This is a genomic window from Pseudomonas sp. AA-38, from assembly GCF_029457475.1.
In the GTDB taxonomy this organism is placed as follows: Bacteria; Pseudomonadota; Gammaproteobacteria; order Pseudomonadales; family Pseudomonadaceae; genus Aquipseudomonas.
The window spans coordinates 4,272,819-4,330,196 of record NZ_CP120359.1 but is presented as its reverse complement, the minus strand read 5'-3'; the positions used below and the strand labels follow the sequence as shown (position 1 = coordinate 4,330,196).

General features: G+C 61.8%; 45 protein-coding genes, 2 tRNA genes and 3 rRNA genes (2 of these 50 running past the window's edge). 30 read left to right on the top strand and 20 right to left on the bottom strand.

Going from position 1 to position 57,378, the window contains the following annotated elements:
- A protein-coding gene (locus tag PVE35_RS19955) for a ChaN family lipoprotein (protein WP_277372757.1) crosses the window boundary here: on the top strand, positions 1–605 show its 3' portion. It extends 280 nt beyond the left edge of the window; the window shows 605 of its 885 coding nt (coding positions 281–885); its start codon lies beyond the left edge, outside the window; it ends in the stop codon at positions 603–605.
- A 264-nt stretch (positions 606–869) separates the two neighbouring features.
- On the opposite strand, the gene PVE35_RS19950 is transcribed toward PVE35_RS19955, so the two are convergent.
- From PVE35_RS19950 to PVE35_RS19935, 4 genes are all read right to left on the bottom strand, one after another.
- Entirely contained in the window at positions 870–1,655 is a 786-nt protein-coding gene (locus PVE35_RS19950) for a cyclic nucleotide-binding domain-containing protein (RefSeq protein WP_268178822.1), read from the bottom strand.
- Between the two features lie 105 nt (positions 1,656–1,760).
- Entirely contained in the window at positions 1,761–2,033 is a 273-nt protein-coding gene (locus PVE35_RS19945; RefSeq protein WP_268178821.1) for a TfoX/Sxy family protein, read from the bottom strand.
- 66 nt (positions 2,034–2,099) lie between these two features.
- Positions 2,100–2,444 (bottom strand): pentapeptide repeat-containing protein, encoded by a 345-nt coding sequence (locus tag PVE35_RS19940; protein ID WP_268178820.1) that lies wholly within the window; start codon positions 2,442–2,444, stop codon positions 2,100–2,102.
- A gap of 81 nt (positions 2,445–2,525) precedes the next feature.
- Complete coding sequence (locus PVE35_RS19935; protein WP_277372756.1) at positions 2,526–4,088, bottom strand: bifunctional aminoglycoside phosphotransferase/ATP-binding protein; 1,563 nt, start codon at positions 4,086–4,088, stop codon at positions 2,526–2,528.
- A gap of 114 nt (positions 4,089–4,202) precedes the next feature.
- Between PVE35_RS19935 and mrcB the strand changes: the two genes are divergently transcribed.
- Genes mrcB through PVE35_RS19920 form a run of 3 tightly spaced genes read left to right on the top strand, consistent with a single transcriptional unit; the run spans position 4,203 to position 7,580 of the window.
- Positions 4,203–6,521, top strand: a complete 2,319-nt coding sequence (gene mrcB, locus PVE35_RS19930) for a penicillin-binding protein 1B (RefSeq protein WP_277372755.1) — start codon at positions 4,203–4,205, stop codon at positions 6,519–6,521.
- A 40-nt stretch (positions 6,522–6,561) separates the two neighbouring features.
- Entirely contained in the window at positions 6,562–7,254 is a 693-nt protein-coding gene (locus tag PVE35_RS19925) for a tetratricopeptide repeat protein (RefSeq protein WP_277372754.1), read from the top strand.
- Positions 7,254–7,580, top strand: coding sequence for a YqcC family protein (locus PVE35_RS19920; protein ID WP_277372753.1), 327 nt, complete (start codon positions 7,254–7,256; stop codon positions 7,578–7,580). The genes PVE35_RS19925 and PVE35_RS19920 overlap by 1 nt, the downstream gene beginning before the upstream one ends.
- Before the next feature lie 209 nt (positions 7,581–7,789).
- Here the strand turns inward: PVE35_RS19920 and PVE35_RS19915 are convergent, their stop codons facing one another.
- Complete coding sequence (locus PVE35_RS19915; RefSeq protein ID WP_268178815.1) at positions 7,790–8,221, bottom strand: DUF4124 domain-containing protein; 432 nt, start codon at positions 8,219–8,221, stop codon at positions 7,790–7,792.
- A gap of 403 nt (positions 8,222–8,624) precedes the next feature.
- Between PVE35_RS19915 and PVE35_RS19910 the strand changes: the two genes are divergently transcribed.
- The gene (locus PVE35_RS19910; protein WP_268178814.1) at positions 8,625–10,349 is read left to right on the top strand and encodes an acetolactate synthase 3 large subunit; all 1,725 of its coding nucleotides are present in this window, start codon (positions 8,625–8,627) and stop codon (positions 10,347–10,349) included.
- 1 nt (position 10,350) lies between these two features.
- Positions 10,351–10,842 carry an acetolactate synthase small subunit gene (ilvN, locus tag PVE35_RS19905; RefSeq protein ID WP_104728002.1) on the top strand — a complete coding sequence of 164 codons (492 nt, stop codon included), beginning with the start codon at positions 10,351–10,353 and terminating at the stop codon, positions 10,840–10,842.
- A 54-nt stretch (positions 10,843–10,896) separates the two neighbouring features.
- On the opposite strand, the gene ilvY is transcribed toward ilvN, so the two are convergent.
- Positions 10,897–11,778, bottom strand: coding sequence for an HTH-type transcriptional activator IlvY (gene ilvY / locus PVE35_RS19900; RefSeq protein ID WP_277372752.1), 882 nt, complete (start codon positions 11,776–11,778; stop codon positions 10,897–10,899).
- 123 nt (positions 11,779–11,901) lie between these two features.
- On the opposite strand from ilvY, the gene ilvC reads away from it, so the two are divergent.
- The 13 genes from ilvC to PVE35_RS19835 all read left to right on the top strand — a co-directional run bounded on the left by ilvC (position 11,902) and on the right by PVE35_RS19835 (position 27,099).
- A complete protein-coding gene (gene ilvC, locus PVE35_RS19895) occupies positions 11,902–12,918 on the top strand; it encodes a ketol-acid reductoisomerase (RefSeq protein WP_268178812.1) in 1,017 nt (338 codons plus the stop codon).
- A 137-nt stretch (positions 12,919–13,055) separates the two neighbouring features.
- Positions 13,056–13,871, top strand: coding sequence for a CDP-diacylglycerol--serine O-phosphatidyltransferase (gene pssA, locus PVE35_RS19890; RefSeq protein WP_268178811.1), 816 nt, complete (start codon positions 13,056–13,058; stop codon positions 13,869–13,871).
- A gap of 66 nt (positions 13,872–13,937) precedes the next feature.
- Complete coding sequence (gene msrP, locus PVE35_RS19885; RefSeq protein ID WP_268178810.1) at positions 13,938–14,948, top strand: protein-methionine-sulfoxide reductase catalytic subunit MsrP; 1,011 nt, start codon at positions 13,938–13,940, stop codon at positions 14,946–14,948.
- Positions 14,948–15,574 carry a protein-methionine-sulfoxide reductase heme-binding subunit MsrQ gene (msrQ, locus tag PVE35_RS19880; RefSeq protein WP_268178809.1) on the top strand — a complete coding sequence of 209 codons (627 nt, stop codon included), beginning with the start codon at positions 14,948–14,950 and terminating at the stop codon, positions 15,572–15,574. Before msrP ends, msrQ begins: the two co-directional genes overlap by 1 nt.
- A gap of 553 nt (positions 15,575–16,127) precedes the next feature.
- Positions 16,128–17,662, top strand: a 16S ribosomal RNA gene (locus PVE35_RS19875).
- Positions 17,663–17,747: 85 nt separating this feature from the next.
- Positions 17,748–17,824, top strand: a tRNA-Ile gene (locus PVE35_RS19870).
- A gap of 22 nt (positions 17,825–17,846) precedes the next feature.
- Positions 17,847–17,922: transfer RNA gene (locus tag PVE35_RS19865), tRNA-Ala, on the top strand.
- A 257-nt stretch (positions 17,923–18,179) separates the two neighbouring features.
- A 23S ribosomal RNA gene (locus PVE35_RS19860) occupies positions 18,180–21,067 on the top strand.
- 138 nt (positions 21,068–21,205) lie between these two features.
- A 5S ribosomal RNA gene (gene rrf, locus PVE35_RS19855) occupies positions 21,206–21,321 on the top strand.
- The 16S, 23S and 5S rRNA genes sit together here with 2 tRNA genes alongside, the layout of an rRNA operon.
- Before the next feature lie 443 nt (positions 21,322–21,764).
- Entirely contained in the window at positions 21,765–23,441 is a 1,677-nt protein-coding gene (locus PVE35_RS19850) for a methyl-accepting chemotaxis protein (RefSeq protein WP_277372751.1), read from the top strand.
- Positions 23,442–23,539: 98 nt separating this feature from the next.
- A complete protein-coding gene (locus tag PVE35_RS19845; RefSeq protein ID WP_277372750.1) occupies positions 23,540–24,199 on the top strand; it encodes a paraquat-inducible protein A in 660 nt (219 codons plus the stop codon).
- A complete protein-coding gene (locus tag PVE35_RS19840; protein WP_277372749.1) occupies positions 24,186–24,803 on the top strand; it encodes a paraquat-inducible protein A in 618 nt (205 codons plus the stop codon). Before PVE35_RS19845 ends, PVE35_RS19840 begins: the two co-directional genes overlap by 14 nt.
- Positions 24,796–27,099, top strand: coding sequence for an MlaD family protein (locus PVE35_RS19835; RefSeq protein ID WP_277372748.1), 2,304 nt, complete (start codon positions 24,796–24,798; stop codon positions 27,097–27,099). Before PVE35_RS19840 ends, PVE35_RS19835 begins: the two co-directional genes overlap by 8 nt.
- Positions 27,100–27,372: 273 nt before the next feature.
- Here PVE35_RS19835 and mksF read toward each other — a convergent pair whose 3' ends face one another.
- The 3 genes from mksF to mksB all read right to left on the bottom strand — a co-directional run bounded on the left by mksF (position 27,373) and on the right by mksB (position 32,219).
- Positions 27,373–30,204 carry an Mks condensin complex protein MksF gene (gene mksF / locus PVE35_RS19830; protein WP_277372747.1) on the bottom strand — a complete coding sequence of 944 codons (2,832 nt, stop codon included), beginning with the start codon at positions 30,202–30,204 and terminating at the stop codon, positions 27,373–27,375.
- A complete protein-coding gene (mksE, locus tag PVE35_RS19825; RefSeq protein WP_277372746.1) occupies positions 30,201–30,893 on the bottom strand; it encodes an Mks condensin complex protein MksE in 693 nt (230 codons plus the stop codon). Before mksE ends, mksF begins: the two co-directional genes overlap by 4 nt.
- An 84-nt stretch (positions 30,894–30,977) precedes the next feature.
- Positions 30,978–32,219 carry an Mks condensin complex protein MksB gene (gene mksB, locus PVE35_RS19820; protein ID WP_013716941.1) on the bottom strand — a complete coding sequence of 414 codons (1,242 nt, stop codon included), beginning with the start codon at positions 32,217–32,219 and terminating at the stop codon, positions 30,978–30,980.
- Positions 32,220–32,546: 327 nt separating this feature from the next.
- Here mksB and PVE35_RS19815 point away from each other — a divergent pair, with 327 nt between their 5' ends.
- The 6 genes from PVE35_RS19815 to PVE35_RS19790 all read left to right on the top strand — a co-directional run bounded on the left by PVE35_RS19815 (position 32,547) and on the right by PVE35_RS19790 (position 40,284).
- Positions 32,547–33,557 (top strand): DUF6160 family protein, encoded by a 1,011-nt coding sequence (locus PVE35_RS19815; protein ID WP_277374914.1) that lies wholly within the window; start codon positions 32,547–32,549, stop codon positions 33,555–33,557.
- Between the two features lie 2 nt (positions 33,558–33,559).
- The gene (locus tag PVE35_RS19810) at positions 33,560–34,621 is read left to right on the top strand and encodes a hypothetical protein (RefSeq protein WP_277372745.1); all 1,062 of its coding nucleotides are present in this window, start codon (positions 33,560–33,562) and stop codon (positions 34,619–34,621) included.
- Positions 34,608–35,198 carry a DUF6160 family protein gene (locus PVE35_RS19805; protein ID WP_011921069.1) on the top strand — a complete coding sequence of 197 codons (591 nt, stop codon included), beginning with the start codon at positions 34,608–34,610 and terminating at the stop codon, positions 35,196–35,198. The genes PVE35_RS19810 and PVE35_RS19805 overlap by 14 nt, the downstream gene beginning before the upstream one ends.
- A gap of 11 nt (positions 35,199–35,209) precedes the next feature.
- Positions 35,210–37,537 (top strand): hypothetical protein, encoded by a 2,328-nt coding sequence (locus PVE35_RS19800; protein WP_129483878.1) that lies wholly within the window; start codon positions 35,210–35,212, stop codon positions 37,535–37,537.
- A gap of 239 nt (positions 37,538–37,776) precedes the next feature.
- Complete coding sequence (locus tag PVE35_RS19795; RefSeq protein ID WP_277372744.1) at positions 37,777–38,874, top strand: carboxynorspermidine decarboxylase; 1,098 nt, start codon at positions 37,777–37,779, stop codon at positions 38,872–38,874.
- A 165-nt stretch (positions 38,875–39,039) separates the two neighbouring features.
- Positions 39,040–40,284: a saccharopine dehydrogenase family protein gene (locus PVE35_RS19790; RefSeq protein WP_277372743.1), complete on the top strand. Its 1,245-nt coding sequence runs from the start codon at positions 39,040–39,042 to the stop codon at positions 40,282–40,284.
- Between the two features lie 63 nt (positions 40,285–40,347).
- Here PVE35_RS19790 and PVE35_RS19785 read toward each other — a convergent pair whose 3' ends face one another.
- From PVE35_RS19785 to PVE35_RS19775, 3 genes are read right to left on the bottom strand one after another with little or no spacing between them, the layout of a single operon-like run.
- A complete protein-coding gene (locus PVE35_RS19785) occupies positions 40,348–41,649 on the bottom strand; it encodes a citrate:proton symporter (RefSeq protein ID WP_277372742.1) in 1,302 nt (433 codons plus the stop codon).
- A gap of 55 nt (positions 41,650–41,704) precedes the next feature.
- Entirely contained in the window at positions 41,705–42,028 is a 324-nt protein-coding gene (locus PVE35_RS19780; RefSeq protein WP_277372741.1) for a hypothetical protein, read from the bottom strand.
- Entirely contained in the window at positions 42,028–43,377 is a 1,350-nt protein-coding gene (locus PVE35_RS19775) for an acyclic terpene utilization AtuA family protein (protein ID WP_277372740.1), read from the bottom strand. Before PVE35_RS19775 ends, PVE35_RS19780 begins: the two co-directional genes overlap by 1 nt.
- 110 nt (positions 43,378–43,487) lie before the next feature.
- Between PVE35_RS19775 and PVE35_RS19770 the strand changes: the two genes are divergently transcribed.
- Genes PVE35_RS19770 through rimI form a run of 3 tightly spaced genes read left to right on the top strand, consistent with a single transcriptional unit; the run spans position 43,488 to position 45,721 of the window.
- A complete protein-coding gene (locus tag PVE35_RS19770) occupies positions 43,488–44,420 on the top strand; it encodes a LysR family transcriptional regulator (protein ID WP_277372739.1) in 933 nt (310 codons plus the stop codon).
- Positions 44,421–44,445: 25 nt separating this feature from the next.
- Positions 44,446–45,237 (top strand): energy transducer TonB, encoded by a 792-nt coding sequence (locus PVE35_RS19765; protein ID WP_277372738.1) that lies wholly within the window; start codon positions 44,446–44,448, stop codon positions 45,235–45,237.
- Positions 45,238–45,268: 31 nt separating this feature from the next.
- Positions 45,269–45,721 carry a ribosomal protein S18-alanine N-acetyltransferase gene (rimI, locus tag PVE35_RS19760; RefSeq protein WP_277372737.1) on the top strand — a complete coding sequence of 151 codons (453 nt, stop codon included), beginning with the start codon at positions 45,269–45,271 and terminating at the stop codon, positions 45,719–45,721.
- On the opposite strand, the gene rlmF is transcribed toward rimI, so the two are convergent.
- The gene (gene rlmF / locus PVE35_RS19755) at positions 45,718–46,719 is read right to left on the bottom strand and encodes a 23S rRNA (adenine(1618)-N(6))-methyltransferase RlmF (protein WP_277372736.1); all 1,002 of its coding nucleotides are present in this window, start codon (positions 46,717–46,719) and stop codon (positions 45,718–45,720) included. The genes rimI and rlmF overlap by 4 nt on opposite strands.
- A 205-nt stretch (positions 46,720–46,924) precedes the next feature.
- On the opposite strand from rlmF, the gene PVE35_RS19750 reads away from it, so the two are divergent.
- The gene (locus tag PVE35_RS19750) at positions 46,925–47,395 is read left to right on the top strand and encodes a bacteriohemerythrin (protein ID WP_268178789.1); all 471 of its coding nucleotides are present in this window, start codon (positions 46,925–46,927) and stop codon (positions 47,393–47,395) included.
- 6 nt (positions 47,396–47,401) lie between these two features.
- Here the strand turns inward: PVE35_RS19750 and PVE35_RS19745 are convergent, their stop codons facing one another.
- The 7 genes from PVE35_RS19745 to PVE35_RS19715 all read right to left on the bottom strand — a co-directional run bounded on the left by PVE35_RS19745 (position 47,402) and on the right by PVE35_RS19715 (position 56,771).
- Positions 47,402–49,231 (bottom strand): SLC13 family permease, encoded by a 1,830-nt coding sequence (locus PVE35_RS19745; protein ID WP_277372735.1) that lies wholly within the window; start codon positions 49,229–49,231, stop codon positions 47,402–47,404.
- Between the two features lie 176 nt (positions 49,232–49,407).
- Complete coding sequence (locus PVE35_RS19740; RefSeq protein ID WP_268178787.1) at positions 49,408–49,704, bottom strand: winged helix-turn-helix domain-containing protein; 297 nt, start codon at positions 49,702–49,704, stop codon at positions 49,408–49,410.
- 13 nt (positions 49,705–49,717) lie between these two features.
- Positions 49,718–51,094, bottom strand: coding sequence for a sodium:proton antiporter NhaD (nhaD, locus tag PVE35_RS19735; RefSeq protein ID WP_268178786.1), 1,377 nt, complete (start codon positions 51,092–51,094; stop codon positions 49,718–49,720).
- A gap of 170 nt (positions 51,095–51,264) precedes the next feature.
- Positions 51,265–54,096, bottom strand: a complete 2,832-nt coding sequence (locus tag PVE35_RS19730; RefSeq protein ID WP_277372734.1) for a valine--tRNA ligase — start codon at positions 54,094–54,096, stop codon at positions 51,265–51,267.
- A gap of 135 nt (positions 54,097–54,231) precedes the next feature.
- Positions 54,232–54,678 (bottom strand): DNA polymerase III subunit chi, encoded by a 447-nt coding sequence (locus PVE35_RS19725; RefSeq protein ID WP_277372733.1) that lies wholly within the window; start codon positions 54,676–54,678, stop codon positions 54,232–54,234.
- A 60-nt stretch (positions 54,679–54,738) separates the two neighbouring features.
- Positions 54,739–55,158, bottom strand: a complete 420-nt coding sequence (locus PVE35_RS19720) for a DNA polymerase III subunit chi (RefSeq protein WP_277372732.1) — start codon at positions 55,156–55,158, stop codon at positions 54,739–54,741.
- A gap of 95 nt (positions 55,159–55,253) precedes the next feature.
- Positions 55,254–56,771: a leucyl aminopeptidase gene (locus tag PVE35_RS19715; RefSeq protein ID WP_277372731.1), complete on the bottom strand. Its 1,518-nt coding sequence runs from the start codon at positions 56,769–56,771 to the stop codon at positions 55,254–55,256.
- 144 nt (positions 56,772–56,915) lie between these two features.
- On the opposite strand from PVE35_RS19715, the gene lptF reads away from it, so the two are divergent.
- A protein-coding gene (lptF, locus tag PVE35_RS19710) for an LPS export ABC transporter permease LptF (protein ID WP_277372730.1) crosses the window boundary here: on the top strand, positions 56,916–57,378 show its beginning. Its footprint extends 656 nt past the window's final position; only the first 463 of its 1,119 coding nucleotides appear in the window; its start codon is at positions 56,916–56,918; its stop codon lies off the right edge, out of view.

Genomic DNA, 57,378 nt, shown 5'->3' with positions numbered 1-57,378 from the left:
GCGTACTGATGGAAATGATCAACCCGGATCAGCAGGTGCGTGTCACCCAGGCGCAAGGCGACAGCCGTGCCGGCACGCCGCCGCAGGATCCCATCGCGGCACTGGCCTGGCAGCCCGGCTGGAGCTGGTCGCTGTACGGGCCGCTGGTGCTGTACCAGTTGCGTCAGCCTTATCCGCTGCTGGCGGCTAACCTGGATCGTGACGAGATTCAGCGCATCTATCGGCAGCGGCCGGCGCTGGTCGGCGAACGTTCCAATGCCACGCAGGTACAGCAGCGTCTGCTGCAGGACATTCGTCTCTCGCATTGCGACATGCTGCCGCAAAGCCAGTTGCCTGCCATGCTTGCCGTGCAGCAACAGCGTGATCGACGCATGGCCGAGGCGCTGCTGGCGGCGCCGCAGCCGAGCCTGCTGCTGGCTGGCGCCTTTCATGTGCGCAAGGATCTCGGCGTGCCGCTGCACCTGGCGGATCTGCAGGCACCGGGAAGCCAGGCGGTGTTGCTGCTGGCCGAGGTGGGCCAGCGGGTGGATGCGCAGATGGCTGATTACGTCTGGTACACGGCGCGCATGCCGCAAGAGGATTTCTGCGCCCACTTCAAGCGCTGAACGGGGCACTGCTTTTCTGCAGGTAAAAAAAGACCCGGCAAGAGCCGGGTCAATAACCGTGATTAGCCTGATGAGGAGATAATCTGAAGAGTCCGACTGAATGGTCTCTTTAGCTTATCGGCTGATCTCGCGACCAGTTGAGGTAATAATAACAATTCTCATTCTGGAGTCAACGCCTTTTTGAGAATTTTTCTCAACTTTTCCCAGGCCCTCAAAATAAAGAGCCCCGGCACATGGCCGGGGCTCTGTCTTGCAGGCAGCGAGCTAGCTACGCAACTGAGTGACTTCCTTGTTCAGCAGGTCGATGCGCCGGGCCATGCTCTCGATCAGGCTGTGGGCGATGCGTGGATTGCTCTGCATCAGGCCGAGGAACTGATCCTTGGGAATCACCATGACGGTGCACGGCTCGCTGGCCACTACGGTGGCGCTGCGTTTCTCACGGGTGAAGACGGCCATGGCACCGAAGATTTCGTCCTTCTGCACGTCACCAACCTTCTGCCCGTCGACATAGGCTTCGGCATGGCCTTCGATGATGATGAACACATGGTCGGCATCGTCGCCCTGATGAATCAGTTCCTCGCCGGCAGCGAAGTGCTGGAAGCCGGTGGCGGGGCGAATTTCCGGCTGCTTGAGGCGTACCAGGGCATCGGAGAGCAGAGCCGTTTGACCGATGAGGTAATGGATGAACTGCTCCTGGCGCTGTTCGTCGGCATGGATGTGCTGGAACACTTCGCTACGGGAATAGGGCGTCAGGCTCAGCGGTTCTTCGCTGCTGTAACGGCAACTGGGCAGTTCGATGCCTTGGCGCAGGCCGACCAGGTCGCCTTCCTGCAGATAGAACAGCGGACGTTCGTCGACCAGCGCATGAAGCAGACCACTCTCGATGATGAATAGCTGATTGCCTGGCAGAACCTTGGCCAGATCGTCCGTACGCTCGATGAGCAGTGGTTCGCCTATGGGCTCGAGCCCGGCCAGCAGTTGAGCGGGGATGCTCTGTAGGCGATTGATCAACTGATTGGCGTAGGCCGGTTGCTCCCCGAGTAAATACATGACGGTAATTCCTTGAACGGGCTGGGCTGGCGAAGGGTACGGACGTCCCTGAAACAATAGGCGGTGGCGCTTGCCTCGGCAATCCTTGCGCTCAGGTGTTGTGAGCTAACTCTTGTTGTGTGGCGGGGCTTCTTGCAATTCGCCGTTGAGCGCCGCCTTGTGTGTCGCTGACAACTCGCTCCAATGGATGTCGAGCAGGGCGCCCTCGATGGCGTAGAGCAATACCTTCGAGGCGCGAAACCCTCTGGAACGTACCGCTCGATAGGCGCCTACAGCACCGTGGCGGCGCAGGTCGCCAGCGGTATGGATGCCGACCGCATGCAGCCATTGGGCAGATGTCTTGCCGAGGTTCTTCAGGCGTTGCAGTTCGTCGTTCACCGGGCCTCCCTGCGTCTATGCGCTATTCGTCAGCCAGGGGCTGCGGGTGGTCTAGAGTCTATGCCGCTATTTGGTGCGATAACGCAGGCGTGTGCCGAAATTCACCGACATGAGAATCTCATCGGCTGTCAGTTCGACGGGGAAATAGGTACCGGAAATCTGCGCATGGGCCAGGCTGGCGCCTTCTATCTTGGTATGACGGAAATCCAGGCCGCGTAGGTCTGCGCCACGGAAGTAGGCGTCAGTGAAATTGACCAATTCGGTATCCATGTTGCGCAGATCGAGGCCGCGGAAGTCTCCGCCCGACAGATCGACCTCCACATCCTTGGGTTTCTGGGCATTGAAACCTTTGATGTCGTCGTTGTGCAGCAGACGATAGAGCGGATGATCGAGCTGGCGTGGCTGGTTCATGGCATGTACCGATTGCGGGCTTACCGCCAGTATAGAAGGTGCCGCACACTTTGCCTGGTGTGCAGCGCCAGTGGTCGGGCGTCAGATGCCCGGCAGTTTCTGACGAATGCGCTCGAGCAGGCCATCCAGGCTGGCGCTGTCGTGGGTGTCGACATGGCCGGTATGCTGCAGCTCTTGGGCATCGAGTGGCTCGCGACTGGCCTGCTGAGCCTGGATCACTTCCAGGGTGGCGTCGGATGGATCCTGGCCTTCGCTCTGCCGCTGGCTTAGCCAACTGGCGATCACGGCTTCCGGTGCCTGGCAGTCGAGGATGAGGAAGGGCGTGCCGGTGCTTTCCGCCACCTGCCAGGCCGCCTGGCGTTGCGCTGCCTTCAGATAGGTGGCATCGATGACCACGGCGAAACCGGCCTGCAATGCCTGTTGCGCCAGTTGGTGCAGGCGCTCGTAGGTGGCCTTGCTGGCATCGGCGCTGTAGATGCCGCCCTGCAGTTGGCCTTGCTGGGAGGCCTGCTGCTGACCGAACAGGCGTTTACGTTCGACATCCGAGCGCAGGCGGATGGCACCCAGGGCTTCCACCAGACGCATGGCGACATGGCTCTTGCCGACGGCCGAGACGCCATGGGTGATGGCCAGGAAGGGCGTGGGAATGGCGCTGTAGCTTTCCGCCAGGGCGGCATAGGCACGGTACTGACGCAGGATCACTGCTCGTTGCACCGAGTCCTGCTCCTGGCTCAGGCGGAACAGTGCTACCTTGCCGCGCACCATGGCGCGATAGGCCTTGTAGAAATTGAGCAGTTGCAGGGCCTGGTAGTCGCCGGTCTGTTCCAGCCAGGCGCTGATGAAGCGTCGCGACATGCACTTGAGGCCACGATCTTCGAGATCCATGGCCAGGAAGGCGGCATCCGAGGCGATGTCGATCAGGCGGAACGGCTCGTTGAATTCGATACAGTCGAACAACACCACCTGTCCATCGATCTGGGCGACATTGCCCAGGTGGATGTCGCCGTGGCATTCGCGGATGAACCCCTGCGCCTTGCGCTCGGCTAACAAGGGTTGCAGGCGATCGTAGCTGGACTGGGCCCAGGCTTCCAGGGCGTCGAGCTGCAACAGGTCGTTCTTGTCGTTGAGCAGCGGGCGAATCTGCTCGAAATTCTGTTGCACTGGTGCCATAACCGCCTCCGGCGTGCCCAGCGGATGATCCTGGGCGACCTGCGGGGCGCTGAGGTGGAAGCGCGCGATCTGGCTGGCCAGGGCATCGATATGCCGTTCATCCAGCTCGCCGCGTTCCTGAATGGCGCTGAGGAGCTGACTTTGCGGAAACTGGCGCATCTTCAGGGCATATTCGATGGCAGGCCCTTCGCCGCCCAGGGTGGGTGCCTGTTCGCTGCCATTGATCGACAGCACCTCCAGGTAAAGCCCTTGGGTCAGGCGTTGGTTGAGGCGCAGTTCTTCCGCACAGAAATGTTGCCGTGCAGACAGCTCGGTAAAGTCGAGAAAGCCGAAGTTGACCGGCTTTTTGATCTTGTAGGCATAGGGGCCCGTGAGCAAAACCCAGGAAATGTGTGTCTCAATCACGCGAAACTCTTCCACCGGGTGTGGATAGAGGGCTGGGTTCTGTAGCGCGGCAATCAGGCTTTGGCTCACGTTCGTTCCTTGTCTTTACGCTGTTCGAGCTGGGCATTATGGCCGCTGTGAACGGCCATGCAAACCATTCGGCCAGTCCTGCTGGCCCCTGTGTAAAGTGCGTATAATCCCGCCATGACTCGAAAAAGCTCCTCTCGCTCCAGCAAGAAAACCCGTTCTTCCGGCCTGCGTCCCTGGCTTGCCTGGGGCTTCAAGCTGGGCCTCGTCGGCCTGGTGATACTCGCCGGTTTCGCCGTCTATCTCGATGCCGTGGTGCAGGAGAAATTCTCCGGCAAGCGCTGGACCGTGCCGGCCAAGGTCTATGCCAGACCGCTGGAGCTGTTCGTTGGGCAGAAACTGAGCAAGGACGACTTCCTGCGCGAACTCGACGCACTCGGCTACCGCCGCCAGAGCAGTGCCGACGGCCCTGGAGCGGTGGCCGTTGCCGGCAATACCATCGACATGTACAGCCGGGGGTTCCAGTTCTACGAGGGCGCTGAGCCCGCCCGGCAGATTCGCGTGCGCTTCTCCGGTGACTACGTGGCCGGCCTGACCCAGGCCGGTGGCGCCAACCTCGCGGTGGCGCGGCTCGAACCTCTGCTGATCGGCGGTCTCTACCCGGCGCATCAGGAGGATCGCATCCTGATTAAGATCGATCAGGTGCCGGCTTATCTGATCGATGCCCTGGTGGCCGTCGAGGATCGTGACTATTTCGAGCACTTCGGCATATCGCCCAAGGGCATCGTCCGTGCCATCTGGATCAACGCCACCTCCGGGCGCCTGGTGCAGGGGGGCAGTACCCTGACCCAGCAGCTCGTCAAGAACTTCTACCTGACCAACGAGCGCACCCTGCTGCGCAAGGCCACCGAAGCCATGATGGCGGTGCTGCTGGAGCTGCATTACGACAAGCGCGAGATTCTCGAGGCCTACCTCAACGAGGTCTTCCTCGGCCAGGACGGCCAGCGCGCCATCCATGGTTTCGGTCTGGCCAGCCAGTATTTTTTCAGTCAGCCGATTTCCGAGCTCAAGCTGGAGCAGGTCGCGCTGCTGGTGGGCATGGTCAAGGGGCCGACCTACTTCAACCCCAGGCGCAACCCAGAGCGGGCGCTGGCACGGCGCAACCTGGTGCTCGATCTGCTCGCCGAGCAGGGTTCGATCACGCCCGAAGAGGCGGCCGCAGCCAAGCAGAAGCCACTGGGCGTGACGCAGCGTGGGCGCATGGCCGACAGTTCCTTCCCGGCCTTCCTCGATCTGGTCAAGCGCCAGTTGCGCGAGGATTACCGCGAGCAGGATCTGACCGAGGAGGGGCTGCGCATCTTCACCAGTTTCGACCCCATTCTGCAGCTCAAGGCCGAGGAAGCCCTGGCTGATACGATGAAACGCCTGGCCGGCCGCAAGGGCGTGGATGAGGTGCAGGCCGGCATGGTGGTGACCAATCCGGAAACCGGCGAGATCCAGGCACTGCTCGGTAGCCGTCAGCCGCGCTTCGCCGGCTTCAACCGTGCGCTGGACGCGGTACGGCCGATCGGCTCGCTGGTCAAACCGGCCATCTACCTGTCGGCACTGGAGCGCCCGAGTCAGTACACTCTGACCAGTTGGCTCGAGGATGAGCCCTTCTCCGTGAAAGGGCAGGACGGTCAGGTGTGGACGCCGCAGAACTATGATCGCAAGGCCCATGGCAATATCTTCCTGTATCAGGGCTTGGCCAACTCCTACAACCTGTCGACGGCCAAGCTCGGCCTGGAAATCGGTGTGCCCAAGGTGCTCCAGACCCTCGAGCGCCTGGGAGTGAAACGCCAGTGGCCGGCCTATCCGTCGATGTTACTGGGGGCGGGCGCATTGACACCGATGGAAGTCACGGAGATGTACCAGACCCTGGCCAATGGCGGCTTCAACACGCCGCTGCGTGGTATTCGCAGCGTGCTGACCGCCGATGGTCAACCACTGGGCCGTTACCCGTTCAAGATCCAGCAGCGCTTCGATCCGGGGGCCATCTATCTGGTGCAGAATGCCATGCAGCGCGTCATGCGCGAGGGCACCGGGCGTTCGGTCTACAGCCAGTTGCCCAGCTCCTTGAACCTGGCCGGCAAGACCGGCACCAGCAACGACTCGCGCGATAGCTGGTTCGCCGGCTTCAGCCAGGATCTGCTGGCAGTGGTCTGGCTCGGCCGTGACGACAACGGCCCGACCCCTCTGACCGGCGCCACTGGCGCGCTGCAGGTTTGGACAGGCTTCATGCGCAAAGCCGATCCCTTGCCGCTGGACATGCCCCAGCCGGATAACGTGACCATGGCCTGGGTCGACCGCAGCACCGGGCAAGGCTCCGCTTCCGGGTGCCCGAATGCCATACAGATGCCTTATATTCGCGGCAGTGAACCGACTCCCGGCCCCGGCTGTGGCATCCAGGCACCGGTCGACTCGGTGATGGACTGGGTACGTGGCTGGCTGCAATGATCGGTCGGGCCGTTTTCACGCTTACTGAAGAGGACTGGATGTGAACAAGAAGTGGCTTGTCGCCCTGCTGACAGCGGCTCTGGGTGGTTGCAGCAGCGTGCCGCAGGGTTCGATTCCCGTGGTCGATGCCGGTACGCCGCTGTCGGCTGGGCGCATTGCCGGTGCCAGCGCACCAACGCCGGCGCAGGCGCAAACGCAACAGATCGAAGAAGACTCCGGCGTGGTGGTGATGGTGCCGCAGGGCGCCGTTTCCACGCCCCTGCAGACCGGCCCGCAGGCTGCCCCGTCCAGCGGTGGTCTGACCTTCGACGAACCACCGATCAGCGCCCCGCAGGGCAATGTCTACAGCCCGGCGCCCAGTGCGCCCAGCGGCATTCCCAGTGGCGGTGGGCTGGCGGCGGACGAACAGCTCGATGGCCCGGTACTGGCCTTGCTGACCACCGCTCAGCAGCAGCAGGGTAGCGGCGACCTCAATGGCGCCTCCTCCAGTCTCGAGCGTGCCCAGCGTATCGCCCCGCGCGAGCCGCAGGTGCTCTACCGTCTGGCCGAGGTGCGCCTGGCCCAGGGCGATGCGGCACAGGCCGAGCAGTTCGCGCGGCGTGGTCTGACCTACGCCTCGGGGCGCCCTGCCTTGCAGGCCAGCCTGTGGAACCTCATCGCCCAGGCACGCGAGCGTCAGGGCGACCCGGCAGGCGCAGCCAAGGCGCGTGAGCAAGCGCGGGTCACCCTGTGATGGATAAACGAACCGCTCAGGTTGCCGAGCAACTGCTGTTGATCGAGCGCGAGTTGCGTCAGCTAGGCTGGTGGCAGAGCGAGGCGCCCAGTGCCGAGGCACTGGCCAGCCAGGCGCCGTTCTGCGTCGATACCCTGGCCTTCGAGCAATGGTTGCAGTGGATCTTTCTGCCGCGCATGAAAATGCTGCTGGAAAGCGCCAGCCCGTTGCCGAGGGCATCGGGGATCAAGGAAATGGCCGAGATGGCCTATCGCGAGCAGCCGCACCGGGCGCGCGTGTTGCTCGAACTGCTGGGGGAGTTCGACCGCCTGCTGACACGCGCCTGATCCAGGCGCATGCCCGCCTTACTCAGACTGTGTGAAAACTACTGCGCTTGCTCATGCTGCGTTAAAAAACGGCTCGGGCGCGAGTCCGAGCTAGGCGCCCCCATCAAAAATGCTCATTTACAGCGCGTAAACCCGAATGCGGGCCCAGTGCTTTTTTCGCCGTTTTTTGCCTTGCCTGACCTGCGCTCGCTACGTTTTCACACGGTCTGTTACTGGCGGCAGTTCTCGTCGATGGATTTCTTCAGTTCGGCGATGCGCTTCTGGCGCTCGTCCTCGCCGATGCGGCGCAACTCGCCATCCTCACCCTCGATGCGTACGCGAGGGTTGTTTTCCAGTTGCGCAAGGTTGGTGCGGGCGCCCTCGCAGTATTTCTTGCGCTCGGCTTCCTGCTTGGCCACCTGATCCTTCACCTTCTCATCGATGGCCTGCTGCTGCCTGTCGACCTCCGGGACCGGCTCGGCAGGCGCGACAGAATGCGGTGGTGGGTTGGCCGTGTTGATGGTGGTGGCCTCCTGGCCTTGCGGTGGCTGCGCGCCGAAGTGCGTCACGCCCTTGTCGTCGACCCACTTGTACACCTGGCTGGCCAGGGTCGAGGTGCTCAGGGCGAGCAACAGACTGCCGGTAAGAATCATGAGGCGCATGCGTTTTCCTTTATCGAGCACTGCGGTACTGCTGGTTACTATAACCAAAAGCGCTGATTGTTCATCCTGCGCTGCGTCACAGGCGAGATGGAAGATATCGCCACGCATCGCTTGACTTGCCTGCGACTAACCCGAACAATCTTGCCTTCCACCGTAGTGGAGTCCGCCGCAAGCGTCCTCCAGCTCGGTGCAAAGAGGCGCTACCCGCGCCGAACCGTGACACCCGCAACGCGTTACCTCGCGCTGGGAGGTTCAGCCCCGCAAGACCATGGGCTGTTCCGTTACTCGTCTAGCAGATGTTCCGAATCCACGATCACCGTCGTGCATGTCCGCTGACAGTAAGACCTACTTAAAGGGCCGCTCGTCTGTCGGGTGGCACACTGGCGTTCAAGAGGTGAAAAACGTGGAGCTCTTATCTGGCGCTGAAATGGTCGTCCGCTTCCTGCGTGACGAAGGCGTTAAGTACATCTATGGGTACCCGGGTGGTGCCCTCCTGCATATCTACGATGCCCTGTTCAAGGAACCGGAAGTGACTCACGTCCTGGTTCGCCACGAGCAGGCCGCGACCCACATGGCAGATGGTTATGCCCGCGCCACCGGCAAGGCCGGCGTGGTGCTGGTGACTTCCGGCCCGGGTGCGACCAATGCCATCACCGGTATCGCCACGGCTTACATGGACTCGATTCCCATGGTGGTGATTTCCGGTCAGGTGCCGAGCAACATGGTCGGTACCGATGCCTTCCAGGAAACCGACATGGTCGGTATCTCCCGGCCGATCGTGAAGCACAGCTTCATCATCAAGCACCCGGCGGAAATTCCCGAGGTGCTGAAAAAGGCGTTCTACCTCGCCGAGTCCGGTCGTCCCGGCCCGGTGGTGGTCGACATTCCCAAGGACATGGGCGATCCAACCCAGAAGTTCGAGTACGTCTATCCGAAGAAGGTCAAGCTGCGCTCCTACAGCCCGGCCGTACGTGGTCATTCCGGGCAGATCCGCAAGGCAGCCGAGATGGTACTGGCGGCCAAGCGCCCGGTGCTGTACTCCGGTGGTGGCGTGATCATGGGCAATGCCTCCGCGCCGCTGACCGAGCTGGCGCAGATGCTCAACCTGCCGGTGACCAATACCCTGATGGGCCTGGGTGGTTACCCCGGCACCGATCGCCAGTTCCTCGGCATGCTCGGCATGCACGGCAGCTACACCGCCAACCTGGCGATGCACCATGCCGACGTGATCCTGGCCGTTGGTGCGCGTTTCGATGACCGGGTGATCAACGGCGCGGCCAAGTTCTGCCCGAATGCCAAGATCATCCACATCGACATCGACCCGGCCTCGATCTCCAAGACCATCAAGGCCGATATTCCGATCGTCGGCCCGGTGGATAGCGTGCTGACCGAGATGGTCGCCATCCTCAAGGAAATCGGCGAAACCCCGAACAAGGACACGGTTGCTAGCTGGTGGAAGCAGATCGACGAGTGGCGCGGCAGTGGCCGTCTGTTCCCCTACAACGAGGGCGACGGTTCGATCATCAAGCCGCAGGCCGTGATCGAGACCCTCTGCGAAGTGACCAAAGGCGATGCCTTCATCACCTCCGACGTGGGCCAGCACCAGATGTTCGCGGCGCAGTACTACCGCTTCAACAAACCCAACCGCTGGATCAACTCCGGTGGCCTGGGCACCATGGGCTTCGGTTTCCCGGCGGCGATGGGCGTCAAGATGAATTTCCCGGAGGCCGACGTAGCTTGCGTGACCGGCGAAGGCAGCATCCAGATGAACATCCAGGAGCTGTCGACCTGCCTGCAGTACGACCTGCCGGTGAAGATCGTCAACCTGAACAACGGCGCGCTGGGCATGGTTCGCCAGTGGCAGGACATGCAGTACAGCAGTCGCTACTCGCACTCCTACATGGAGTCGCTGCCTGACTTCGTCAAGCTGGCCGAGGCCTATGGGCATGTGGGCATGCGCATCACCGAGCTGAAAGATCTCAAGCCGGGTCTCGAAGAGGCCTTCGCACTGAAGAATCGCCTGGTGTTCCTCGATATCGCAGTGGATACCAGCGAGCACGTCTACCCCATGCAGATTCGGGATGGCGCAATGCGTGACATGTGGCTGAGCAAGACGGAGCGGACCTAACATGCGACACATCATTTCCCTGCTGTTGGAAAACGAGCCGGGTGCACTGTCCCGCGTGGTCGGTCTGTTCTCCCAGCGTAACTACAACATCGAAAGCCTCACCGTTGCGCCGACCGAGGATCCGACGCTGTCGCGCCTGACCCTGACCACGGTCGGTCATGACGAGGTGATCGAGCAGATCACCAAGAACCTCAACAAGCTGGTCGAGGTGGTCAAGCTGGTCAACCTGTCGGAAAGCGCCCATATCGAGCGCGAGCTGATGCTGGTGAAGATCAAGGCCACCGGCGCCCAGCGTGCTGAGGTCAAGCGCACCACTGACATCTTCCGCGGCCAGATCGTGGATGTGACCAGCAGCGTGTATACCGTGCAGCTGACCGGCACCAGCGACAAGCTGGACAGCTTCATCCAGGCAGTCGGCACTGCGTCGATCCTGGAAACCGTGCGTAGCGGTGTCACTGGCATCGCCCGTGGCGACAAGGTACTGAGTATCTGATCGCTACGGCTAAAGAGAGCCCCGCCTGGTGCGGGGCTTTTTATTGCCTGAAAGTCAGCTTTGACGATTCCAGAAAGCCGCGATCAGCGGATCCTTTAGACGTTTCTCCAGCGCGAACAGGCCAATGTCATAAGCGGTGAGCGGTGGTTGGATGTCGTAGATACGGATGCGGGCAGTCAACGGGCTGTTGTCCAGAACGATCTGCGGCACCACGCCGATGCCGAAACCCAGGCTGACCATGCTGACGATGGCTTCGTTGCCGCTGACCTGGGCATAGATACGCGGCTTGATGTTGTGGTGCTTGAGCCAGCGATCGGTGCGCGTCCGTGCCAGGCCTTCCTCCGAAAGAATCATCGGCACGTCCTTCCAGCTCTGCGCTGTCGGCTGCCGAAGCTGTTCCTCGTTCAACAGTTGCGGCGCTTGCGGGCCGATAAAGCGCAACTCCGAACGGGTAATCGACTGAAACTCCACGCCGGCTGGCAGGCTATCGGGGAGGGCGCCAATGGCCAGATCCTCCAGGCCCTGCTGCACGCGCTCGACGGCTTTCGCCGGATCGCCGGTATGCAGCTTCATTTCGATGCGTGGGTAGTCCTGGCGGAAGTTGCTGAGGATGTCATAGAGGAAGCTGTAGCTCGCGGTCACTGAGCAATACAGCGACAGCTCGCCATGCAGGTTCAACTGATCCTGCATGAAGGTCTGACGGATGGCCTGCCAGCCATTCATGACCTCGCTCGCGTATTCGCGGAACTGCTGACCCTCGCGGGTCAGGCGAACCGAGCGATTGTCGCGGACGAATAGGGTGGCACCCAGTTCGGCCTCGAGCTGCTTGATGCTGCGGCTCAGTGCTGAAGGGCTGACGTGCAGTTCGCGGCTGGTTTTGCCGAAGTGCAGGTTGTCTGCCAGGGAGAGAAAGAGTCTGAGGGAGTGACTGTCCATTACGTTTCGTATATCGGCATGTCGTGTTGCAAATATATCATTTTACGCAATGGTTCAGATCACATAAGGTGCTTGGGTCGCGGTGCCAGCACCCATTCCTTTCGATTCAGAAGAGCCAGAAACATGAAAGTTTATTACGACAAAGATTGCGACCTCTCCATCATCCAGGGCAAGAAAGTCGCCATCATCGGTTATGGCTCCCAGGGCCATGCCCAGGCCTGCAACCTGAAGGACTCCGGTGTCGACGTCACCATCGGCCTGCGCAAAGGCTCCGCCACCGTTGCCAAGGCTGAAGCTCATGGCCTGAAAGTGACCGACGTTGCCAGCGCCGTTGCCGCTGCCGACCTGGTCATGATCCTCACCCCGGACGAGTTCCAGGGCCAGCTGTACAAGAACGAGATCGAGCCGAACATCAAGAAGGGCGCTACCCTGGCCTTCTCTCACGGCTTCGCCATCCACTACAACCAGGTCGTTCCGCGTGCCGACCTCGACGTGATCATGATCGCGCCGAAGGCCCCGGGCCACACCGTACGTACCGAGTTCGTCAAGGGCGGCGGTATCCCTGACCTGATCGCCGTTTATCAGGACGCCTCCGGCAACGCCAAGAACGTCGCCCTGTCCTACGCTTCGGGCGTGGGCGGCGGCCGTACCGGCATCATCGAAACCACCTTCAAGGACGAGACCGAAACCGACCTGTTCGGTGAGCAGGCCGTGCTCTGCGGCGGTACCGTCGAACTGGTCAAGGCCGGTTTCGAGACCCTGGTCGAAGCTGGCTACGCGCCGGAAATGGCCTACTTCGAGTGCCTGCACGAGCTGAAGCTGATCGTCGATCTGATGTTCGAGGGCGGTATCGCCAACATGAACTACTCGATCTCCAACAACGCCGAGTACGGTGAGTACGTCACCGGCCCGGAAGTGATCAACGCCGAATCCCGTGCTGCCATGCGTAACGCTCTGAAGCGCATCCAGAACGGCGAATACGCCAAGATGTTCATCACCGAAGGCGCCGCCAACTACCCGTCGATGACAGCCTATCGCCGCAACAATGCCGCTCACGGCATCGAAGTGGTCGGTGAGAAGCTGCGTGCGATGATGCCGTGGATCGCTGCCAACAAGATCGTCGACAAGACCAAGAACTAAGGTCTGCGATGTGCGAAAGAACGCGGCTTTATGCCGCGTTTTTTCATTCTGCGGCAAGGCTCTGGTATAAAGCCTGGGCGTCGGGGCTGCTGCAAGGGTCGCCGGCCATTCTTCAAATCCGTAGCAAGGTGTTGTTCATGAGTGAAGGTCACGAAGAGCCGAAGCGGTCGGGCGAGGATATCGAAAGCCTGCTGCCCATCGACGAGCATGTGGAAGAGGGGCACGACGCCGAAGGGCGCAAGGTGCGCCATCGCGGCATCTACCTGCTGCCGAACCTGTTCACCACGGCCAATCTGTTCGCCGGGTTCTACTCCATCATCAACGCGATGAACGGCAACTTCTACGTCGCGGCTGCGACCGTGTTCGTGGCCATGGTGCTGGACAGCCTGGATGGGCGTGTCGCCCGTCTGACCAACACGCAAAGCGCGTTCGGTGCCGAATACGACTCCCTTTCCGATATGGTCGCCTTCGGCGTCGCGCCGGCATTGCTCGCCTTCGAGTGGGCGCTGGGCAGCCTGGGTAAGGTGGGCTGGATGGTCGCCTTCATCTATGTGGCCGGCGCTGCCTTGCGCCTGGCGCGCTTCAATACCCAGATCGGCAGTGTCGACAAGCGCTACTTCATCGGCCTGGCCAGCCCGGCGGCGGCCGGTGTGGTTGCCGGCACCGTGTGGGCCTTCAGCGATTTCGGCATTCAGGGTTCCAACATGGCCTTCCTCGTGGCGCTGCTGGTCGCCGCTGCGGGCTGCCTGATGGTCAGCAACATCAAGTACTACAGCTTCAAGGATCTCGACCTGAAAGGCCGTGTGCCTTTCGTCGCCATTCTGGTCGTGGTGCTGGTCTTCGCGGTGGTGTTCAGTGACCCGCCACGCATCCTGCTGCTGATCTTCACGGCTTATGCCGTCTCCGGGCCGATCCAGTACCTGTTGCAGCTACGTCGTCGCAAAACCCAGTGACGCTGTAATTTCTTCCGCGCTCCGTGGTCTACAGTTCGTTTCTAGAACCGTAGTCGCGGAGTTGCCATGCTCATCCGAGTCCCTCCTTCTTCTCGGGCCCTTGAGTCCGAAGTTACCCCTGAGTCCGTCTATCTTTCTCGGCGTAAGCTGATGCAGGGCTCGCTGGCCTTGGCGGGGCTGGCTGCCATGCCGGGGTGGGTGCGCGCCGATACGCCGGGAACCTATGCCGATGTGGCGCCTGCCCAGGCGCCTGACTGGTTCCAGAGCAAGCTGGCAGGTACGCGCTGGCAGGCGGTGACTGCGCAGGGTGAGAGCATCACCCCTTTCAGGGACGCGACGCACTACAACAACTTCTACGAGTTCGGCACGGGCAAGGGCGACCCGGCGGCCAATGCCGGTAAGCTGCAGATCGAGCCCTGGACGGTGATGGTCGATGGCGAAGTGGCCAAGCCGGGCCGCTATGCCATCGAGGATCTGGTCAAGCCCCATGCCTTCGAGGAGCGCATCTATCGGCTGCGTTGCGTCGAGGCCTGGTCCATGGTCATTCCTTGGTTGGGCTTTCCCCTGGCTGATCTGCTCAAGCAGGTCGAACCCACTTCCGCGGCGCGCTACGTGCGCTTCGAGACACTGGTGGATGCTGAGCACATGCCCGGACAGCGCTCGGGCTTTTCCCTGATCGACTGGCCTTATGTGGAAGGTCTGCGCATGGATGAGGCCATGCACCCGCTGGCCTTCATGGCGGTGGGCATGTATGGGCGCGTGCTGCCCAACCAGAACGGCGCTCCGCTGCGCCTGGTGGTGCCGTGGAAATACGGCTTCAAGAGCATCAAGTCCATCGTTCGCATCAGTCTGGTGGAGGAGGCGCCCAAGACCACCTGGGAGCGTATCGCGCCGAACGAGTATGGCTTCTATGCCAACGTCAATCCGCAGGTGGATCATCCACGCTGGTCGCAGGCCACCGAGCGGCGCTTGCCCAGTGGCCTGTTCAGTCCGAACGTGATCGATACCCGGATGTTCAATGGTTATGACGAAGTGGCCGGGCTTTACGCTGGCATGGATCTGAGGAAGTACTACTGATGCGGTATCCGTTGTGGCGTGTCGCTGTGTTCGTAGTGGCCCTGCTGCCGCCATCGTACTGGTTGTATCTGGCCATGTTCGGGTTGCTGGGGCCTGATCCCGGCAAGGTGCTGGTAGACAACCTCGGGCTCGGCGGGTTGATCCTGCTGTTGATCACTCTGGCCATGACGCCGCTGCAGCAGCTTACTCGCTGGGGCGGTTGGATCGCCGTGCGGCGACAGTTGGGGTTGTGGTGCTTCGCCTACGTCGCCCTGCACCTGTCGGGGTACCTGCTATTCATCGCCGGGCTGCGTTTGGATTCGGTGTTGCGTGACCTTACTGAGCGCCCCTACATCATCGTGGGAGCCTTGGCCTTTATCGGCCTGGTGGTGCTGGCCGTGACCTCCAACCGTTTCAGCATCAGGAAGCTCGGGCGCAAGTGGAAGGCATTGCATCGTCTGGTCTACCTGATTCTGCTGTTGGCGTTGCTGCATATGCTCTGGGTGGTGCGCGCGGATCTGGGCGAGTGGCTCGTCTATGCCTTGCTGGGCGGCGCCTTGCTGCTGATGCGCCTGCCGGTGGTGGCAAGTGGAATGCAGCGGCTTGGCAGCGCCTGGCGAGATAATGCAAAGAAAATTGCAATTTAAGCTTGACGCGCATGCTGCTGGCGGTAGAATGCGCGCCACTTCAGCGATGAAGCGCTTCAAAAACTGCTTGTTAATCAATAAGTTAAGTTAAATGAAGGGCTTGCAAAGCTGGATATGGCGTGTAGAATGCGCGCCGGTCGACAGGGCGGTGGTTGAGTCTTGTTGGTGGTTCGATCGAATGGATCGAAAGCGGTTTGAAAGAGGTGGTTGACAGCGGTTTTGAACGCTGTAGAATGCGCCTCCCGCTGGAGAGAAGAAGTTCTGATCGAAGGCGCAAGTGGTTGAGTAGAAAGAAAAAATTCTTTTGAAAACGACTTGACAGAAAGGAAGGCTGCTGTAGAATGCGCGGCCTGGTTGAGGCGAGAGGCTTAACCAACTGTTCTTTAACAACTGAATCAAGCAATTCGTGTGGGTGCTTGTGAGGTAAGCCTGATAGTCGACAGATTATCAGCATCACAAAGCAACACTCGTGAATTCGAGAGTTACTCTTTTAAGTAAGAGATTTGCGATTGCTGAGCCAAGTTTAGGGTTTTCTCAAAACCCAAGCAGTATTGAACTGAAGAGTTTGATCATGGCTCAGATTGAACGCTGGCGGCAGGCCTAACACATGCAAGTCGAGCGGATGAGAGGGGCTTGCTCCTTGATTTAGCGGCGGACGGGTGAGTAATGCCTAGGAATCTGCCTGGTAGTGGGGGATAACGTTCCGAAAGGAACGCTAATACCGCATACGTCCTACGGGAGAAAGCAGGGGCCTTCGGGCCTTGCGCTATCAGATGAGCCTAGGTCGGATTAGCTAGTTGGTGAGGTAATGGCTCACCAAGGCGACGATCCGTAACTGGTCTGAGAGGATGATCAGTCACACTGGAACTGAGACACGGTCCAGACTCCTACGGGAGGCAGCAGTGGGGAATATTGGACAATGGGCGAAAGCCTGATCCAGCCATGCCGCGTGTGTGAAGAAGGTCTTCGGATTGTAAAGCACTTTAAGTTGGGAGGAAGGGTTGTACGTTAATACCGTGCAATTTTGACGTTACCGACAGAATAAGCACCGGCTAACTTCGTGCCAGCAGCCGCGGTAATACGAAGGGTGCAAGCGTTAATCGGAATTACTGGGCGTAAAGCGCGCGTAGGTGGTTCGTTAAGTTGGATGTGAAAGCCCCGGGCTCAACCTGGGAACTGCATCCAAAACTGGCGAGCTAGAGTACGGTAGAGGGTGGTGGAATTTCCTGTGTAGCGGTGAAATGCGTAGATATAGGAAGGAACACCAGTGGCGAAGGCGACCACCTGGACTGATACTGACACTGAGGTGCGAAAGCGTGGGGAGCAAACAGGATTAGATACCCTGGTAGTCCACGCCGTAAACGATGTCAACTAGCCGTTGGAATCCTTGAGATTTTAGTGGCGCAGCTAACGCATTAAGTTGACCGCCTGGGGAGTACGGCCGCAAGGTTAAAACTCAAATGAATTGACGGGGGCCCGCACAAGCGGTGGAGCATGTGGTTTAATTCGAAGCAACGCGAAGAACCTTACCTGGCCTTGACATGCTGAGAACTTTCCAGAGATGGATTGGTGCCTTCGGGAACTCAGACACAGGTGCTGCATGGCTGTCGTCAGCTCGTGTCGTGAGATGTTGGGTTAAGTCCCGTAACGAGCGCAACCCTTGTCCTTAGTTACCAGCACCTCGGGTGGGCACTCTAAGGAGACTGCCGGTGACAAACCGGAGGAAGGTGGGGATGACGTCAAGTCATCATGGCCCTTACGGCCAGGGCTACACACGTGCTACAATGGTCGGTACAAAGGGTTGCCAAGCCGCGAGGTGGAGCTAATCCCATAAAACCGATCGTAGTCCGGATCGCAGTCTGCAACTCGACTGCGTGAAGTCGGAATCGCTAGTAATCGTGAATCAGAATGTCACGGTGAATACGTTCCCGGGCCTTGTACACACCGCCCGTCACACCATGGGAGTGGGTTGCTCCAGAAGTAGCTAGTCTAACCTTCGGGGGGACGGTTACCACGGAGTGATTCATGACTGGGGTGAAGTCGTAACAAGGTAGCCGTAGGGGAACCTGCGGCTGGATCACCTCCTTAATCGAAGACATCAGCTTCTTCATAAGTTCCCACACGAATTGCTTGATTCATAGTCGAAGACGATGCTGTAACGCGACCCTGTTATAGGTCTGTAGCTCAGTTGGTTAGAGCGCACCCCTGATAAGGGTGAGGTCGGCAGTTCAAATCTGCCCAGACCTACCAATTGCTTGGTGCAGAAGATTACGGGGCCATAGCTCAGCTGGGAGAGCGCCTGCTTTGCACGCAGGAGGTCAGCGGTTCGATCCCGCTTGGCTCCACCACTCTCGCGCGTTGCGGTAGAAGGAAAGAGTTCAGAAATGAGCGCTTCAGGGTAGACCTGGTGAGTGCTGATTTCTGGTCTTTTGACCGGTAGAAACATCGTTCTTTAAAAATTTGGATATGTGATAGAAGTGACTGATTGATTGCTTTCACTGGCAATTGATCTGGTCAAGGTAAAATTTGTAGTTCTCAAGACGCAAATTTTCGGCGAATGTCGTCTTCACGATTGAGACAGTAACCAGATTGCTTGGGGTTATATGGTCAAGTGAAGAAGCGCATACGGTGGATGCCTTGGCAGTCAGAGGCGATGAAAGACGTGGTAGCCTGCGAAAAGCTTTGGGGAGTCGGCAAACAGACTGTGATCCAGAGATGTCTGAATGGGGGAACCCACCTAGGATAACCTAGGTATCTTGTACTGAATCCATAGGTGCAAGAGGCGAACCAGGGGAACTGAAACATCTAAGTACCCTGAGGAAAAGAAATCAACCGAGATTCCCTAAGTAGTGGCGAGCGAACGGGGACTAGCCCTTAAGTTGATTTGAGTGTAGTGGAAGGCTCTGGAAAGTGCCGCCGTAGTGGGTGATAGCCCCGTACACGAAACGCTCTTATCAATGAAATCGAGTAGGACGGGGCACGAGAAACCTTGTCTGAACATGGGGGTATCCTCCAAGGCTAAATACTACTGACTGACCGATAGTGAACCAGTACCGTGAGGGAAAGGCGAAAAGAACCCCGGAGAGGGGAGTGAAATAGAACCTGAAACCGTATGCGTACAAGCAGTGGGAGCCCACTTTGTTGGGTGACTGCGTACCTTTTGTATAATGGGTCAGCGACTTATATTCAGTGGCGAGCTTAACCGAATAGGGGAGGCGTAGCGAAAGCGAGTCTTAATAGGGCGCTTTAGTCGCTGGGTATAGACCCGAAACCGGGCGATCTATCCATGGGCAGGTTGAAGGTTAGGTAACACTGACTGGAGGACCGAACCGACTACCGTTGAAAAGTTAGCGGATGACCTGTGGATCGGAGTGAAAGGCTAATCAAGCTCGGAGATAGCTGGTTCTCCTCGAAAGCTATTTAGGTAGCGCCTCGTGTATCACTGCTGGGGGTAGAGCACTGTTTCGGCTAGGGGGTCATCCCGACTTACCAAACCGATGCAAACTCCGAATACCAGCAAGTGCCAGCACGGGAGACACACGGCGGGTGCTAACGTCCGTCGTGAAAAGGGAAACAACCCAGACCGTCAGCTAAGGTCCCAAAGTTATGGTTAAGTGGGAAACGATGTGGGAAGGCTTAGACAGCTAGGAGGTTGGCTTAGAAGCAGCCATCCTTTAAAGAAAGCGTAATAGCTCACTAGTCGAGTCGGCCTGCGCGGAAGATGTAACGGGGCTCAAACCATACACCGAAGCTACGGGTTCATCCTTTGGATGAGCGGTAGAGGAGCGTTCTGTAAGCCTGTGAAGGTGAGTTGAGAAGCTTGCTGGAGGTATCAGAAGTGCGAATGCTGACATGAGTAACGACAATGCGAGTGAAAAACTCGCACGCCGAAAGACCAAGGTTTCCTGCGCAACGTTAATCGACGCAGGGTGAGTCGGCCCCTAAGGCGAGGCAGAAATGCGTAGTCGATGGGAAACGGGTTAATATTCCCGTACTTCTAGTTACTGCGATGGAGGGACGGAGAAGGCTAGGCCAGCACGGCGTTGGTTGTCCGTGTTTAAGGCGGTAGGCTGGTTTCTTAGGTAAATCCGGGAGATCAAGGCCGAGAGCTGATGACGAGCGTTCTTTTAGAATGCGAAGTGGTTGATGCCATGCTTCCAGGAAAAGCTTCTAAGCTTCAGGTAACTAGGAACCGTACCCCAAACCGACACAGGTGGTTAGGTAGAGAATACCAAGGCGCTTGAGAGAACTCGGGTGAAGGAACTAGGCAAAATGGCACCGTAACTTCGGGAGAAGGTGCGCCGGTGAGGGTGAAGCATTTACTGCGTAAGCCCATGCCGGTCGAAGATACCAGGCCGCTGCGACTGTTTATTAAAAACACAGCACTCTGCAAACACGAAAGTGGACGTATAGGGTGTGACGCCTGCCCGGTGCCGGAAGGTTAATTGATGGGGTTAGCGCAAGCGAAGCTCTTGATCGAAGCCCCGGTAAACGGCGGCCGTAACTATAACGGTCCTAAGGTAGCGAAATTCCTTGTCGGGTAAGTTCCGACCTGCACGAATGGCGTAACGATGGCGGCGCTGTCTCCACCCGAGACTCAGTGAAATTGAAATCGCTGTGAAGATGCAGTGTATCCGCGGCTAGACGGAAAGACCCCGTGAACCTTTACTATAGCTTTGCACTGGACTTTGAGCTTGCTTGTGTAGGATAGGTGGGAGGCTTTGAAGTGGGGACGCCAGTTCTCATGGAGCCATCCTTGAAATACCACCCTGGCAACCTTGAGGTTCTAACTCTGGCCCGTCATCCGGGTCGAGGACAGTGTATGGTGGGTAGTTTGACTGGGGCGGTCTCCTCCCAAAGAGTAACGGAGGAGTACGAAGGTGCGCTCAGACCGGTCGGAAATCGGTCGTAGAGTATAAAGGCAAAAGCGCGCTTGACTGCGAGACAGACACGTCGAGCAGGTACGAAAGTAGGTCTTAGTGATCCGGTGGTTCTGTATGGAAGGGCCATCGCTCAACGGATAAAAGGTACTCCGGGGATAACAGGCTGATACCGCCCAAGAGTTCATATCGACGGCGGTGTTTGGCACCTCGATGTCGGCTCATCACATCCTGGGGCTGAAGCCGGTCCCAAGGGTATGGCTGTTCGCCATTTAAAGTGGTACGCGAGCTGGGTTTAGAACGTCGTGAGACAGTTCGGTCCTATCTGCCGTGGACGTTTGAGATTTGAGAGGGGCTGACCTTAGTACGAGAGGATGGGTTGGACGAACCTCTGGTGTTCCGGTTGTCACGCCAGTGGCACTGCCGGGTAGCTATGTTCGGAAGAGATAACCGCTGAAAGCATCTAAGCGGGAAACTTGCCTCAAGATGAGATCTCACTGGAGCCTCGAGCTCCCTAAAGGGCCGTCGGAGACTACGACGTTGATAGGTTGGGTGTGTAAGCGCTGTGAGGCGTTGAGCTAACCAATACTAATTGCCCGTGAGGCTTGACCATATAACACCCAAACAATCTGCCCTCGTGCAGAGGGTGTCGATGGTGAAGTCGACAGAAAGCCGAAAATTTGCAAGAACTACAAAGCCTCTATCACGTATCCAAGGGATAGCGTCTAACGACGAGATCCCAACCGAATTGCTTGACGACCATAGAGCGTTGGAACCACCTGATCCCATCCCGAACTCAGTAGTGAAACGACGCATCGCCGATGGTAGTGTGGTGCTTCACCATGTGAGAGTAGGTCATCGTCAAGCTCCTATACGAACGCCCTGATCAGGTAACTGGTCGGGGCGTTCTTCTATGTGCGCGAAAAATGGCAGGTGGCGGTGAGAGTCCCGGAGTGCCGGCCAGATCATCGTCAAGCTCCTATACGAAACCCCAGATCGCCAACGCGGTCTGGGGTTTCTTCTTTGCGCCGGGAAAAGCCGAAGCCTGGCGTAGGGGGCGCTGTGCGCACCGAAGCACCGGGGGCATGGGCCATGTGCGCGCGGCGCACCCTACGCTGACTGCGCAATGAAAAGGCCACCTTGAAGGTGGCCTTGGTGTATCTGGGGGCTGATCAATCTTGGCCGTCATTCGTGCGTCTCTTTAGCCTCATGACCGCGGATTATTTCTGCGTAAACCTTTACCGAGATAAAGATTTATTCGGGTAAAGCCGATATATTGGCGTCCTAAATCCAATGTTCAGGGCCATGCCATGAAATGGAATATTCGCAATAAAGTCCTGTTGTTATCGCTCATCCCAGCCTTTCTCACTGCCCTTGTCGTACAGTTACTGGCTTTCTCCGAACAACAGTCCTTGAGCCAGCGTAGTCTCGAGGAGACTAGAGAAACCTTGTTGAAAACGCGCAAGGACGAGTTACTAAGCTATTTGGATATTGCTTTTAGCGCGATCAAACCGCTCTATGACAGTCCAGATGCGCAAACGCCCGAGGTCATGAAACAGGCGGCTGATCAGCTACGAGAGCTACGCTATGGCTCTGACGGCTATTTTTTTGGCTACAACGACAAGGGTGATCGCATCTTTCTTGCCGGGAAAGATGAGGGCAAGAATTTCTGGGATCTGCAAGATACCCAAGGCTCTTACCTGATTCGCGAGCTCATTGCTGCTGCCAAGCGCGGCGGTGATTTCGTGACGTACTACTTTCCGCGCCCTGGTAGCGATACGACCTCCTACCCAAAGTTGTCCTACTCCCGCTATCTGGAGAAATGGGGTTGGACGGTGGGGGCGGGTTTTTATATCGATGGGGTCGACAGGCTGATCGATGAGCAACTGCAGCAACAACAGAAAGCGCTGGACGAGCTGCGCCTGAAGCAGTGGCTGACTCTGGCTGTTCTCTTGGCGGTGCTTGCGGGGCTGGCCGTATGGGTAGCTGCGTCGATCGTGCGGCCGATACGTCAGCTCACGAGCAATTTGCAATTGCTGGCCTCGGAGGAGGGCGATCTGACTCACCATCTGCCTGTCGATGGCAACGAAGAAACTGCGTCGATGGCCGGTGCCTTCAACCTCTTCGTGGGCAAGATTCGTGACATGATTCTGGAGCTGACGCGTTGCGTGCATGCTCTGCAGGAGCGTAACGAGCAACTGCGCATGAGCACCCAGCAGGCCGCTGATGCCTTGGTGCGCCAGACCACTGATGCCGAGCAGGTTACCCATGCCATGGATCAGATGGCGCTGGCGACGCACAATGTCGCCGAGGCGGCGCAGAGTGCCGCTCAGGTCACCCGCGATACCGATGATCAGGCACGCGCGATGCAACTCAACGTGGACGAGACCATCGAGGCGATCAGTGGCCTGGCCATCGATATCGAGAAGGCAGCCGAGGACATCCAGACGCTTGGCAACGATGTGGAGTCCATTGGCTCCATTCTCGATGTCATCCGTGCCATCGCCGAGCAGACCAATCTGTTGGCATTGAACGCTGCGATCGAGGCAGCTCGCGCGGGTGAGCAGGGACGAGGCTTTGCCGTGGTGGCTGACGAAGTGCGTTCCCTGGCCTCGCGTACGCAACAGAGCACACAAGAGATCCAGGCCAAGATCAGTCAGTTGCAACAGGGCGCGCGTGCTGCAGTGGTGACCATGCAGAACAGTCTCAAGGGCAGTGAGGCTGCAGTGTCCAAGGCCAACGGGACGGGGCAGATTCTGGCTGGCGTGAGCCAGGCCGTCTCGGATATCGCCGGCATGAACAATCAGATTGCGACGGCCGCCGAAGAGCAGTCGAGCATTGGTGCCGAGGTGAATCAGAGCCTCGCGCAGATATCCCGCCATATCAGTGAGACGCAGGGTATGACCGCGCAGAACAACGATATGAGTCGGGATCTGGAGCGCTTATCGCGCGAGCTGGATCAACTGATTCGTCGATTCAAGGTCTGAGCCGCCAGCCAGGACAAAGCCTCCTATTCGATCCACATGCCAAGTCTCTCTGAGTGCTCGGCACTCGGTTAGAATGAGCCTCCCTGTGCGGAGGCTCCATGGCTGACTCGCCCCCTGACATCCCGCTGTGCTCGCTGCCGGTAAGTGCGCTCGTCGCTTGCCACGAGTGCGATTTGCTGATGCGCAAGCCTGTTCTGCAGGATGGCGAGCGTGCGCAATGTCCGCGTTGTGGCTATGAGCTGTTCAGTCACCGGTTATACGTCGTGCGGCGTAGCCTGGCCTTGGTGCTTACCGCACTGTTGCTGTATATCCCGGCGAACTTCCTGCCGATCATGCAGCTCAATCTGCTGGGGCAGACTTCTCAGGACACGGTCTGGAGTGGCGTGATCGGCCTGTATGAAAGCGGCATGCAGGGAATCGCCGTGGTGGTGTTTCTGTGCAGCATGGCCGTGCCGTTGCTCAAGCTGCTTTGTCAGTTGCTGGTGCTGCTCAGCATCCGTCTGGATCTGTGGCGTAGCTATGGTCTGCTGCTCTATCGCATCTATCACCACTTGCGCGAATGGGGAATGCTCGAGGTCTATCTGATGGGCATTCTGGTTGCCATGGTGAAGCTGAAGGATCTGGCCGATCTGAGTCTCGGCCTGGGTCTGTTCTGCTTCGTCACGTTGTTGCTGGTGCAGGTATGGCTGGAGGTGACGATGTCACCGCAGCAAATCTGGGAAGCCCTGTCGGGGGAGGATAGCCATGCGGGCGATTGATGCCGGTTTGCTGGTTTGTCATGAGTGCCATCAGCTCAACCCCATCGAGCCAGATGTCCAGCATCAGTACTGCAGCCGTTGCGGCGGTCTGGTGCATGCACGCAGACCCAACAGCCTGGTGCATACCTGGGCGCTTCTGCTGACTTCGGCGATTCTCTACATTCCAGCCAACCTGTTGCCGATCATGACGGTGAACAGCCTTGGCAAGGGGGAGCCGTCCACCATCATGAGCGGTGTCGTCGAACTGCTGCACCATGGCATGTTGCCCATCGCCGCTGTGGTGTTCATCGCCAGTATCCTGGTGCCTACCTTCAAGCTGGTGGGCATCGCGCTGTTGCTGTACTCGGTACAGCGTCACCAGCCAATGTCGGCGCGTCAGCGCATCATCATGTATCGCTTCATCGAATGGATCGGGCGCTGGTCGATGCTGGATATCTTCGTCATCGCGATTCTGGTGGCCGTAGTGAATTTTGGCAGCCTCGCCAGTATCGAAGCTGGTGCTGGTGCTGCTGCGTTTGCCAGCGTGGTGATCCTGACCATGCTTGCAGCCCTGACGTTCGACCCCCGCCTCATCTGGGACAATACGGAAACCGAATATGACTGACCTTCCTCTGGCCAAGACGCGTCCTGCCTCGAACTGGTCTGCCATCTGGGTATTGCCGCTGATCGCCTTGCTCATCGGTGGTTGGCTGGCCTGGCGCGCCTACAGTGAGGCGGGTATCGAGGTGGAGCTGGTTTTCGCCAGTGGCGAGGGCATCCAGGCCGGCAAGACCGAGCTGATATACAAGGGCATGGCTGTGGGCAAGGTGACGGACATCAGTCTCGACACCAGTGGCAAGAACCGTGGCGTGGTCGCGAAGCTGGAGGTCAACAAGGATGTCGAGCAGTTCCTGCGCAGCGAGACGCGCTTCTGGCTGGTCAAGCCCAATGTGAGCCTGGCTGGCATCAGTGGCCTGGAAACGCTGGTATCGGGCAACTACATCACCTTCAGCCCAGGGGAAGGTGAGCCTTCGCGCAGCTTCACCGCCCTGGAGCAGGAGCCACCGATGGGCGACGACGTTCCCGGTCTGCACCTGACCCTGAAGGCGGAGCGCCTCGGCTCGCTCAATCGCGACAGTCCGGTGTTCTACAAGCAGATTCAGGTCGGACGGGTGAAGAGCTACAAGCTGGGCGAGGATCAGAGCACTGTCGAGGTGAAGGTATTCATCGCGCCGGAATATGCTCATCTGGTACGCAAACACACGCGGTTCTGGAATGCCAGCGGCATCAGTGTCGACGCCGATCTGTCCGGCTTCAAGCTGCGCAGCGAGTCACTGGCCAGCATCGTTGCTGGCGGCATCGCCTTCGCCACCCCGGAAAACCGCAAGGATAGCCCGCCTACCGATCCCAGTCTGCCGTTCCGCCTTTACCAGGATTACGATGAAGCACAGGCGGGCATCAAGGTGGTCGTGACCTTCAGTGACTTCGAGGGTTTGCAGGAAGGAAGGACGCCGGTGATGTACAAGGGCATCCAGGTGGGGACGCTGAAAACCCTGAAGGTCAATGCTGACCTTACCAGCGCCACCGCCGAGCTGACCATCAACCCCCTGGCCGAAGACTATCTGGTCGAGGGTTCGGACTTCTGGGTGGTCAAGCCCTCCATTTCTCTGGCTGGCATCACCGGGCTGGAGGCTCTGGTCAAGGGCAACTATATCGCCATGCGGCCTGGCGAAAAGGGCGGCACTCCGGCTCGCAAGTTCGTCGCGCGGAGCAAGGCGCCGCCCCTGGATCTCGGCGCACCCGGGCTGCATCTGGTGCTGTTCACCGATCAGCTCGGTTCCATCGAGGTGGGCAGCCCGGTGCTCTATCGGCAGCTCAAGGTGGGCTCGGTGCAGAGCTATCAGCTCGCTCGGGATAACCAGCAGGTGGTGCTGGGCGTACATATCGAGCCGGATTACGTGCACCTGGTGAACACCTCGACCCGCTTCTGGAATGCCAGTGGTATCACGCTCAAGGGCGGGCTGTCGGGAGTCGAGGTAAAGAGCGAATCGCTGCAGACGCTACTGGCCGGCGGCATTGTCTTCGAGACACCTGATCTGAACGCGGCCAGGTCGGATCGGCAGATTCAGCGTTTCGCTCTACACCCGGATCGCGACAGTGCCTTGCAATTGGGTCAGCAGATCAGCATTCGCGTGGCCGATGGCGAGGGCCTGCAACCGGGTACGGCGGTGCGTTACAAGGGCCTGGAGGTGGGCAAGGTGGAGAACCTGAGCCTGACCGACGACTTGCAGGCGGTGATGCTCAACGTGCGCATCACCCAGGCGGCCGAGCAGATAAACCGTGAGGGCACACAGTTCTGGGTGGTGCGGCCGGAGTTGAGCCTGACCCGTGCGGCCAACCTCGGCACCCTGGTCAGCGGCCAATATCTGGAAGTGCAACCGGCACTGCAAAAAGGGCCGCGTCGTACCCAGTTCGTTGCCCTGGACGGCCCGCCGAATCAGGCAGTACGTGAGGAGGGTTTGCGCCTGGTGCTGAGTGCGCCGCGGCGTGGTTCGATCAAGCCGGGGGTGATCGTCAGCTACCGTGAGGTGCCGGTGGGCAAGGTGGTGGATTTCGAGCTGGGGCCGACTTCCGACCGCGTGCTGATCCATATCCTGATTGAGCCACGTTATGCGCCGCTGGTGCGCAGCGGCAGCCGCTTCTGGAATGCCAGCGGCATCGGTGTGGACGCGGGGCTGTTCAAGGGGGTGAAGGTGCGTACCGAATCGCTGGAAGCCTTGATCGAGGGTGGCATCGCCTTCGCCACGCCGGACAATGCTGAGATGGGTGGCCCGGCGCTGCCAGGTCAGACCTTCGCCTTGTTCGACGAGCCGGGACAGGGCTGGCTGGATTGGGCACCGAAGATCGTGCTGGAGCAGTAAGACCGTCATAGAAACGAAAGGGGCCGCAGTGACAGACTGTGTGAAAACTACTGCGCTCGGTCATGCTACGTTAAAAAACGACTCAAAATGCTCATTTACAACTCGTAAACTGCGCTTTTTCGCCGTTTTTTGCCTTGCTTGACCTTCGCTCGCTACGTTTTCACACGGTCTGAGTGAGCGGCCCCTTTCATTTGGGCGGCTATAAAAGCTCGCGGCTGAAGCCCCTCCTACAGTTGCATCCTGCACCGTGGGAGGGGCTTCAGCCGCGACGAGTCAGACGGGCTCGGTGACTTCTTCCTGCTGCGGTGCCTGTGCCTTGGCGTTCTCGCGCGGCTTGATGAACTTCCAGTCCGCCTCGTCGATGTAGATGCCGTTGGGGCCGCTGCCGCCTTCCAGGTCGATGGCCACGTGGGCCGAGACCTGCGGCTTTACCGAGGCCAGGATCGGCACGAAGCCGAGCTGCAGGCTGGTTTCGATCAGCGCCTGCTGGTTGCGTTCGTCGATGTCCGCCGCCTCGTCGAGGTAGTAGGGCAGGCGCACGCGCCCGGCCTGCTCGCGATCCATCAGGTGCAGCAGCAGGTACATGTTGGTCAGCGCCTTGATGGTCATGGTGGTGCCGTTGGAGGCGGCCCCGTCGATGTCCGTGTGAATGATCGGCTGGCCGTGCACCTTGGTGATCTCGAAGGCCAGCTCGAACAGATCCTTCAGGCCCAGCTGGTTGCCGTTGGCGGCCACCAGGCGCGACAGGTAGTCCTTGGCCTCCTCGTTCTTGGCGTCCTGATCGGCCGACTGCGACAGGTCGAACACCGACAAGGTCTCGCCTTCTTCGTACTGGCCTGCGCTGTGGATGATCTGGTCGATGTGGCGTAGGGCTTCCTTGTTCGGCGCCAGGACGATGCGGAAGCTCTGCAGGTTGGAGACCTGGCGCTTGTTGATCTCGCGGTTGAACAGCGCCAGTTGGTGCTCGAGGTTGTCGTAGTCGCTGCGGATGTTGCGCAGGGTACGGGCGATGTCGGTCACCGCCGCACGGCGCGCCTTGGCCAGGGTGAGGGCTTCGTCCTGGCGGTGGGCGTAGGCGTTGACCAGCAGTTGCAGGCGACGTTCGACGTCGTCCTCGCTATCGAACTTGGCTACACCCTTGAGGCGTACCTGGGCATAGAGCGCTTCGATCTGGCCGTCGATGCGTTGCAGGGCCTGCCAGGTGTCCTGGTAGTCATTGAGCAGCGGCAGCAGGTTGTCCAGCGAGTCGTCCACCGGCTCCATGAACGGCGTGCCGAAGGGCAGGTCGGACGGCAACAACTGGCGGCGACGCAGGGCATCTTCCAGAGTGCGTTCCTTGGCTTCCAGATCGGCCAGTTGACGGCCGACCAGTTGCAGCTTGGCGGAGAGTTGCTGCACACGCTCGGCGAAGGCATCGCTGGCACGCTTGAGTTCATCCTGGGCGCCTTCCAGTTCGGCCAGGCGTTCCAGCTTCTGCGGCTCTTCGGCAGCCAGGGTCTGGCTCTTGCGGAAGTCTTCCAGGGCTTTCTGCGCATCCAGCACGGCCTGGTACAGCGTCTCGGCCTGGGCCTTGCTGGCAGCGCGGTCGGCGGCCACCGACTGCTGGGTCTTGAGCTGCTTGAGCTCGCGCTCCAGACGATCCTTTTGATCACGCAGGGCGGCGCGGTCGGCCAGTGCCTGCAGCGCCGGGGGCTCGATATGGCTGAGGTCGATGGACAGGCCCGGCACGGCGAAGGTGTCGCCCTTGAAGCGATCCAGCACCGCTTCGACCGCCTTGACCCAGTCGTCACCCTCGGCCTGGATGCCTTTCTCACCCAGCGGCAGGCTGAACAACTGCCCGTTGAACAGGCGCATCAGACGGTCGACGTCCTGCTGGCTGAATTCCTCGCGCAGGCGCGAGTAGCTGTTGTTGTCGGCGTGATCGAGCTGCTGCTTGACCGACTTGAGGCGTTTTTCCAGGTCGCGCAGGCGCTCGTCCAGGTCTTCGCTGGAGAACTGCCGCGACTGCGCCAGGGCGCCGGCCAGTTCGTCGTGGGCGTCCTTGGCGGCGAGCAGTTGCTCTTCCAGCACTTTGGCATCGTTGACCAGGGCGAAGCGGTTCTTCAGCACGGAAAGCTCGCCCAGCCAGCGCTGGATCTCGCTGATCTCGCGCTCCAGGCGCATCAGCTCGGCCGTGCCGCCGCGCTGCTCGTTCTGCAGGCCGTCCTGCTCGTTGCGATAGTGCTCGGCCTGGATCACCAGCTCTTCCTTGCGCGCATCGGCGTAGTCGTGCCAGGTGCCCAGCAGGTTGTCGAGCAGCGGCGAGAGGCGATGCAGCTTGCCGCGCAGCACTTCGCGCTGGGCCACGCCCGAGGCCAGCGCCTCGATCAAGGGGCCGGCGGTGACCAGCGCCTGGTAGTCCTGCTCCATGCGGCGCACATCGCGAAACGCCTCTTCCGTCGCGGCGATATAGTCGACGCTGCCCGAGCGCAGGCTGTGCTCGAAGGCATCGAGGAATAGCTGCTTGAGCTTGGCCGCGGTGATCTCGCGCATGTGCAGCAGGTTGATGAACAGCGCGCGGAAGGTCTTCAGACTCTGTTCGCTGGTCGAACGCAGCGGGATCAGGGTCAGGTCCAGCGGGATGCTGGTGTGGCCGCCGACCAGCAGGCGACGCAGTTCGTCGGGCTTGAGTTCGTAGGCGGTGATGCCGGCCTGGCCAAGGTTCTTGAACAGTTCGCGCTGGCGCAGGCAGGTGCCGTTCTGCTGGTAGTGCTCCAGGTCCAGCTCGCCGGCGTAGGCGAAGAACTGGTGGCCGAAGCCGCCACCCGGGCCGCGACCGGCCACGCCGATCACCTGCGGGCCATGGGGCAGGGCGACTTCGACGAGGATGTAGCTGGTGTCGCTGGCGAAGTAGAACTTGCGCGAGGCTTCCAGGCTGTACTTGCCGAAGCTCATGTCCGACATGCGCGCCAGGATGGGGAACTGCAGGGCGTTGATCGAGGCGGACTTGCCCAGGTTGTTGGCGCCGTAGACCGACAGCGGGTTTTCCAACGGGAACAGGCCGAGGCTGTAGCCGGCGGTGTTCAGCAGGGCGAAGCGGCGGATGCCGTAGCGTTCCTGGCTCATGCGTCCATCTCCTGTGCGGCGCGTTCTTCGGCCATGGCGCGGGCCAGGGCGTCTTCCTCGGATTCTTCGATATCGATGGCAGCGGTCGCGTCGGCGTCGCCGTCATCGTCCAGCAGCACCGGCGCCGGCAGCGGCAGGTCGCTGCTGTGCAGGCTGGCGGCCAGGTCGCGGTCGTGCTGCACCGACAGGCAGACGTCTAGGAAACGGTGCATCGGCGGCAGGAAGCGGTATACGCCGTTGCTGTCCTCGGCGAAGCCGAGCTGGGTGAGGCGGCGGATGATCTTGTCCTCCAGCTCCTCGAAGGTGGTGACTTCGGCCTGCAGGAACAGGTCGCGGTATTTCTCCAGCAGCGCCGGCAGCTCGTCACGGCCGATGCTGCCGCCGTCGAGCACGGAGAGCGGGTCGCGGCCCTGGTCGGCCAGATGTTCGACCAGGATGAAGGTGAACAGCGCCAGGCGCTGGGCGGTCTTGTTCACCTGCGGCGCCACCTGCTCGGGGACGAAGTAGTAGAAACCGCGCGGGTCGCACACCAGCTCGAAGCCGAGGGCGCGGAACAACGCGCGGTACTGGTCCTGCATGCTGGACAGCTGGGCGTAGCACTCCGGCTCGCTGCGGGAGATGTGGTAGCCCTTGAACAGGTCGCGGAAGGCGGCCGCGAGCTGGGTCATTTCTTTCAGATCGATGTTCATACGCAATGCTCACGGGCAGTCGTAGGGTGCGCTGTGCGCACCATGTCGTCGGTTGCGGTGCGCACAGCGCACCCTACGGGCAGCTCAGCCATTGGGCTGGCCTACCAGGGCAAAGGAGGCAAGGCTGACCTCATGGTCGCGGGTCAGGTACTGGCGACGCTCCAGGCGTTCACGCTGGAAGCGCGACTCGCGCGACAGGCGAGAGAACCAGTAGAGCAGCTCGTCGGTGGCGCCTTCCGGCTCCTGTTCCAGCAGCCAGGCCATCAGGTCCGGCAGCGGCAGGGCCTGTTCGCAGCGCTCGATCATCTCCCGCGCGGTCTTCGGCGCCTTGGGCGCGCCACCCTTGCGGCTGCCGCTGGCCTTGGGGAAGTGCGCCGGCTTGGCTTCGAAGCGCGCCAGGGCATAGACGTAGGCCTCGACCTGGCTGGCTGAACCGAGGAAGTTGCTCTGCGGCCGGGTGAACAGCGGCATAGCCGCCTGCGGCACGGCGTCGATGCCCTTCTTGCGGATCACCGACAGCGCCAGTGCGGCGCCACGGGTCACGGCGTTGTGTCGGCGCGCTTCCTCGCGCAGCGGCAGCAGCAGTTCGCGGGCCTTGCGCAGGGTCAACTGGGCGGTGGTCTGCATTTCCAGGATGCGCGCGTGGGTGCGCAGCAGCAGGTCGTCGTCGACCAGTTGGCCGAGGCGCTGCTGGTCGCCGAGCAGGCGCAGCAGCACCTGTTCGACGCGGCGCACGCCTTGCTCGAAGGCGCCGTCGGCGGCGACCAGCTGGATCATTGGCTCGACGTATTCGTCCCAGGTGGCCAGCACCTCGGCGTAGCGCTGGCGCAGGGGAATCTGCCGGTCGCTGGTCTTGGCCCGGTCGGCCACGCCGACCAGCGCCTGTTCGTCGTTGGCCAGTTTCTTCAGCACGTCGCGCACGCGCATATCGAGCAGGCGCAGTTGGCGCGCCAGGTCGTTGGCGTCACGCACTTCGAAGGCGTCCTGGATATAGCCGGCGAGACGCTCCAGATGGCGTAAATAGGCTTCGATCTCCAGACACAGGCCGAGGCGGTGCTCGCGGCGCAGATAGGCCAGGAAGTCGTGGATCTGCGCGTTGAGCTCGAAGCGGTTGGGGCTCTTGGCCACCGGCACCAGGATGTCCAGGCGAATCCAGGTGTCGAGCAGGGCGGTGGTGTCGCTGGGCGTGGCGTCGGGCAACTGCGTGGCGAGCTGGCTGCGCAGCTCCACCAGGCTCAGGGTGCCGGCGTCGAAGCGCTCACAGAGCGGTTCGAGCAACGTCCAGTGTTCGGCGAGGGCGCGCAAAACGCGCTTGGGATCGATCATCGAGGCGCCGGGTTCCAGGCAAGTCAAAAGGAGAGATTGTACTGCAAGCTGGATGCCTGTTTTGAGTCCCAATCGATCAGAGGCGGGCAAGTCGACAGACGAGCTGGCGAGACGAGGTTTGCCGGTTCTTTTCTGGTATGGACGAAACGGTGTTACGTCGTTGTGGCGGCTGGTAACACCCGCCTCGCGTCGATGAGCGGGATGGCGGCGTTGTAGTGGCACTTTCTCGACTATGGGTCGGGCCGCTCTGGCGCTGCTGTCCTTATAGTGGCCACAAGGACTCGAGTCGGAATGCTCGACAGCCATTACAAGAAAAGGGGTTTTGCCATGCGCCAGTCCGTTCGTTTCGCCAAACATGCTCTGGCACTCGTCTGCGCCGCGGCCCTGAGCGGTCCGGCCCAGGCCAAGATGGTCGAGCTGGAGGACGGAGAGCTGTCGGATATCACCGGTCAGGCCTTCATCAACCTGACCACCGACACGGCCGGACAGATCAATTACACCCGGGTCAACTTTGGACTCAAGGTCGACACCCAGCTCAATATCAAGAAGCTGGAGCTGGGTAGCTACGCACGGGCTGGTGAGACTCGCCCCTCGGACATTCTGATTAACAACTTCGCCTTGGGTACGGTCGGTGCCAACGACAGCATCAACCCGTTTCAGATTGTCGACCCTTATCTGGAACTGGCTTATGAGGGCAATCAGGTCGTAGGCGTGCGCATCGGCTTCGGCCAAGCCAAGGGCGTGTTATCTGGTGACATCTCCCATCTGACTGGCAAGATCGCAGTGGACCTGGAAGGTAAGGCCAAGCCGCTGCTCGACGAAGCTAATTTCTTTCAGCGTCTGCTGCTCGGCGCGACGGTGAACGAGAACTCCACCATCCGCTCCGAGGCAGAGCTGGTCAGCAATGGGACGCCTGATTCAGTGCGCGCCAGTCAGGCCGGGCTGAAAGACGGCTCGGTCGTACAGTGTGTGGCCAACTGCAACCTGCTTGGGGGACTGCTTACCGCTTTCCCCTCGCAGGGTTGTCAGATCATCGGCATTGCAACCTGCTTCAACCTCAGTCAGTTCCAATCCCTGAACATCGGTAACGTAAGCGCTCCCGGTATGGATCAAGCCGCCAAGGGCGTTTTCATCTCGCTGCAAGTCAAAGACTTGCAGTGGCGCGATATGGATACCTCTGCGCTGATCAATACCGTCGCGGGTGCTTTTCTCAATATCCCCAAGTACCGCGATGCCAATGGCAACCTGGTGGCGGGTATCAAGTTCGATTTCGATCAGGCGCTCAACGGCATTCCGCGTCAGGATACCTGCCTGGGTAGCGCCATCTCGGGGTGCTGAGCATGATCAGTCGTTGTCTTTCGCTGATGATATTCGCAGGGCTTGGCGTCTCCGCTCAGGCCATGGAGCCCCTGAGCGAGGCCGAGCTGTCCGACGTGCAGGGCGCAGGCCTGGGTTTCGTGCTCGATCAGGTGCTGCTCGATGGCTCCGGCGCGCAGATCGTGATCAACGACATTACCGACGGCCAGGGGCGCAACGTGCCGATCTCGGTGAAAAACCTCTACCTCGGCGCTGCCGGCAGCAACAAGGGCAGCAACCTGAGTCCGGTGACCATCGGCAGCCTCGATCATCCCTTCGAGCTGGAACTGGCCAAGGGCGAGGAACTGCGCAGCCTGCGCGACGACGGGCAGTGGGTACAGACCACCCCGAACAACATCACCGTACTGTCGTTCAAGTTTCCCGAGCGGCTGGTCGCTGGTGGCAATCCCTGCATCGATGGTTATGCGGCGGCAGGCTCCAATTGCTCGACTTCCGCCAGCGGGCGCGCCGATCTGGGTGTGCGCTTCGATTTCCAGGTGGCAGCCGGGCGTACCGAGATGCTGGCGCTGGACTTCCACCAGCTGGTGATGGACGGCTCCTATCTGCGTCTGTGGGGCGACCCCGGGCAGAACGGCAACGGCGAGTTGGTCGGCGAGGCGCGCATCAACATCTTCGCCAAGACCCTGGAAGTGATGTCCTGCGCCCAGGCCAACTGCAATACCGCGGGCGAGACGGCCGCCCAGCGCGGCGCGCGCACCCTATACATCACCAACGGCTACGCCAATATCGCCCTGGGCTACGGCAAGTCGCAGCCGCTGCGCCTGCGCTCCAGCGCCGACGGTCAGTTCGTCCTGGAACTGCAGAATCCAACGGCGGGCGGCACCACGGCGGCGCAGCGCCAGGCCCTGGCCAGTGATTTCTATGCCAACGCGGCGCGTACCAATCTGGTATTCGAGAACCTGACGGTCGGGGGTACGCGCAGCAGCCCGACCGCCATTCCCACCGGCGGCTACAACTTCGGTCGCAACGAGATTTCCGGACTGAGCTTCAACTACCTGAAGGTGAGCAGCTATGACCTGCGCTAGAACGGCTGGAGTTCTGCTATCGCTGTTGCCGGCGCTGGCCCTGGCGGAAATGCAGGCGCTGGACGACAGCGCTCTCAGCGAGATGAGCGGGCAGGGCGGGGTCTATCTGTCCGGCGAGTTCAGCATCAACAAGGACGGTGGTGTGCTCTGGGGCACGCCCACCACCAACAATCCGGCGCAGTGGACGGCCAACCAGCGCAGCTGCGCCCTGGCCGGCGCAGCCACGCCGGAGAGCTGCGGCCTGCGCGTGGCGATACGTTCCGGCGCCAATGCCGGCTGGTACGTGCTGGACAACCTCAAGGGCATCTTCAGCTTCGAGGGCCTGACCCTGGATACCCGCACCCTCACCAGCGCCGGCGGCGAACGCGAGGTGCTGGCGCTGGGGTTGCCCAACGAGATCCGTTTCAAGGACGGCAACTTCGCCTTCGGCGTGGCCAGTCAGGGCGGCTGGAAGAACAAGGCGCTGAGCGCCGCCAATGGCGGCGACCCGAGCTACCAGCAGACCAATATCTTCTCGGCCAAGATCGACGGCAGCATCCGCATGCAGGGCAGTGTGCTGATCTTCCCGACCAATTGAGGAGCCGGATCATGCAGCGTTATGGATGGCTCTCGGCGTTTCTTCTCGGCAGCTCACCGGTCTGGGCCATGCAGGCACTGGATGATCACAGCCTGGCCAGCGTCAGTGGCCGCGGTGGCATCAGCCTCGAAACAGCCGGTGGTGGCTGGTCGGCGGAAAGCCTGGAATACCGCGAGGACGGTCATAGCCTGCGAATCGAGGGCGTTTCCAGCCGCCCGCAGCAGCCGGGCAGCGTGTCCACCACCAAGATCGACGTGATCGACGATCGTCTGCATGTCGAGCATCAGGGGCGACCGAATCAACTGGCGGTGAACAACATAGGTTTCGCCGGCAGCGACAAGAGCTTCGGCGCCTTCCGCGCCTTCTATACCCTGGGCGCCAGCCTCAAACTCAGCGGTGGCGGCGCCGATGGCGTGGCTGGTTTCAGCGTCGATGGCAGCCGCCTGAGCCTGGACGCGGTGACCTTCTATTACCGCGACAACGGCTTCGATCTGATCGTGCGCAACGCCTCCTTCGATGCCTACCTGAACAATGCCTATCTGGATATCGTCAGCGGCGGCAACGGCTCGGCGGTGCGCCTCGATCTGGGCGACACGCGCTTCGTCGCGCATGTCGGCGGTATCGGGCTGGACCTGGCGCACGGCGATCCCGTGGCCGGTGTTGCGGTAACGCCCGGCGCGCCGGATCCACGGCACCCCGATCACGCGCGCAGTTTCGGCCAGCTGGATATGGATCTGCGCCTCGGCGGCAGCATCCGCATCGCCGGTGGCGGTGCCAGTGGCGAGGGCGTGCGCCTGATCCCGCAGATCACCATTGCCAACAGCCTGTTCCAGTACGAGGACGATGGCGTGCTGCGCGCCGAGAACTTCGCCGGCGTGCTCAGCAGCCAGAACGGCATCACCCTCGACCTGGGCGAGGACGGCAGCGGCCGCTACGCCCAGCTGGCCTTCCAGGATCTGAAACTCAACGCCAGCCTCGGCGGGCTGATCATCGGTAACCCCAGCAATCAGAAGATCGGCAGTCTGGCGCTGGACCTCAACTTCCAGGACCAGGGCGCGCGGCAGAACTGGTTCAGACTGCGCCCCGGCGGCGATCCCAATTCCGGGCTCAAGGGCATCACTGCGGACGTATCGTGGAACATGGTCAGCAGTTCGGTCTCGCTCACCGATAACGGCAACAGCATGTGGTTCAGCGGCCTGCGCACCCATGGCAGTGGCCAGCTCAGCGTTGATCTGACCAGGAGCTGCGCCGGCGGCATCAGCACCGGCTGTTATGCCGGCAGTCTCAACACCCAGCCGGGCAGCGGCGGTTACGACGGCCATTTCGACGGCCTGCGCCTGGGCCTCAAGAATCTTAACGGCAGCTACAGCTTCGACGGCCTGCGCGTCGGCAGCGCCGATGCCCCGCTGCAGGGCGGCACCGAATTGCTGGTATTGCTGGAGATTTTTCCGGCCTACGATTTCACCCTCAACGGTCAGCTCACCCTGCGCCCGGGTGGCGCCAGCGGCGATGGGGTGCGTTACAACGCCGATTTCGTGGTCAGCGATGCCAATGCGGCAATCACCGTCGACGAGGGCGGCAAGGGCCTGTGGCTGGCCGGCACCCGTTACGACATGCATTTTCGCGACGGCTCGCTGGACGTGACGCAAAACGGCGTGCAGCTGAGCAAGGGCACCTACTGGTCCACCCTGGATGTGCACGATGTACGCTGGGGTGATCGCAGTACAGGGCAGAGCCTGGGCCGCATCGTGCTGCGTCGCTACGAGCAGGGCTCCACGCTGAGTCTCAGCTCCGGTGGTGCAGGCGCGTTGTGCGTCGGTGGCAGCGGTAGCAACGCCGCGGCCTGCTCGGCCAGCGGCGGGCGCTGGGAGGATCGTGGCAACGAAGGGCTGACGGCGGGGCTGAAGAACGTTTTCGTGCGTGATACCTCGGGCAATCCCGCCAGCAGCGTGTCCACCAGCGAGAAGCGCAACCAGCTGATCATCGAGACGGACCGGGTGAACGGCGTCAACGGCAGCGGCGCGCAACTGGTGGTGGACAACTTCCACACCTCGGACGCCAATCCGACCGATGCTAATGCCAACAGCTACGGCGTGCGCGTCGACCTCAACCTCGACGTGGCACCGACCAGGGTCTGCGACAAGGGCGCCAGCGGCTGCCCGCCGGTGTCGCCTGACCCGCTGGGCTTCGCCGTCAACGGGCGGGTGCACTTCAAGGAGATCAATATCGACCGCATCCAGAACGTGCACCCCACGGGCGGCGCGGTCACTTCCATGTACGGCATCAAGCTGCAGAATGCCGATATCCGCGCCAACCTGACCGCCACGCCGATCAACTAGGGGCGGCGGTCACGCTGCTGTCATCGCCGAGCCGTACGGTGCGCCATGCGCACCGATGTCTCACAGGTCGCCGGTGCGCACGGCGCACCCTGCTTCGTTGCCGAAGCAACCGGTAATCGCCGGTTGTACAAAAAATCTCCAATGCCCTTTCGATATTCATCGGTTATCGGCACAATTCGCGTCCACTTTTTTCCGGGGGCCACAAGGCACCCCTTGGCCGACCTTGCTGGAGCGACGAGATGATCCAGACGCCGTACTACCTCATCGACAAACAGAAGCTCCTGGTCAACCTGGAGAAGATCGCCTATGTGCGCGAGAACTCGGGCGCCAAGGCGCTGCTGGCGCTGAAATGCTTCGCCACCTGGTCGGTGTTCGACCTGATGCAGCAATATATGGACGGCACGACCTCATCGTCCCTCTATGAGTTGAAGCTCGGCCGGCAGAAGTTCGCCGGCGAAACCCACGCCTACAGCGTGGCCTGGGCCGACGACGAGATCGAAGAGATGGTCGCCAACTGCGACAAGATCATCTTCAACTCCATCGGCCAGCTCGAACGCTTCGCCGAGCGGACCGAAGGCACCATCCGCGGCCTGCGCGTCAACCCGCAGGTGAGCAGCTCCGACTACCTGCTGGCCGACCCGGCGCGTCCGTTCAGCCGCCTCGGCGAGTGGGACCCGGAAAAGATCGCCAAGGTCATGGGGCAGATTTCCGGCTTCATGTTCCACAACAACTGCGAGAACGGCAGCTTCGAGCTGTTCGACAAGATGCTGAGCACCATCGAGGAGCGCTTCGGCCACCTGATCGCCCAGGTCGAGTGGGTCAGCCTCGGCGGTGGCATCCATTTCACCGGCGAGGGCTATCCGCTCGATGCCTTCTGCGCGCGCCTGAAAGCCTTCTCGGAAAAATACGGCGTGCAGGTGTACCTGGAGCCGGGCGAAGCGGCGATCACCCTCAGCGCCTCGCTGGAAGTGACCGTGCTCGACACCCTGTACAACGGCAAGAACCTGGCGGTGGTCGACAGCTCCATCGAAGCGCACATGCTCGACCTCCTGATCTATCGCCTCAACGCCAAGATGGCGCCGAACGACGGCGAACACAGCTACATGGTGTGCGGCAAGAGCTGCCTGGCCGGCGATATCTTCGGCGAGTACCAGTTCGACAAGCCGCTCAAGATCGGTGATCGCCTGTCGTTCATCGACGCTGCCGGTTACACCATGGTCAAGAAGAACTGGTTCAATGGCCTGAAAATGCCGTCCATCGTGGTCAAGCAACTCGATGGTAGCGTTGAAGTGGTTCGCCAGTTCGAGTTCGACGACTACCTGTCGAGCCTGTCCTGACATTGTTGCGGTGGGCTGAAGCGGAACGCCGCCAGGCCCACCCTACGGGGCTGACGCGGAATGCCGCCCGACCCACCTACGGGTCATGTAGGGTGGGCTTCAGCCCACCACCCAAAATACGCATCAAAACGCTTTCAACAACGCAGTTCTCTGGAGGTGAAACAATTGAAGAAGAATGTTCTGATCATTGGAGCAGGAGGTGTTGCCAAGGTGGTGGCCCATAAGTGCGCGCAACACAATGACGAGTTAGGTCGCATTGCAATTGCGTCGCGCAACATCTCCAAATGCCAGGCCATCATCGACAGCGTGCAGGCAAAGGGCGGCCTCAAGCAGCCCGGCGAGATCAAGGCCTATGCGCTGAACGCCCTGGACGTGGAAGCGACCAAGGCACTGATCCGCGAAACCGAATCGCAGATCGTCATCAACGTCGGCTCGGCGTTCCTCAACATGTCCGTGCTGCGCGCCTGTATCGACACCGGCGTCGCCTATCTGGACACCGCCATCCACGAAGATCCGAGCAAGATCTGTGAAACCCCGCCGTGGTACGGCAACTACGAGTGGAAGCACCTGGCCGAATGCCAGGAAAAGGGCGTGACCGCCATCCTCGGCGTCGGCTTCGACCCGGGCGTAGTCAACTCCTATGCCGCTCTGGCGCAACAACAGTACTTCGACAAGATCGAGTCGATCGACATCCTCGACGTCAACGCCGGTTCGCACGGCAAGTACTTCGCCACCAATTTCGACCCGGAAATCAATTTCCGCGAATTCACCGGCACGGTCTACAGCTGGCAGAACAGCCAGTGGGTAAGTAACCGCATGTTCGAAGTCAAACGCACCGACGATCTGCCGGTGGTGGGCGAACAGAACCTGTACCTGACCGGCCATGACGAGGTGCACTCGCTGTCCAAGCACCTCGACGTACCGAACGTCCGCTTCTGGATGAGCTTCGGCGACCATTACATCAATGTCTTCACCGTACTGAAGAACCTCGGCCTGCTCTCCGAGCAGCCGGTCAAGACTGCCGAGGGTCTGGAAGTGGTGCCCCTTAAAGTGGTCAAGGCCGTGCTGCCGGATCCCGCCTCGCTGGCGCCGGGTTACACCGGCAAGACCTGCATCGGTGATCTGGTCAAGGGCACCAAGGATGGCCAGCCGCGCGAGCTGTTCATCTACAACGTGGCCGATCACGAAGAAGCCTTCGCCGAGACCGACAGCCAGGGTATTTCCTACACCGCTGGCGTACCGCCGGTTGCTGCTGCCCTACTGGTCGCGCGTGGTGAGTGGGATGCCAAGCGCATGGTCAACGTCGAAGAGCTGCCGGCCGAGCCGTTCCTCAAGCTGCTCGATGTGATGGGCCTGCCCACCCGCATCAAGGACGAGCACGGTGATCGTCTGTGGGATCAGCCTGCCTGATTCGCCCCGCAGCATTAAAAAAGGATCGCCTCGGCGATCCTTTTTTCGTTGCAGTGTCTGACCTCAGACCGTGACCACGCCGAACAACACGGCCGCAGCCAGCATCACCAGGCTGATGCCCCAGGCCCATAGCACGGTGTAGCGGATGTGCTTGTACAGCTCGACACCGGCCAGGCCGATGGCCAGGTATACGCTCGGCACCACCGGGCTGACGCCGAAGCCGGTGTTCTCGCCGATCAGCATGGCCTTGGCCACCGCCGCCGGGTCGACGCCCGCCGCTACGGCGACATCGCGGATCACCGGCAGCAGGGCGAAGTAGTAGGCGTCCGGCGAGAACAGCATGCCCAGCGGCACGCCGAAGGCGCCGATGATCACATGCAGCCAACTTGCCGAGCCCTCCGGCAGCACGTTGATCATCCAGTGCGCCATGCCCTCGGACATCCCCGCACCCGAGAGCACGCCGAGCAGGATGCCGGCGGCGAGCATCACCAGGGCCATCTGCAGGGCATCGCTGGCATGGCGCATCAGCGCTGCATTCTGTTCGTTCAGGCTGGGATAGTTGAGCACAAGAGCCAGGCCCAGGCCGACCATGAAGCAGGCGAACAGCGGGAAGGCGCCGGTGAACAGGCAGGCGAGAATGGCCAGGGTGAGCCCCAGGTTGCCCCAGTAGCGCCAGGTGCGCGGGCTGAGCTGGGTCGTGTCGTCGTTGGCCGAGGTTGTCGCTGCGTGCTCGCTGATGTCGCCAATGCCGGCCAGGCTGCGCTGTGCGCGGCGGCCGAGAAACACTGCCAGGCCCATCACCATCGCCAGGCCGATCAGTTGAATCGGGATCAGCGAGATCCATAGCTGCGAGGCGTCGATGCCGGTCACGGCCGAGGCGCGTGCGGTGGTGCCGCCCCAGGGCACCATGTTCATTACCCCGGCACTGAGCACCACCAGGCACAGCAGCATTTCCCGTTTCATGCCCAGACGCAGGTACAGCGGTAGCAGGGCAGGAATCACCAGCAGGAAGGTGGCGGCGCCGATGCCGTCCAGGTGGGTGACCGCCGTTACCGCAACCGTCACCACCGCCACTGCCAGCGGCTTGCCGCCGGTGCTGCGCAGCAGGAAGTTGACCAGCGGGGCGAACAGGCCGCGCTCGCGCATGATGCCGAAGTAAAGGATGGCGAAAATGAACAGCGTTGCCGTCGGGGCCACGGACTTCAGCCCCTCGGTGATGAACTTGCCGATTTCGGCCGGGGTGAACCCGGCCAGCGCACAAGCAATGACCGGCAGCAGGGTGAAGGCGACCAGCGGGGTGATACGTCGCATCAGGATCAGGGCGACGATGACGAACATCAGGGTAAAGCCGAGGGCAGTGATCATGCCGGTGTCTCCGGTTTTATTGTTGTTGGAGTCGAGGTGAGCGGGGAAGGGCGAATCAGCCTGGCGGCGGCAGCCTCAGGTCGAGCAGCAGATAGCTCAGGCTCTTGCCGTGCCGGTCGATGCCGGGGCTGGCGTTGACGCCGCCTTCCAGGGCGTCGTCGACGACGAAGTTGAGGCCGCCCAGGTTGGGCAGCTCGTAACGCCGCACCTGGCCGATGCGCCGATGCGCCAGGCAGGCGGCGACGCGCTCGGCGGTGAGTTCGGCGGCCAGCCAGGGGTAATGCGCGGCGTCATAGGCGAATACCGCGACGCTCAGGGTGTTGCCCTTGTCGCCCGCGCGGGCGTGGGCGTAGTCGCACAGCAGCACTTTGGCACTCATCAGAACCACTCCACATGTTGTTGAACCCGGTCGCGCTCGATGAGAAAGCTCGCCGTGGACAGCGATTCGCTCAGGTAACGGCGCACGCCGCCACCGCCGGCCGGGCCGTTGGTGTAGAGCGATTCGGCGTCGAGCAGCAGGCGTTCGAGCAGCGCCTTGTCGCGGTCGATGAAGCTGATGCGCAGGCGCACGTCCTGCGCCTCCTGCGCCTGTGCCAGGCGTGCGTCCAGCCACTGGCCTGCGCGGTCGTTGAACAGGCTGGCGACGCCGATCAGGTCGACCCAGGGCGTCAGTTGTGGCGCCAGGCGGGCGCTGCGTTGCAGCAGGATGTCGCGGGCCAGGGCGGCGCGGGCCAGGGCTCCGGGGCCAGCGTAGGAGATTTCCGCCTCGGCGAACCATTTGCCACGCAGGCCCACCAGCCCCTTTAGGCGCGCCGGGCGTGGATGGCCGCGCATGCCTTCGACCGCGACCAGATCGGTGCTCACCTGGTGCACGCGTACCTGGCTCAGGTCGAGGGTCACGTCCGGGGTCAGGTAGGCCGCCGGGTCGTGGACTTCATAGAGCAGTTGCTCCTTGACCGTCTGCTCGGTGACGCATCCGCCGGTGCCTGCGGCCTTGCCGATGATGATCTGCCCATCGGCAGTCACCGTGGCGATGGGGCAGCCAGGGTTGGCCGGATCCGGCACGTCCTTGAGGCCCGGATGGGCGAAGTAGCCGCCCGTGACCTGGGTGCAGCATTCGAGCAGATGGCCAACGGTGGTGGCCAGCGCCAGGCGATCCCAGTCATCGGCCTGCCAGCCGAAGGCATGGCACAGAGGGCCGACTGCCAGGCTGGGGTCGGCGACGCGGCCGCAGAGCACGATATCGGCGCCTTCGTTCAGCGCCTGGGTGATGCCCTCGGCACCGCTGTAGACGTTGACCGACACCACCTCGCCATCCAGGCATTCCGGTAGCCAGTGTTGCAGGTCGATGTCGCTGGCCAGCAGATCGTCGCCCAATACGCAGGCGATACGTGCTGCCGCGTGGCGCGTGCCCTGCAGGTGCTGGCGCAGGCGTCGGGCGGCGGCTGCCGGGTTGGCCGCGCCGCCGTTGCTGATGATCGGGATGCCGGCGTCCAGGCAGATTTCCAGTACCGGTTCGAGAAACTCGAACAGGCGCGCGGCGTAGCCGCTGTCGGCATCGTGCAGGCGGCGCAGTTGCGCCTCGGCCAGGGTGCGCTCGGCGAGCAGCTCGAAGAACAGGAAGCGCTGCCCGTTGCGACCTGCCAGGTCGTTGGCCAGCGCCAGAGCGGCATCGGGGCGGTCGTTGGCAAAGCCAGCGCCACAGCCGATATGCACGGTTTTTGTCATGGTCGAGCCCGTTGGCAATTCGGTAGGGCACCATCCTGAGCGGGCTGGATTAAGTTGTGAATTAGAAATGTGGTATCAATTGATAAGATATTTTTATAAGAGGTGGCGCCGTGGACGTCAGCTTTCGTCAATTGCAGGCCTTCGTGCTGATCGCCGAACACCGTAGTTTCAGCCGCGCCGCCGAGCGCATTCACCTGTCGCAGCCGGCGCTCAGCTACAGTCTGCGCAAGCTGGAGGACGCCCTCGGGCTCGCCTTGCTGGCGCGCAATACGCGCAGCGTGGAGCTGACCGAGGCCGGGCTGCGCTTTCTCGAACAGGCAAGGCTGCTGCTGCGCGACATGGACAACGCCGTGCACGATGCGCGTGAACAGTTGCATTTGGAGAGTGGTTCGCTGCGCATCGCCGTGCTGCCCTCGGTGGCCATCGACCCGCTGCCGCGGGTGCTGCAGGAGTATCGGCGGCGTTATCCCGGCATCGACATCAGCCTGAGCGACGGCCGTGCCGGGGAGATCCGCCAGTGGGTCAGCGCCGCCGAGGTGGATTTCGCCATCACCTCGACGGTGGACGATCTCGGCGCGCTGGATTTCCAGCCGCTGTACGACGACAGCCTGGTATTGCTGGTGCGCGGCCATGAGCGTCTGCGCGGCAAGGCGTTGCTCGCTGCGCTGCGCGAGCAGGACTACATCGCCACGACACGTGACACCAGCCTGCGCGGCATGGCCGATGCAACGTTGCAGCGCATGGGGCTGCTGCGTGAACCAGCGTGGGAGGTGGCGTACATGAGCAGCGCCGCTGCATTGGCTCGCGCGGGGTTGGGGTTCGCATTGTTGCCGGCCAGTGTCGCCGACACCTTCAACAGCGACGGCAGCCTCACCGTGCAGGTGCTGAGCGAGGCGCCAGCGCGGAGCATCGGCCTGCTGCAGCGCAAGCCGTGCTATCTGAGCCCACCGGCGCAGGCCTTCGTCGCCCTGTTGCGCCAGCAGACGGGCACCGCTCAGGGGCTATCCGCCACCGCCGATTCACGCGACAATCGCCCCCTCTGAAATGACTGCACGGGATACTTCTGCTTTGAACGCCGAGCTGCGCCGCCGCGCCTACCTCGATGCCATGCAGGTGACCACCTGGCTGCCGCGTACCGTGCTGCCCTTTGCCGCGCCATCGCGCGCCGAACTGCTCGCCCCACCCTCGGCCGAAGCGCCGCAGGAGGTGGCAGTCGAGTCTGTGGTGAAGGTTGCCGAGGCGGTGCGAGAGGTACCCGCCGAGCGGCCGAAGATCGAGGTGCCACGCCCGGGCGCCCAGCCACGTCAGGTGGCTGTCGAAACGCCAGCGGCAGAGCCGGAAGCGGCCGAGGAAAAACCGGCTCGCGTCAGCGTGCCGCCGCCGCGTTTCTCCCTGCAGTTGCTGCGTGCCGGCGACTGCGCCCTGCTGGTGGAGCTGCCCACTGGCGAACCTTTCCAGAGCCGCGACCCGGCCTATATCCTGCTCAAGGATCTGCTGCGCGCCGCCGGCCTGCCAGACAGCCCGCAACTGCTTGGCGAGCCGGTGCGCTGGCCGCTGCTGGTGCGCGGCCAGATGGATCAGGGCCCGGAGGCGGCGCTTGAGTTCGTGCAGAGCTTCGTCGCCGCACGTCTGGAGGAGCAGCCCAGCGCCTGCCTGTGGCTGGTCGGGCTGCCGGCCATCCGTTTCGCTGGCGAGGGCGACGAGCACAGCTACAACCGCGAACTGCAGGTCGAAGGCCTCGGCGCCTGCTGGGCCTTGCCGGGTCTGGAGTTGCTGATGGACGAGCCCGCGCGCAAGCGCGAGCTGTGGCAGGCGATGCGGCGAATCCGTCAGCGCTGGCTGGCTCCCGCTCACTCCTGAGAATACTGTCCTTGCGCCTGAGTGACGCCCAATGAGCGATGCGATTTCCTTCCGCCCGATGACCGAGGCGGATCTCGATGCCGTGCTGAAGATCGAATATGCCGCCTTCAGTCACCCCTGGACCCGTGGCATCTTCAGCGATGCGCTGAAGTCCTATGACTGCTGGCTGATGTTCGAGGGTGGACAGCAGGTCGGCCATGGCGTGATCAACCTGATTCTCGACGAAGCGCACCTGCTCAATATCACCGTCAAGCCGGAGAGCCAGGGGCGCGGGCTCGGCCTGCGTCTGCTCGAACACCTGATGCAGGAGGCCTGTAAGTTGGGTGGTCGTGAATGCTTCCTCGAAGTACGCGCGAGCAACCAGACGGCCTATCGGCTGTACGAGCGTTTCGGTTTCAACGAAGTGGGCCGCCGTCGTGACTACTACCCGGCCGTGGGTGGGCGCGAAGATGCGCTGGTGATGGCCTGTACCTTGATCGACTAGCTCCAGCGCTCCCTGCGCCAGGCGCCGCGCGCCTCGCCGTCCTTGAAGGTCCAGGCTACCAGGCGGCTCTGCTTCTGCCCCTGGGACATGCCGAGGATGCGCACCTCGACCGCGCCGGCCCGAGTCAGCCAGCCTTGCAGCAGCTCGACGTTGCTGACCTTCGACACCAGGCTGCTGAACCATAGTACCTGCCCGGCCACCTGTGTGCTCTCGCTGGCCATGCGTTTGAGAAAGCCGGCCTCACCACCTGGGCACCATAGCTCGGCTGCCTGACCACCAAAGTTGAGCACCGGCAGCTTGCGCTTGGGGTCGAGCTTGCCGAGATTGCGCCATTTGCGCGTGCTGCCGCTGCTGGCTTCGGCGGCGCTGGTATGGAAGGGCGGGTTGCACAGGGTCAGCTCGAAATACTCCTCGCTGCGCAAAAGACCGACGAAGATCTGCTCGGCATTGGCCTGCTGACGCAGTTCGATGGCGCCGCTCAGTTGCGGGTTGCCCTCGACGATGGCGCGCGCCGAGTCCAGGGCGGCGGCTGCGATATCGGCACCGAGGAAATGCCAGGCGTATTCGCAATGGCCGATCAACGGGTAGATGCAATTGGCGCCGACGCCGATATCCAGCGCGCGGATGCGCTCGCCACGGGGAATCAGCCCATCATTGTCGCTCGCCAGCAGGTCGGCGAGGTTGTGCAGGTAGTCGGCACGGCCGGGAATCGGTGGGCACAGATAGCCCTCGGGAATATCCCAGTGTTGGATGCCGTAGTACTGGCGCAGCAGGGCGCGGTTGAACACCTTGACCGCCGCCGGGTCGGCGAAGTCGATGCTCGGCTTGCCGTAGGGATTGGTGATGACGAAGTCGCCCAGTTCGGGGCTGACCTCGATCAGCGCGGGAAAGTCGTAGTGCCCCTTGTGGCGATTGCGTGGGTGCAGCTCGCCCTTGGCCGGCGCCGTCTTCACGGCAGCGGGGGTGGGCTTGCGGGGGCGCTTCGGTGATTGCGGCATGCTGGTCATCTGGTCTGGCGGGCGCGGGATTTTCCCATGCTTTGCCCGCAAACCGTAGCCCGGCGAAGAAGCACGTGATCTGTGCTCTGGTTAACGGAATTTCGCAAATGCCATAAAACAGCGGGGCTTGCGTTGACTCAGGTCAATTTGGCGCCGGCCTAAGGCTCTAGACTGCCACATCTTCTATCTGCAGCAAGGAGGCAACATGGCATATCTGCAGTGGAGTGACGACCTCGATACCGGCATCACGGTAATCGACGATCAGCACAAACGTATCGTCGCGATGATCAATCAGCTAGACGACGCTCAGCGTAGCGCCAGCAAGGCGAAGGTGGGCGCAGTCATCGACGAGTTGATCGACTATACCGTCTCACATTTCGCCTTCGAGGAAGCGATGCTCGAAGAGGCTGGCTATGCCTTCACCAAGGCGCACAAGCGGGTACACGCGTTGTTTATCAAGCGTGTGGAAGACTACCGACAGCGCTTCAACAGCGCTGAGGATATCGCCGACGAACTCAAGGGGCTACTGGGACGCTGGTTGTTCAGCCATATCCGCAGTGACGACCGCAACTACGTCGAGGCCGTCAACGATAACCTGCGTCGGCTGAGCAGCGATGTTTCCGAAGGTGGATGGCTACGCCGCGCCGGACGACGCTTCTTCCATGGTGCCGCGTGAGCGCTTTCAGAGCGGAAAGAGCAGCGGCACCAGAACCACGCTGACCAGCATTACCAGCAGGGTGAAGGGCACGCCGATGCGCACGAAGTCGCCAAAACGGTATTGGCCGGGGCCGAGCACCAGAGTGTTCACCGGCGAAGAAATCGGTGTCATGAAGGCCGCCGAGGCGGCCAGTGCCACGGTCATGGCGAAGGGCAGCGGCGAGGCGCCCAGCGCCTGCGCGGTGGCGATGGCCACCGGCGCCATCAGCACCGCCGTGGCAGTGTTGGAGATGAACAGGCCGATCACGGCGGTCAACGCGAACAGGCAGGCGAGAATCAGCCGTGGCCCGGCATCGCCGAGGCCGCCGACCAGGCCCTGCACCGCCAGCTCGACGCCGCCGGTCTGTTGCAATGCCTGGGCGAAGGGCAGCATGCCGACGATGAGGATCAGCGTTGGCCAGTGAATGGCGTGGTAGGCGCTGTCCAGGTCGATGCAGCGAAACGCACCCAGCAGCAGGCAGGCGATCAGCGCCGCCTGCACGTTGGGCACCAGGCCGCTGACCATCAGCCCCACCATCACCGCCAGGCTGAGCAGGGCGTAGGGCGCCTTGCGTGCAGCAGGCGCCACCTCGGCCACTTCCGCCGGCAGGCTGAGCACCAGAAAATCCCGGCTCAGTCCCTGCAGGCGGTGGATGTCGCGCCAGGCACCGGCCACCAGCAGGGTGTCGGAGGCCGTGAGCTTGTCGTCCACCAGCACGCCTTCCAGCGCCTGGCCCTGACGGCGCAGGCCGACCACGTTGAGCTTGTGCCGCGAGCGAAAGCCCAGCTCCTGAATGGTCTTGCCCGGTAGTTGCGACTCCGGCGGCAGCGCTACCTCGGCCAGGCCCAGTTCGTGGGCGTGCAGGCTGAAATAGGAGTGCGGCAGCGGCATGGGCTCCAGGCCCAGTGCCTGGTAACTGCCGAGCAGGCCGATGGCGGGGCTGGCGATGTCCACCAGCAGCACGTCGCCCGGCTCCAGCTGGGTGTTGCCGCTGGCCATCAGCAGCAGGGTGCGCAGGCGCTGGCGGCGTTCGACGGCGATGACGTTGATGCCGTGCTCGCGGCGCAGTTGCAGCTCGTTGAGCACCTGGTTGGCCAGCGGCGAGTCAGTGCGTACCCGCAGGCGCCGTTCGCGCTCGCTCAGGCGATAACGTTCGGCCAGGTCGGCCAGGGTCAGGCGTGGCGGCTCGGCATTGCCACCTGACGCACTGCGCACCAGCCAGCGACGCGCCAGCAGCATGTAGCCGACGCCGAGCAGCAGGATGCTCAAGCCGATGGGGGTAAAGGCGAAGAAGTCGAAGCCATCTAGCCCGGCGCGGCGCAGTTCTGCATGCACCACCAGATTCGGTGGCGTGGCCACCAGCGTCAGCATGCCGCTGATCAGCCCAGCGAAGGCCAGCGGCATCATCAGCCGTGCCGGGGCGATGCGCAGGCGTGCGGCCACGCCTAGCACCACGGGGATGAAGATGGCGACCACGCCGGTGGAACTCATCACCGAACCCAACCCGGCCACCGCCAGCATCAGCAGGATCAGCAGGCGCGTTTCGCTGTTGCCGGCTTTGGCCACCAGCCAGTCGCCCAGACGGTAGGCGATGCCGGTACGTACCAGGCCATCGCCGATGATGAACAGTGCGGCGATGAGGATGACGTTGGCGTCGCTGAACCCGGCCAGAGTCTGTTGCAGGTCGAGCACGCCGGTCAGTGGCAGGGCGATCAGCACCAGCAGGGCGACCACGTCCATGCGCGGTTTGCCAGTGATGAAGAGAGTGACGGCGCCGGCCAGCAGGCCCAGCACCCAGAACAGATCCAAATTCATCGCGATTCCCATGACGGGCGCTTCTAAAAACTACCTGCGTTGTCATCACTGCGTTAAAAACAAGCTCAAAATGCTCATTTACAGCTCGTAAACTCCGCTTTTTCGCTTGTTTTTGCCTTGTGCTGACTGCCTCGCCTACGTTTTTAGAAGGGCCCTGAAGTAAGGAGGCGATTATCTCAGGGATAACCGAGCGTGGCCTTGATCTGCTGCAGGTGCGCGGCGATCCAGGTCTTGTCGAACGGGCCCCAGTCGCGGATGCGATAGTGGCCGGCATTGTTGCGCTCGCCTTCGGCCTGCTCGAACTGGCAGTCAATATCCAGCTCGGCCAGGGCAGCGAGGGTGTCCTGGGCGGTGCGCCTTGGCATGCCGGTGGCCGCCATCAGCGCCGGTACGCTGACGGCCTCGCCGCTGTCGATCAGCCAGGCCACGTAGAGGCGGCGGTAGAAGCTGGTTCTGGTCTTGCTCACGTCCATGTCGTGCTCCTGGTTACAGGCTGGCAATCAGCATATAGGTGCCGGCGCCGGCCAGGTAGCCGAGCAGGGCCAGGCCGCTGATGCGCTTGAGGTACCAGATGAAATTGATCTTCTCCATGCCCATGGCTGCCACGCCAGCGGCCGAGCCGATGATCAGGCAACTACCGCCGGTGCCTGCGCAATAGGCGAGCATTTCCCAGAAGTGGCCGTTGACGACGAAGCTGCCGAGCCAGGATTGCTCGGCGATATCGGCCAGTTGCAGTGCCTCGGCGCTGATCAGCGGGTACATCTTCATCGCCCCGGCCACCATGGGCACGTTGTCCACCACTGCCGACAGCATGCCAATGGACAGGGTGATGCTGTAGACGTTGCCCAGGCTTTCCTTGAGCAGAGTCGCCACCTGGGTCAGATGGCCGGCACTGGACAGCGCTGACACGGCGAGCAGGATGCCGAGGAAGAACAGCACGCTGGTGATGTCGATGCGGCGCAGCACGCCCACCACCGACAGCGGATCCTTCTCTTCGCTGTTCTTGCTGCGGTGGATGACCTCAGTGGTGATCCACAACAGGGCGAGGCCGAAGAGGATGCCCATGTACGGCGGCAGGTGGGTGATGGTCTTGAAGATCGGCACGAAGATCAGTGCGCCCAGGCCGAGGCCGAAGATCAGGTTGCGCTCGAAGGGTGTGGTCGGGTCGCGGCGGCTTTCGCTGCTTTCCTTGAGCCGAGGTGGCGCGACTTCTCCCTTGAGGATGAAGCTCATGACGATCAGTGGCACCAGCAGGCACATCAGGCTGGGCAGGAAGAGTTGGGCAACGATGCCGCTGGCGGTGATCTGGCCGCCGATCCACAGCATGGTGGTGGTCACGTCGCCGATGGGCGACCAGGCGCCGCCAGCATTGGCGGCTATCACCACGATGCCGGCATAGAACCAGCGTTCGTGCTGCTCGGCGATCAGCTTGCGCAGCAGCGAAATCATCACGATGGTGGTGGCCAGGTTGTCCAGTGCCGCGGACAGGAAGAAGGTGATCAGACCGACCAGCCACAGCAGATGCACGCGCTTGTGGGTACGGATGCGATCGGTGATGACCTTGAAGCCCTCATGGGCATCGATCAGCTCGACGATGGTCATGGCGCCCATGAGGAAGAACAGAATCTCGGAAATCTCGCCCAGGTGATGGCGCAGTTCCTCGATAGCGCGATGGGTATTGGTGCTGGAGCCGGCGGTGCCCGAGCCGATCATCGGCAGGATGCTGTCGGCGCCCATCACCAGCAGTGTCCAGGCGATGACGGCGGTGAGCAGCGCGGACGCGGCCTTGTCGATCTTCAGTGGATGTTCCAGGGCTATGCACAGATAACCGAGGACGAACACGAGTGCCATCAACGCATACATGGGGATCCGCCTGTTCTTTCTTATCGATGAGGTAAAGGTCGGTAGGCGGAGGAAGATGCCTGAAACACCTTGTAAAAGGGAAGGCTTTTATAGCTAAAAGTGCAGGAACGAAAAGGCCCGCGCCGTGGTGGGCGCGGGCCTTGTCGGGCTGAAGCAGGAAAGTGCCGCTATCAGAGCGCGGCGATCTTGCCGCGCTGCTCGACCATCTTGGCCAGGGCCTGCTCGGCCTCAGCCAGCTTGGCGCGCTCCTTCTCCAGCACCTCGGCGGGGGCCTTGGCGACGAAGCCTTCATTGGCCAACTTGCCGCCGACGCGCTTGACCTCACCATCGAGGCGGCCGATTTCCTTGTCCAGGCGCGCCAGTTCGGCGTCCTTGTCGATCAGCCCGGCCATCGGCACCAACACTTCCATCTCGCCCACCAGGGTGGTGGCGGACATCGGCGCTTCTTCACCGGCAGCCAGCACACGTACCGATTCCAGCTTGGCCAGCTTGTTCAGCAGCGGCTCGAAGTCGGCCAGGCGGCGCTGATCCTCGGCACTGGCGTTGGCAACGATGATGTCGATGCGCTTGGCCATGGAGATCTTCATCTCGCCACGGATCTGCCGTACGCCGAGCATCAACTGCTTGACCCACTCGATATCGCCTTCGGCGGCAGCGTCGATGCGGCTCTCATTGGCCACCGGCCAGGGTTGCAGCATCAGGGTTTCACCCTGCACGCCGGCCTGGCCCTTGATGCGCTGCCAGATTTCTTCGGTGATGAACGGCATGAACGGGTGAGCCAGGCGCAGGATCACTTCCAGCACGCGCACCAGGGTGCGGCGGGTGCCGCGCTGGCGCTCGATCGGCGCGTTCTCGTCCCACAGCACCGGCTTGACCAACTCCAGGTACCAGGCGCAGTACTGATCCCAGACGAACTCGTAGAGCGCCTGGGTGGCCAGGTCGAAACGGAAGGCATCGAGCTGGCGGGTGACTTCGGCCTCGGTGCGCTGCAACTGGCTGATGATCCAGCGATCCACCGAGGACAGCTCGACCTCTTCGCCATTCACGCCAGTGTCCTGACCATCGGTGTTCTCGATGACGAAGTTGGCGGCGTTCCACAGCTTGTTGCAGAAGTTGCGGTAGCCCTCGACGCGGCCCATGTCGAATTTCACGTCACGGCCGGTGGTGGCCAGCGAGCAGAAGGTGAAGCGCAGGGCGTCGGTGCCGTAGCTGGCGATGCCTTCGGGGAACTCAGCCTTGGTCTGCTTGGCGATTTTCTCGGCCAGCTTGGGCTGCATCATGCCGCTGGTGCGTTTTTCCAGCAGTTCGTCGAGGGTGATGCCATCGACGATATCCAGTGGGTCGAGCACGTTGCCCTTGGACTTGGACATCTTCTGCCCCTGGCCATCGCGCACCAGGCCATGCACGTACACGGTCTTGAACGGAATCTGCCCGGTCAGGTGGGTGGACAGCATGATCATCCGGGCGACCCAGAAGAAGATGATGTCGAAGCCGGTGACCAGCACATCCGTGGGGTGGAAGGTCTTGAGGAAGTCGGTCTGCTGCGGCCAGCCGAGGGTGGAGAAGGTCCACAGACCGGAGCTGAACCAGGTGTCGAGCACGTCTTCGTCCTGGCGCAGTTTGGCGTCGCCGAGGTTGTGCTTGGCGCGTACTTCCGCTTCGTCACGGCCGACGTAGACGTTGCCGGCTTCGTCGTACCAGGCCGGGATGCGGTGGCCCCACCAGAGCTGACGGCTGATGCACCAGTCCTGGATGTCACGCATCCAGCTAAAGTACATGTTCTCGTACTGCTTGGGCACGAACTGGATCTCGCCGCTCTCGACCACGGCGATGGCTTTCTCGGCCAGCGGTTTGGTGGAGACGTACCACTGGTCGGTCAGCCAGGGCTCGATCACGGTGCCGGAGCGGTCGCCCTTCGGCACTTTCAGGGCGTGGTCTTCGATCTTCTCCAGCAGGCCGGCAGCCTCGAAGGCAGTGACGATCTGCTTGCGCGCCTCGAAGCGATCCAGCCCGGCGAACTGCGCTGGAATGTTGGCCTCGACCTGCTCGTTGACGCTGCCGTCGAGGTTGAACACCTGGGCAGTGGCCAGCACTGCGGCGTTCTTGTCGAAGATGTTGATCAGCGGCAGGTTGTGGCGCTTGCCCACTTCGTAGTCGTTGAAGTCATGCGCCGGGGTGATCTTCACGCAGCCGGTGCCGAACTCGGGGTCGCAGTAGTCGTCGGCGATGATCGGGATACGACGGCCCAGTAGCGGCAGTTCGACGTAGCTGCCAATCAGCGCCTTGTAGCGCTCGTCTTCCGGATGCACGGCCACGGCGCTGTCGCCGAGCATGGTTTCCGGGCGGGTGGTGGCGACGATCAGGTAGTCCTTGCCTTCGGCGGTCTTCTTGCCGTCGGCCAGCGGGTAGCGCAGGTTCCACAGCGAGCCTTTCTCGTCGTGGTTTTCCACTTCCAGGTCGGAAATGGCGGTGTGGAACTTGGTGTCCCAGTTGACCAGGCGCTTGCCGCGGTAGATCAGGCCGTCTTCATGCAGACGGACGAAGGCTTCCTTGACCGCTTCGGACAGGCCGTCGTCCATGGTGAAGCGCTCGCGCGACCAGTCTACCGAGCTGCCCAGGCGGCGGATCTGGCGGGTGATGGTGCCGCCGGACTGGTTCTTCCATTCCCAGACTTTCTCCAGGAATTTCTCGCGGCCCAGGTCGTGACGGCCGATACCCTGCGCGGCGAGCTGGCGCTCCACCACCATCTGGGTGGCGATACCGGCGTGGTCGGTGCCCGGCTGCCACAGGGTGTTGCGGCCCTGCATGCGGCGGAAGCGGATCAGCGCATCCATGATCGCGTTGTTGAAGCCGTGACCCATGTGCAGGCTGCCGGTGACGTTCGGCGGCGGGATCATGATGGTGTAAGGCTCACCGCTACCTTGCGGGGCGAAGTAGTTGTTCTTCTCCCAGGTCTGGTACCAGTTGGATTCGATGGCGTGCGGCTGGTAGGTCTTGTCCATGCGCGGCGGGACCCTTGTGACGGCTGATCGGAAAAGCCGGCAAGTATAACGCTTATGAGCGCCAAGCCATAAGCCTCAAGCTACAAGATCCAGGGCTTGCCAGCCCCAGGGGGGCGGGCAGGGCTGGGACGTGCGTCAGGGTTTGCGCGGCGGCAACAGGCGCGGCAGGCGGGCTTCGAGACGGCGCTTGAGCTCGGCTTCGATCTGCGGCACGAAATCGTCGATCACGTCTTGCAGGATCAATTGCGCGGCGGCGCGCAGTTCGCCGCTCAGGTGCTGCAGCTCGCGGGCGCTGTCGTGCAGGCGCGGCTCCAGGCTGGTTCGCACGGCGTCACTGGTCGGCGCGGTGCCCGTGGCTTTGGGCGTTGGCGCTGGCGCGGGTTGGGCAGGCGGTGTGGTGTGGAAGGGCGGCGGCGGCCCTGGCGGCGCGCTGACGATGTCGGAGAGCACGGGAATGCTGTCCGGGTCGAGCGAGTCAATCAGCAGTGACGGCTCGCTGCTGCTGTCGCCCAGCAGCTCGCGAATCGACTCCAGGTCATGCAGTAGCTGAGCGGGCTTTTGCGGAGGCTTGGGGGTGTCCATGGTGATCGACGCAGCGGGTAAGAGGGCTAGGGTGACGAGAGGTGTGAGCGTCGCTGCAGACTAAAGTTCGACGCGCTTGGGATCATACCCGCGCTGACGATAGATACGGAAATTCTCGCGACAGGCGCTGAGCAGTTCGGGCTGCTGGTTGACGATCTCGATGATGCGCGAGAAGCGCTCGACATGGGGCGACAGATTGTTGCCGAGGTTGATCAGCACGCCCTGTTCGACACTGGGCACGTCGTCGATACCCAGCGTCACGGGCGACAGCGGCGCATCGCGGTGCAGATCATGCGGCACAAAGCGTTCGGCCTTGAAACGCCAGAGCATCTCGTCGAGCTCGCCGCACTGTGCTTCGTCGCTGCCACGCACAAATACCGGCAGGCCCACGCTCCAGGCCTTCAGCGCCAACTGGCAGGCCGCGCGCAGGCGACCTTCGGCGTCAGCGGAGGAGAGGACGTAGAACTCGATTCTGGGCATGGTGGGCAAGTCTCAAGCTTCAAGCGGCAAGCTGCAAGAAAAAGCAAGGGCACTTCGATGAACCGAAGTGCCCTGGTGGCTGGGTTGCAGGGCTGTTATTTGTCGCTTGCGGCTTGCCGCTTGCGGCTGCTTTCGCTGCGATCCAGCAGGTACTGGGTCAGCAGCGGTACCGGACGGCCAGTGCCGCCCTTGTCCTTGCCGCCGCTGATCCAGGCGGTGCCGGCGATGTCCAGGTGCGCCCAGTGGAAGTTCTTGGCGAAGCGCGACAGGAAGCAACCAGCGGTGATGGTGCCGGCCTTCGGCCCGCCGATGTTGGCGATGTCGGCGAAGGGGCTGTCGAGCTGTTCCTGATACTCGTCGTACAGCGGCAGTTGCCAGGCGCGGTCGTCGGCCGTTTCACCCGCCTTGAGGATCTGCTTGATCAGCGTGTCGTTGTTGCCCATCAGGCCGGACACATTGCTGCCCAGGGCGACGATGCAGGCGCCGGTGAGGGTGGCGATGTCGATCACCGCCTGCGGCTTGAAACGCTCGGCGTAGGTCAGGGTGTCGCACAGCACCAGGCGGCCTTCGGCGTCGGTGTTGAGGATTTCCACGGTCTGTCCGCTCATGGTGGTGACGATGTCGCCGGGGCGGGTGGCGCGGCCGCTGGGCATGTTCTCGGCGCAGGCCAGCAGGCACACCAGGTTGATCGGCAGTTGCAGCTCGAGCACCGCCTTGAGGGTGCCGAAGACGCTGGCGGCGCCGCACATGTCGTACTTCATCTCGTCCATGCTGGCGGCCGGTTTGATGCTGATACCACCAGTGTCGAAGGTGATGCCCTTGCCGACCAGGGCGAAGGGTTTGTCGTCCTTCTTGCCGCCCTGGTAGTGCATGACGATCATGCGTGGCGGCTGCTCGCTGCCCTGGGCCACGGCGAGGAAGGCGCCGGCGCCCAGCTCCTTGAGCTTCTTCTCGTCGAGGATTTCCACCTTGAGGTTCTTGTGTGCCTTGCCCAGAGCCTTGGCCTCTTCGGCCAGGTAGCTGGGGTGGCACAGGTTCGGCGGCAGGTTGCCCAGATCCTTGGTGAAGGCCACGCCCGTGGCGATGGCGCGGGCATGCTGCAGGGCGCGCTCGGCATCGGCCAGCTCGGCCTTGTCGACCACCAGCGTGACTTTCTTCAGGGCACGCGGGTCGCTCTTCTTGCTCTTGAACTGCTCGAACAGGTAGCTACCGTCGGCCAGGGTTTCCAGGATCAGGCGGGTCTTGCCATAGGCATCACGGCCCTTGACCTTGAGCTCGCCCAGGGCCAGCAAGGCGTCGCTGCCGCCCAGTCCCTTGAGTACGCCGTGCACGCTGGCAACCAACTTGCGCAGTTGGCGGTCGGACAGATCGCCCTTGCCACAGCCCACCAGCAGCACGCGCTCGGCCTTGAGCCCCGGCAGGCCGTGCAGCAGCAGGGTCTGGCCCGGCTTGCCGGCGAGGTCGCCACGCTTGAGTACCGTGGTGATCGCGCCGTTGCTGGCTTGGTCGACGGCCTTGGCGGCATCACCCAGCTTGCGGCCCTCGCCGATGGTGACGACCAGGGTGGCGGTCTTCAGGGTTTCCGGGCGGGTGCTTTTGACGAGAAATTCCATATTGAGCTGTCCCCAAGACAAAGAGTCGGGTTTGACGGATAATGGCCGCCATTTTTTCGAGGGCCCACCCAGCGGTGGGCCGGCAAGTAGGTGCGGCTAGTTTGAGCGCTCGCGCCTGAGCCTGACAACCCTGGAGCGTCCGGTTTGATCGTCTTCCGTTATCTGTCCCGCGAAGTGTTGTTGACCCTCAGTGCGGTGAGCGCCGTGCTGTTGGTGATCATCATGAGCGGTCGTTTCATCAAGTACCTGGCCCAGGCGGCGCAGGGGGTGCTCGACCCGAGCGTGCTGTTTTTGATCATGGGCTACCGGATTCCCGGTTTCCTGCAACTGATCCTGCCGCTCGGTCTGTTCCTCGGTTTTCTGCTGGCTTACGGGCGCCTCTACCTGGACAGCGAAATGACCGTGCTGTCGGCCACGGGCGTCAGCCAGCAGCGCCTGACCGTGTACAGCATGGCGCCGGCCCTGATCGTCGCCCTGCTGGTCGGCTGGCTGAGCATGGGCCTGGCGCCGCAAGGCGTGGCCGGGGTGGCGCGCATCCTCAACGAGCAGGATGCCCTGACCGAGCTCGATACCCTGGTGCCTGGGCGCTTCCAGTCGCTGCGCGATG

What these genes read in the sequence shown, in the direction of transcription:
- PVE35_RS19940 (WP_268178820.1), bottom strand. Translation starts at nt 2,444, where the DNA reads ATGAACCAGCCACGCCAGCTCGATCATCCGCTCTATCGTCTGCTGCAC.
- rimI (WP_277372737.1), top strand. Translation starts at nt 45,269, where the DNA reads ATGAGCGATGCGATTTCCTTCCGCCCGATGACCGAGGCGGATCTCGAT.
- msrQ (WP_268178809.1), top strand. Translation starts at nt 14,948, where the DNA reads ATGCGGTATCCGTTGTGGCGTGTCGCTGTGTTCGTAGTGGCCCTGCTG.
- PVE35_RS19730 (WP_277372734.1), bottom strand. Translation starts at nt 54,096, where the DNA reads ATGGACAAGACCTACCAGCCGCACGCCATCGAATCCAACTGGTACCAG.
- PVE35_RS19800 (WP_129483878.1), top strand. Translation starts at nt 35,210, where the DNA reads ATGCAGCGTTATGGATGGCTCTCGGCGTTTCTTCTCGGCAGCTCACCG.
- PVE35_RS19950 (WP_268178822.1), bottom strand. Translation starts at nt 1,655, where the DNA reads ATGTATTTACTCGGGGAGCAACCGGCCTACGCCAATCAGTTGATCAAT.
- PVE35_RS19805 (WP_011921069.1), top strand. Translation starts at nt 34,608, where the DNA reads ATGACCTGCGCTAGAACGGCTGGAGTTCTGCTATCGCTGTTGCCGGCG.
- PVE35_RS19845 (WP_277372750.1), top strand. Translation starts at nt 23,540, where the DNA reads ATGGCTGACTCGCCCCCTGACATCCCGCTGTGCTCGCTGCCGGTAAGT.
- mrcB (WP_277372755.1), top strand. Translation starts at nt 4,203, where the DNA reads ATGACTCGAAAAAGCTCCTCTCGCTCCAGCAAGAAAACCCGTTCTTCC.
- PVE35_RS19920 (WP_277372753.1), top strand. Translation starts at nt 7,254, where the DNA reads ATGGATAAACGAACCGCTCAGGTTGCCGAGCAACTGCTGTTGATCGAG.
- PVE35_RS19750 (WP_268178789.1), top strand. Translation starts at nt 46,925, where the DNA reads ATGGCATATCTGCAGTGGAGTGACGACCTCGATACCGGCATCACGGTA.
- PVE35_RS19775 (WP_277372740.1), bottom strand. Translation starts at nt 43,377, where the DNA reads ATGACAAAAACCGTGCATATCGGCTGTGGCGCTGGCTTTGCCAACGAC.
- PVE35_RS19815 (WP_277374914.1), top strand. Translation starts at nt 32,547, where the DNA reads ATGCGCCAGTCCGTTCGTTTCGCCAAACATGCTCTGGCACTCGTCTGC.
- PVE35_RS19835 (WP_277372748.1), top strand. Translation starts at nt 24,796, where the DNA reads ATGACTGACCTTCCTCTGGCCAAGACGCGTCCTGCCTCGAACTGGTCT.
- mksF (WP_277372747.1), bottom strand. Translation starts at nt 30,204, where the DNA reads ATGAGCCAGGAACGCTACGGCATCCGCCGCTTCGCCCTGCTGAACACC.
- ilvC (WP_268178812.1), top strand. Translation starts at nt 11,902, where the DNA reads ATGAAAGTTTATTACGACAAAGATTGCGACCTCTCCATCATCCAGGGC.
- mksE (WP_277372746.1), bottom strand. Translation starts at nt 30,893, where the DNA reads ATGAACATCGATCTGAAAGAAATGACCCAGCTCGCGGCCGCCTTCCGC.
- PVE35_RS19785 (WP_277372742.1), bottom strand. Translation starts at nt 41,649, where the DNA reads ATGATCACTGCCCTCGGCTTTACCCTGATGTTCGTCATCGTCGCCCTG.
- PVE35_RS19780 (WP_277372741.1), bottom strand. Translation starts at nt 42,028, where the DNA reads ATGAGTGCCAAAGTGCTGCTGTGCGACTACGCCCACGCCCGCGCGGGC.
- PVE35_RS19720 (WP_277372732.1), bottom strand. Translation starts at nt 55,158, where the DNA reads ATGCCCAGAATCGAGTTCTACGTCCTCTCCTCCGCTGACGCCGAAGGT.
- PVE35_RS19740 (WP_268178787.1), bottom strand. Translation starts at nt 49,704, where the DNA reads ATGGACGTGAGCAAGACCAGAACCAGCTTCTACCGCCGCCTCTACGTG.
- rlmF (WP_277372736.1), bottom strand. Translation starts at nt 46,719, where the DNA reads ATGCCGCAATCACCGAAGCGCCCCCGCAAGCCCACCCCCGCTGCCGTG.
- PVE35_RS19840 (WP_277372749.1), top strand. Translation starts at nt 24,186, where the DNA reads ATGCGGGCGATTGATGCCGGTTTGCTGGTTTGTCATGAGTGCCATCAG.
- msrP (WP_268178810.1), top strand. Translation starts at nt 13,938, where the DNA reads ATGCTCATCCGAGTCCCTCCTTCTTCTCGGGCCCTTGAGTCCGAAGTT.
- PVE35_RS19725 (WP_277372733.1), bottom strand. Translation starts at nt 54,678, where the DNA reads ATGGACACCCCCAAGCCTCCGCAAAAGCCCGCTCAGCTACTGCATGAC.
- ilvN (WP_104728002.1), top strand. Translation starts at nt 10,351, where the DNA reads ATGCGACACATCATTTCCCTGCTGTTGGAAAACGAGCCGGGTGCACTG.
- pssA (WP_268178811.1), top strand. Translation starts at nt 13,056, where the DNA reads ATGAGTGAAGGTCACGAAGAGCCGAAGCGGTCGGGCGAGGATATCGAA.
- ilvY (WP_277372752.1), bottom strand. Translation starts at nt 11,778, where the DNA reads ATGGACAGTCACTCCCTCAGACTCTTTCTCTCCCTGGCAGACAACCTG.
- nhaD (WP_268178786.1), bottom strand. Translation starts at nt 51,094, where the DNA reads ATGTATGCGTTGATGGCACTCGTGTTCGTCCTCGGTTATCTGTGCATA.
- PVE35_RS19810 (WP_277372745.1), top strand. Translation starts at nt 33,560, where the DNA reads ATGATCAGTCGTTGTCTTTCGCTGATGATATTCGCAGGGCTTGGCGTC.
- PVE35_RS19850 (WP_277372751.1), top strand. Translation starts at nt 21,765, where the DNA reads ATGAAATGGAATATTCGCAATAAAGTCCTGTTGTTATCGCTCATCCCA.
- PVE35_RS19795 (WP_277372744.1), top strand. Translation starts at nt 37,777, where the DNA reads ATGATCCAGACGCCGTACTACCTCATCGACAAACAGAAGCTCCTGGTC.
- PVE35_RS19915 (WP_268178815.1), bottom strand. Translation starts at nt 8,221, where the DNA reads ATGCGCCTCATGATTCTTACCGGCAGTCTGTTGCTCGCCCTGAGCACC.
- PVE35_RS19745 (WP_277372735.1), bottom strand. Translation starts at nt 49,231, where the DNA reads ATGAATTTGGATCTGTTCTGGGTGCTGGGCCTGCTGGCCGGCGCCGTC.
- PVE35_RS19715 (WP_277372731.1), bottom strand. Translation starts at nt 56,771, where the DNA reads ATGGAATTTCTCGTCAAAAGCACCCGCCCGGAAACCCTGAAGACCGCC.
- mksB (WP_013716941.1), bottom strand. Translation starts at nt 32,219, where the DNA reads ATGATCGATCCCAAGCGCGTTTTGCGCGCCCTCGCCGAACACTGGACG.